This is a genomic window from Pseudopedobacter beijingensis (genome assembly GCF_042678145.1).
Lineage (GTDB): Bacteria > Bacteroidota > Bacteroidia > Sphingobacteriales > Sphingobacteriaceae > Pseudopedobacter > Pseudopedobacter beijingensis.
This window is the reverse complement of sequence record NZ_JBHUDG010000015.1, coordinates 57,672-115,342: the sequence shown is the minus strand read 5'-3', so window position 1 is coordinate 115,342 and position 57,671 is coordinate 57,672. Positions and strand designations below refer to the sequence as shown.

Below are 57,671 nucleotides of genomic sequence, written 5' to 3'. Positions count from 1 at the left end.
GTATAGCGTTAGTGTTGTTGGCTTATGTTTCGGGAAATACAATCATTGCCGATTATTTGAAAATCCTGTATATACCTAATTCAGGAGAGCTGGTGATTTTTGCGTCAGCTTTTGTGGGAGCTTGTATTGGTTTCTTGTGGTATAATACTTATCCGGCTCAAGTATTTATGGGCGATACGGGAAGTTTGACCATAGGCGGTATTATTGCTGTTTTTGCTATTATGATTCGTAAAGAATTATTAATTCCGGTATTGTGTGGCGTGTTTTTGATAGAAAATCTTTCCGTTATTATTCAGGTATCCTGGTTTAAATATACCAAGCGTAAATATGGAGAAGGAAGGCGTGTGTTTCTGATGTCGCCATTGCATCATCATTTTCAGAAAAAAGGTTACCACGAAGCAAAGATTGTAACACGTTTTTGGATTATAGGAATATTGCTGGCTATTATAACCATAGTAACGCTAAAAATCAGATAGTATGGAAAAGAGCAAAAGAATAGTGGTTTTGGGATCCGGAGAAAGCGGAGTAGGAGCGGCAATTCTGGCGCAAAAGAAGGGTTTTGAAATTTTTGTTTCTGATTTTGGAGCGATCAGCGATAAGTATAAAAAAGAACTGGAAGAAAGAGGGATCGCTTACGAAGAAAATAAACATACAGAAGAGCTTATTTTAAATGCCGCAGAAATTATTAAAAGCCCGGGCATTCCAGATAAAGCTCCGATTATAAAAAAACTGGTAGAAAAAAATATACCCATACTTTCCGAAATAGAGTTTGCAGGAAGGTATACTCAGGCAAAAACAATTTGTATCACCGGTTCTAACGGAAAGACAACAACAACAATGCTGACTTACCATATTTTAAAGACAGCCGGTTTAAATGTGGGTTTGGCTGGAAATGTAGGGTTTAGCTTTGCCAAGCAGGTAGCAGAAGAAAATTTTGATTACTATGTTTTAGAGTTAAGCAGCTTTATGTTGGATAATATGTATCAGTTTAAAGCTGATATAGCCGTATTACTCAACATTACACCAGATCATTTAGATCGATATAATTATGAAATGAAAAATTATGTTGCATCTAAATTCAGAATAATACAGAATCAAACTACTGATAGTCATTTCATTTATTGTGATGATGATACGGAGACAAAAAAAGCTTTAAACAGCTATGCTATTAAAGCAGAACAACACCCTTTTTCTATTACACATACTGTAAATAACGGGGCGTTTTTAGAAGATAATAATATAACAATTAACATTAACAATAGAGAAACCTTAACTATGACTATTAAGGAGCTTGCACTGCAAGGCAGTCACAATGTTTATAATTCAATGGCTTCAGGTATTGCCGCTAAAATTCTTGAATTAAGAAACGAGACTGTACGCGAGAGTATGGGTGATTTTAAAAATGTTGCCCACCGTCTGGAATTTGTAGCTAAAATTTCGGGAATAAGCTTCATCAACGATTCTAAAGCAACCAATGTAAATTCTACCTGGTATGCCTTAGAAAGTATGGGGACTGATGTAGTTCTCATTTTAGGAGGTGTTGATAAAGGTAACGACTATTCTATGCTGAAAAGCCTGGTTAAAGAAAAAGTGTCATCTATAGTTTGTCTGGGTTTAGACAATAAAGCTATTCATGATGCTTTTGAAGATGATGTAGAAATCATTGTTAACACCAAATCAGCAAAAGATGCAGTTGAAGTTGCCTACCATTTAGCGAAAAAAGGATCAACGGTATTGCTTTCACCTGCATGTGCAAGCTTCGATTTATTCAAAAATTACGAAGACAGAGGCGATCAGTTTAAAGCAGCAGTAAGAGAATTATAAGCATTTAAATAAACATACTTATGATTAAGGATATTTTAAATCACACAAGAGGAGACAGATGGATCTGGTTGATCATCATTTTGTTGTCATTACTGTCCGTTTTGGCGGTTTACAGTGCAACTGGTACCCTGGCTTATAAAAGAGGTGTAGGTTCAGAATCCTTAATGTTTAAACACTTTCTGTTTATAGTCATCGGTTTTGTGCTTATTTATTTTGCGCATTTGCTTAATTATAGGTATTACGCAGGTATTTCAAAGATACTTATGATTATTACCATTCCTCTATTGTTATATACTTTGGTATTTGGTAGTACAATGAATGATGCAAGTCGTTGGATAGCTATTCCGGGGACAGGTCTTACATTCCAAACCTCAGATTTAGCTAAATTGGCATTAATCACTTTCCTGGCCAGAACCCTGACTAAAAAGCAGGAGAATATTAAAGATGTAAAAAAGGCATTTATTCCAATCATGGGATCGGTTTGTGTGATCTTTATTTTAATTGGATTGGCTAATCTTTCAACTGCACTGATGCTGTTTGGAGTAAGTATATTGATATTGTTGATAGGGCGTATCAGTTTCAGGCAAATAGCAACGGTATGTTTAGGGGGAGCTATATTGCTTTTGGTGTTGGTTTTCTTTGGGCCAAGAAGAGAGACCTATAAGTCAAGAATCAATGCATATTTCCATCCGGAGATGCAGCATTCAGATAAAACCTTTCAACAAGATCAAGCGAAAATAGCTGTAGCTACCGGAGGTTTTTTTGGAAAAGGTCCGGGCAATAGTACACAAAGAAATTTTTTGCCACATCCTTACTCGGATTTTATTTTTGCAATTATAATAGAAGAATACGGAATGTTTGGCGGGATAGTCGTTGTTAGCTTGTATCTGTTATTGATGTACAGGATAACCAGGATTGTTACGCAGGCCCCCAAAGCCTTTGGAGCCTTACTGGCGGCAGGGCTGGGTTTTAGTTTAACTATACAAGCTTTAGCAAATATGGCTGTAGCAGTTAATCTTTTTCCAGTAACCGGTGTGCCGTTGCCATTGGTAAGTATGGGAGGTACGTCTATACTTTTTACCAGCGTAGCTTTTGGTATTATACTGTCAGTAAGTAAAGATGTAGAAGATTATAAGTTGCAGCAGAAAAACAGTGCTAATCAAAACGATAAAATTATTGTAGGAGAGATTCCGGCAATGGGATAAATAATATTATTGTTGATCAAGAAGAGATAAATTAAAAAAAAATAACAGATATCGTAGAAGAAGGAATGTATATCAACTAAAAACAAACTGAAATTAATAACTAATAAAGGCATGGCAAAAAGAATAATCATTAGCGGAGGAGGAACAGGAGGACATATCTTTCCGGCGATAGCTATTGCCAATGCATTGAAAAAAGTAAATCCGGATATCGAGATACTTTTCGTAGGTGCTAACGGAAAAATGGAAATGGAAAAAGTTCCGGCTGCAGGTTATCAGATTATAGGTTTGGATATACAGGGTTTTCAGCGAGATAACCTGTTGAAAAATGTGTTATTGCCATTAAAAGTAATTAAAAGCGTTACAAAAGCATTAGGAATTATTAAAGATTTTAAGCCGGATGCAGTAGTTGGAGTAGGAGGTTATGCATCAGGACCATTGCTTTATGCCGCTCACCTAAAAAAAATACCAACATTAATACAGGAGCAAAATAGTTATGCCGGCATAACCAATAAATTCCTGGCAAAAAAAGCAAGAAAAATATGTGTAGCTTTTGATAATATGCATGCGTTTTTTCCTGCTGATAAAATTATAAAAACAGGAAATCCCGTTAGAAAAGAAACGATTAATATAGAAGGGAAAAGAGAAGAAGCAGCGCAGTTTTTTGAGTTAGATCCTGTACAGAAAACAGTATTGGTGTTGGGAGGAAGTTTAGGTGCAAAGACACTAAATGATAGCCTGACAGCGGGGATAGAAAGCTTTAAAAAAGAAAATATACAGGTGATATGGCAAACCGGAAAATACTATTATAGAAGTATTATCGAGAAATTTGGGAATCAACCCAAGGACAACGGAGTCAGAATACTTGAGTTTTTAAATAGAATGGATTATGCTTATGCCATGGCAGATGTAATCATATCCAGGGCAGGGGCAGGAACAATATCAGAGCTTTGTCTGGTGAAAAAACCGGTGGTTTTAGTGCCGTCACCAAACGTAGCAGAAGATCACCAAACCAAAAATGCAATGGCTTTGGTAATCGAGCATGCAGCCGTTTTGGTAGCCGATAGACATGCTGAAGCAGAATTGGTGGATCAGACAATAAAGTTATTGAAAGACGATGCAGAAATGCAGCAGCTTTCTAAAAATATTTCAGCATTGGCATTGCCGGAGGCTGATGAAGTTATAGCAAAAGAAGTTTTATCAATAATAAAAAATGGTTAATCTGTCCGACATAAGGAAAGTATATTTGGTAGGTATCGGAGGTATCAGTATGAGCAGTCTGGCTCGTTACTTTTGTCAGAGAGGCTGCGAAGTGGCGGGTTACGATAAAACTTCAACAGTATTAACCAGAGAGTTGGAGGCAGAAGGAATTCCAGTTATCTACGAAGATAATCCTGAACAAATTCCCACGCAATATAGAGAAACAGACCCGTCAGTATTAGTAATTTATACTCCGGCTGTACCAAAAGATGCTGCGGTATATAGGTTTTTTGTAGATCAGGGTTTTGAGCTCTATAAAAGATCTCAGGTTCTGGGCATATTGTCTAACGGAATGTTTACCATAGCTGTGGCAGGAACACATGGGAAAACAACAACAAGTAGTCTTATTGCTCACTTGTTGCTAAATGGAGGGAATAAATGCTCTGCTTTTTTAGGTGGTATTTCGGGGAATTACGATACTAATCTGATAGTGGGCGAAAATAACGTGATGGTGTGCGAGGCTGATGAGTATGACAGGTCTTTCCTTACATTACATCCAGATATTGCTGTAATAACTTCTATGGATGCAGATCATTTAGATATTTATGGCGATAAAAGTCATTTGACCGATTCTTTTGAATTGTTTGCTTCACAGGTAACACCAACAGGAAAAATATTTCTGAAAAAAGGATTAGATGTTAAAAGAGGTGTTTCTACATATTCGGCAGAAGAAATAGCAGATGCTTATGCTAGCAATATCAGAATAGAAAATGGAGAATTTGTTTTTGATTTTATTAATCAGGAATTAGAAATTCCAAATCTGGTAGTGGGTTTGCAGGGACAGCATAATATTGAAAATGCAGTGGCAGCCATACAGGTTGCTCTGGTGATGGAGATTAGTGTAGAGAAAATACGAGAAGGACTCAGAAATTTTAAAGGCGTAAAAAGGCGCTTCGAATATGTGGTAAAAGAAGATGAGCATGTTTATATTGATGATTATGCTCACCATCCGGAAGAATTAAGAGCATGCTTCAAAGCAGTGCGAACTTTGTATCCGGATAAGAAATTTACTGCGGTTTTTCAGCCACATTTGTATACCCGCACAAGAGATTTTGCAGATGGGTTTGCAGAAGTGTTGGGTATGGTGGATGAGCTTATTCTTATGGAGATTTACCCTGCCAGAGAATTACCGATAGAGGGGATAGATAGTCGCTTTTTACTAGATAAAATTGTATTAGAAAATAAGAGATTGTTAACAAAAGAGGAAGTGTTGAAATTTGTTGAAAACACAAAACCAGAACTCTTGGTTACAGTAGGAGCAGGGAATATAGATACACTGGTAAAACCTATAAAAGAAACATACACAAATGCTTAAAAGGATAAAATGGAAAAATGTACTTTTTGTTTTTTTATGGCTGGTTAGCCTAAGTGGGCTAGTCGTGTTAATGAGTTTTATAGAAGTTAAAAAAAATGAAGCGATTTGTAAAGAAGTTAAAGTAATTTTGCCCGGAAATCAGTTCTTCCTGGAAAGAGCAGAAGTGGATGAAATACTTGCTTCAAAAAATGGATTATTAGTAGGTAGAAAGCTTAATAATATCAATTTACAAAGCTTAGAAGATAGGTTAAGAGCTAATCCTTTTGTAGAATATGCTAATGTTTTTTCGGACATGAACGGTATTATACAAGCAGAGGTTGTGCAGCGGACACCTGTCCTTAGGGTTTTTAATTTAGCAGGTCAAAATTATTACATTGACCAAAAAGGATTGAAGGTTCCAATCTCTAATCATTTTACAGCCAATGTAATAGCTGTAAATGGAGAAATACAGGAGGGTTTTGGCGGGAAAGTTGATACAGTTAGAACGAAGCTGATAAAGGACCTCTACAGGGTAGCAACATATATATCAAAAGATTCGCTGTGGAATAGTTTGTTTGTGCAACTGTACGTTAATGCTAAGAAAGATATAGAGTTGGTGCCAAGAGTAGGCAAACATAAGATTATTCTTGGAGATGCAAACGATATGGAAGACAAGTTTAGGAGGTTAATGGTTTTTTATAAAAAAGCTATCCCTTATGTAGGCTGGGATACCTATTCGACCATTAATTTGAAATTTGCAGGACAGATTGTATGTCTGAAAAGCGATTCCACCATTATCAGAATGGAGGCGGAAGAGAAAAGAGTAAGAGATAGTATTAGAAAAGAAGAGTTAAAAAAGAACAATATTTAGAAAAGGTTATATAATATGGAAAAAGGCATTACAACACAATCGAAAACTTCACCCATTGTAGTTGGTCTTGACATTGGTACCACAAAAATCTGTGTTATAGTTGGAAGAAGAAGCGATCACGGTAAGATTGAAGTGTTGGGCATGGGGAAGGCCGAATCGGCAGGAGTTACCAGAGGAGTGGTTTCTAATATAGCAAAAACCGTAAAAGCTATTGCACAAGCAGTGGAAGAAGGTAGTTCGCAATCTAATGTAGATGTGAAAATAGTGAACATAGGTATAGCGGGACAGCATATAAAAAGTTTGCAGCACAGAGGTATTTTAACCAGAAAAGATTTGTCTACTGAAATTTCTAAGAAAGATATAGACCGATTAATAGACGATATGTTCAAGCTGGCAATGAATCCGGGTGAAGAGATTATTCATGTATTGCCTCAAGAATTTACCGTAGATAACGAACCGGGAATAAAAGACCCTGTAGGGATGGCAGGTGTGCGTTTGGAAGCAAATTTCCATATTATAACCGGTCAGGTAACTGCCGTTAGAAATATTATGAAATGCGTAGATCAGGCCGATTTAGAAATTCAGGATCTGATTTTAGAACCTTTAGCCTCTTCAGAATCAGTATTAAGTGAAGAAGAAAAAGAAGCCGGAGTAGTATTGGTTGATATAGGTGGAGGTACAACCGATGTGGCTATATTTCATGAAGGTATTATCAGGCATACAGCTGTTATTCCTTTTGGAGGTAACAGTATAACAGAAGATATCAGAGAAGGATGTTCAGTAATGCGTAATCAGGCAGAACTGTTGAAAATCCGTTTTGGATCGGCTCTGGCAGAAGAGAATAAAGAGAATGAAATTATATGTGTTCCGGGATTAAGAGGAAGAGAGCCTAAAGAAATTTCAGTAAAGAACCTGGCATACGTTATTCAGGCTCGTATGGAAGAAATTATAGATCATGTTTACTATGAGATTAAATCTTCTGGTTACGAGAAAAAACTGATAGGAGGAATAGTAATTACCGGAGGTGGGGCACAACTAAAACATCTAGCTCAATTGGTAGAATACGTGACCGGATTAGATTGTAGAGTGGGTTATCCTAATGAACATTTAGCGAAAAACGAAGGGTTGCCTAAGAATATTTATGAAGATTTAAAAAGTCCGATGTACGCGACGGGTATAGGTTTATTGATTAAAGGAATCGATAAAATCGAAAGCGAGTTGCAATATAAAGACTATGTTCCGAAGGCTGTTTCTGTACCGCAAGAAGCTACTAAAAAGAACAGAGGATTGTTTGCTTCTTTGCTTGAAGGAACGAAAAGATTTATCAGAGATGATATCAGCGATCAGGAATATTTGAAGTAATTATCCACATTCAATAAGTTTTCCACATTATTCACAATTGTGGAAAACTATTGTGGAAAAATATTTATTATTACAAGAGTAAGAAATAAAAAAAGTAGGAGCGCTTAAAAGCTGATAATAAAGGATATGCAGTTTGAAATGTTAAAAGAAAAGTCATCAATAATCAAAGTTGTTGGTGTTGGTGGCGGTGGTGGTAATGCTGTAAACCACATGTACAGGCAGGGAATTACGGGTGTTGACTTCATAATCTGTAATACCGATGCTCAGGCACTGGAGTTGAGCCCTATCCCGAATAAGGTTCAATTGGGAGCTTCTTTAACAGAGGGAATGGGTGCAGGGTCTATCCCGGAAGTAGGGAAAAACTCGGCCATAGAAAATATCGACGATGTTAAGGATATGCTGGGTAATAATACACGTATGCTTTTCATCACTGCGGGAATGGGAGGTGGAACAGGAACCGGAGCAAGTCCAATTATCGCTAAAGCAGCAAAAGAATTAGATATATTAACCGTAGCTATTGTGACCACTCCGTTTTCTTTTGAAGGAAAACGCAGAAGGATGCAGGCGGAAGAAGGTTTAGAAGAACTGAAAAAATATGTAGATTCTTACCTGGTTATTTCAAACGATAGATTAAGAGAAATATTTGGAAACCTGACTTTAGGATCAGCTTTTGGTCAGGCGGATGATATATTAACTACAGCAGCCAAAGGTATCGCAGAAATTATTACAGTTCCGGGGTATATCAACGTCGATTTTAAAGATGTTAGAACCGTAATGAAAGATAGTGGCGTTTCTATTATGGGAAGCTACGCTGCGGAAGGAGAAAACAGAGCATTAAGAGCGGTAGAAGGGGCATTGCTTTCTCCGTTGTTGAAAGATAATGAAATAGAAGGTGCAAGGTATATTCTGTTGAATATTTCTTCAGGAGAGAAAGAAGTAACCATGGATGAGGTAAGTATTATTACCGACTTTATTCAGGATCAGGCAGGTTTATCTGCTGATCTAATTTGGGGTAATTGTTACGATCCATCTTTGGGCGATAAGATATCTGTAACTATAATAGCTACAGGTTTCCAGACTAAAGAAGAAAGGGTTGTTATCGAAGAAAATGCACCCAGAAAACAATATCTGACTTCTGATACCCCACTTATTCGCCCTGTAAACGAGTTGAATAAACCTATGCAGGCAGCTGTTCAAAATCAGGTAGATGAGGAAGTTATACAGCAACAACCTGTAGCGGTGTCACAACCTCAGCCAGAAGCAACAAAGCCTCAAAGTGATCTTTTTGGAGGAGTTTTTACAACGGAAAGAAAAGAAAATAAAGAGGTTATCAGGCATCATCTGATAGAAGAAGAACCAGAAGATAAACACGAAGAGGTTGAGACGGGAGGAATAGAGTTTAGCCTGAGAGTTTCAGAACCAGAAAGCTTTGATACTGTAAGACCTGTTCAGGAGAATAATGCTCCGGTACAGCCTGAACAACCAGAGAGCCAGCAACAGCCGTCATACGGGGTTGATGAGTATAAAACAGATGATTCTATAGAAGAGCAATTAAGAAAGTCTAAAGAAAGAATTTTGAGACTGAAAGATTTGAGTATGAAATTGCGTTCTACCACTGGTTTACAAGAACTGGAAAATGAGCCTGCTTATAAAAGAAAGCAGATGCAATTGAGAGAAGTTCCTCATTCTTCAGAATCACATGTATCAAGATTTACATTAAGCAATGAGGATGGTCAGACAGAGATCAGGCCAAATAATTCGTTCCTACACGACAACGTTGATTAATGATTAACCTATACAAAAGCCATTCAGATAAGAATGGCTTTTGTTTTAATTTTGCTATTCTCATAAAAAAGCAATTAAAAGAATAGTTACAGTACAAATCTTGTATATCAAATTACTTAGAGTAACTTTGCGAAAATTTAATATTAAACTAACAAGAGAAATAAATTGGATATTTTTGATAAGATAGCTAAGCACATGGGGCCAATAGGTCAACATCAGAAATGGTCTCATGGATATTTTTCTTTTCCTAAACTGGAAGGAGAAATAGCACCGCACATGAAATTTAAAGGAAAAGAGCATTTAGTGTGGAGCTTGAACAACTATTTAGGGTTGGCTAATCATCCAGAGGTAAGAGAAGCTGATGCTAAAGCAGCAGCAGAATTTGGAATGGCGTACCCTATGGGGGCAAGAATGATGTCTGGTAATACTAAATACCACGAACAACTAGAGCAGTCATTAGCTGAATTTACAGGTTTTGAAGATGCCTTTTTATTAAATTATGGATATCAGGGAATGCTTTCTATTATAGACTCTCTGGTAGATCGTAACGATGTTATAGTTTATGATGCAGAGTCGCATGCCTGTATTATAGACGGTTTACGCTTACATATGGGGAAACGTTATGTTTATACCCATAATGATATGGATAGCTTGCGTAAGCAACTGGAAAGAGCGTCTAAATTAGCTGAACAAACCGGAGGAGGTATTCTGGTAATTACCGAAGGTGTTTTTGGGATGTCTGGTGCACAGGGTAAGCTGAAAGAGATAGTGGCACTTAAATCAGAGTTTAACTTTAGATTACTGATAGATGATGCTCACGGTTTTGGTACAATGGGTAAAACAGGTGCCGGAACACATGAAGAGCAAGATTGTATAGAAGGTATAGATGTGTACTTTGGTACTTTTGCTAAATCTATGGCAGGCATAGGTGCTTTTGTAGCTTCAAACAAAGATATTGTAAGTTTCTTACGTTATAATATGCGTTCTCAAACCTACGCTAAAGCATTGCCAATGCCTATGGTATTGGGTTTGGTGAAAAGGTTAGAATTGTTGAGAACTAAGCCTGAATTAAAAGAAAAGCTTTGGACTATAGCAACTGCTTTACAAACAGGATTAAAAGCAAGAGGATTTGATATAGGTAACACCAATTCTGTAGTTACACCTGTATTCCTTAAAGGAGAATTGGAAGAGGCTACAGCTTTAACTTATGACTTGAGAGAAAATTATGGTATTTTCTGTTCAATTGTAGTATATCCGGTAATACCAAAAGGTTTGATCATGCTTCGTTTAATACCAACAGCTACTCATAGTCTGGAAGACGTAGAACGAACTCTTGAAGCTTATAGTGAAGTAGCCGAAAAACTGAAATCAGGTTATTACCAAAAGCATAAATTTGTAGAGGCTTAATAATCGAATCTATAGAACGTATATAATTTTGATAAAGAAAAAATAAAGGGAGCTTAAGCTCCCTTTATTTTTTTAATCGGAATAACAGTTTTCTTTTATACGCCAGATTTGGGTTTTCTGGCCCATTGATATTTTTCCAAATCAAAATTAAAAAAGTCTGGTTTGAATGTATCCGCCTTACTTATTTTCATTAACAGTTCATACGACTCAGGGTAAGGGGCTTCTAATAATGTTCCTTTTGCTACGTAGGGGAAACTTTCAACATAGGTTTCAATATTATTAGGAGAAATTCTTCTGTGGATATGTACCCTGTGCATTTTGCTGGGATGAGGTACACCTGCAGCGGCCATTAACTCGCAGGCGCTTCTTACCGTTTCTTTGTGGAAATTGGCAATTCGTTTATTTTTCTCAGCAACTACAAGTCCTCTCGCCAGCTCTGGGTTTTGAGTAGCAATCCCCGTAGGACAAGTGTTAGAATTACATTCTAAGGCCTGAATACATCCTAAAGCAATCATCATACCCCGGGCACTGTTACATAAATCGGCACCCAGTGCAAAGTTTTTGACAAGATCAAATCCCGTAGCAATTTTCCCGGAAGCAATAATCTTAATATGTTTTTTCAGGTCAAATCCCGTTAATGTATCATAAACAAAAGCTAGCCCATCTCTTAAAGGCATACCTACCGAATTAGAAAATTCCAGAGGAGCTGCTCCTGTACCACCTTCTCCGCCATCAACAGTTATAAAGTCGGGATAAATTTGTGTTTCTGTCATAGCCTTACAAATGGATATAAATTCATTTTTATGGCCCACACATAATTTAAAACCAATAGGTTTTCCCTGAGAAAGATCTCTTAATCTTTTAATGAACATAACCAGTTCCAAAGGTGTAGAGAAAGCCTTATGATAAGGAGGAGAGGCAACGTCTTTACCTAACTCAACGTGTCTTATACGCGCTATTTCCGGCGTTACCTTGGCAGCAGGTAAAATACCTCCATGTCCGGGTTTAGCTCCCTGAGAGAGCTTTATTTCGATCATCTTTACATTAGGATGTACAGATTTCTCTGCAAAAAGGTTGTCATCAAAATTTCCATCGCTTGTTCTGCAACCGAAGTAACCGGTACCCAACTGCCAGACGATATCGCCACCGCCTTGTAAATGATAATCACTAATACCGCCTTCACCAGTATTGTGTGCGAAATTTCCCATTTGAGCTCCCTGATTTAGGGCTAAAATAGCATTAGAGCTTAAAGAACCGTAACTCATGGCCGAAATATTGAAAATACTGGCATTGTAGGGTTGCTTACAATCTGGTCCGCCTATAAGTACACGGGGATCTTTGTTTATCTTGTCAAAATCTATAGCACTGATACTGTGGTTTAACCATTCGTAATTGTCATCATAAACATTCAACTGTGTACCAAAAGGAGTGGTGTCTAATTCTTTTTTTGCTCTTTGGTAAATGACGCTTCTGAAAATTCTGTTAAAGGGTCTTCCTTCTGTATCATTCTCTACAAAATATTGATAAACTTTAGGTCCCATCCCTTCAAGGACATAACGTAATCTTCCAAAAACGGGGAAGTTTCTACGGATAGCGTGTTTAGTTTGTATCAAGTCTGCAATACCTAAAAAAATTAGGGGTAAAATAAAGAGATATGCCCATAAAATACCTGGAGCAAAAAGTCCTATGACAAATATGACTACTACAATAAATAAAGACGACCAAATAAAAATTTGTCTCATACTAACGGAAATATTAGAATTTTAAAATAGTTAAAATGTTATTTTATCAATATAGTCAACCATTTTGGGATTATAAAGTTTTGTTAGATTTAAATAAAAACGACTATCTGAATAGCTGTAGGGCTACTTGGTTATTTTTATGATAGGAGTTTTTGGCTTGGCAAATGTGTCTTTTATAATATGTTCTTCATCAGTCTATTCTGTTTTGTTAAACTGCAAATCTCCGAGAATTTATCCGGAATATTGGCAAACCTTTTTGTCAAATGTTATTAGCATTTGCCGGATAAAACCCTTTGTTTTTATTAGGTATTTTGTTCTCTCTTAAAGCAATGGGGTTTTGATTGTTTTTCGCAAAAAGAATAGGTTGATTAACCTGTATTCAGGTTTTCTTTATATAGGGGGCTTAGTGTACTTTTTTATCGAAAACGCTGTATTTTATATCCTGTTTAAATGCAATAGACGCTGTTTTTGAATGAAGTTTTCTGGTGCATCGCTATAGTGTAGCTCCAATATAGCTATAGTCAAGCTATAAGAAAGAGGGCTTAGTGTATTTTTTGATCAAATTTATTGTGTGAATTTAGGTCTTATTCTAATCTTCTCCGGAGCAGAGGGATTTGGGAATTGTTTCTGTTAGATACGTTTAGTAGTTAGAAGTATTCTTCTCTTTTCTAACCATACAGATTGCTGGAGGGCGGAAGCGAGTTTGTAACCATATTTATGTCAGGACATTCGCGTAATTCATGAAGCGATAGGGACTTCTTATTTTCTTTTGGTAAGTAATGTAGGATGCAAAAAGGATTGTGGGTTAGATATAAATATTACTGTAACTAAAAAGGCGTCAAGATTATCTTAACGCCTTTTGCTATTTCTTAAAATATATGAAAATATTTACAGGGCTTCTGAAACAACTTCTTTTACTTCAGGTACCATTCTTTGTAAAAGGCTTTGGATACCTGATTTTAAAGTAATTGTTGATGAAGGACAACCGCTGCAAGAGCCTCTCAGTTCTACCGTAACTATACCATCTTCAAAAGATTTATAGCTAATAGCTCCGCCATCTTGTTCAACAGCAGGTTTTACATAATCGTGTAAGATTTGCTGGATTTTAATTTCCACATCAGAACCTTCAAATACCGTATCTTCTTCCTGTTTAGTCTGAACGGAATATTCTGCTTCAACAGCACCTTTTACAAATTCTTTTAGGATAGCTTCAATATCTGCCCATTCCGCATCTTCTGCCTTGGTTATGGTTACAAAGTTGCTTGCGAAAAATACGCCATTTACAAAGCTGAATTTGTACAATTCAGTAGCAAACTTAGATTCGCTTGCTTTTTCTTTTGTAGGGTAATCAACACTCCCATTAATCAATAACTTGTTTACAATGAATTTCATTGTATTAGGGTTAGGTGTCAATTCGGTATATACTGTGATGTTCATAATTTCAAAATTAATAAATCAAATGTACTAAGCTAATTGATTACTCTCTATTTTTGGATTTTGTTTTTACTAATATATGACTTAGAAAATTCCTGTATAATTACTTGGCGTAATTACCCGTAATTCAGCTTTTACATCCTCCGAAACTTCCAGGGTATTGATAAACTCACCAATAGTTTTGGCATTAATGCCTTCATTGGTTCTGGTTAGTGCTTTTAAAGCTTCGTAAGGGTTAGGATAATTCTCTCTGCGCAATATGGTTTGGATGGCTTCTGCTACCACCGCCCAGTTATTTTCCAGGTCTTTGTATATTTCTGTTTCGTTTAATAACAGCTTGTTTAAACCTCTGGTTGTGGATTTTAATGCAATAAGTGTATGAGCCAACGGAACGCCTATATTTCTTAAGACAGTAGAGTCTGTAAGGTCTCTTTGTAATCTGCTGACAGGAAGTTTTGCAGATAAATGTTCTAGTAAAGCATTGGCCAAGCCTATGTTACCTTCTGAATTTTCGAAATCAATAGGGTTTACTTTGTGTGGCATAGCAGATGAACCGACTTCTCCTGCTTTAATTTTTTGTTTGAAATAATTCATAGATATGTAAGTCCACATATCCCTGTCTAAATCAAGTATAATCGTATTTATTCTCTTTAAAGCATCAAAAAGAGCAGCCAGATTGTCGTAGTGTTCAATTTGAGTGGTGTATTGAGAGCGGCTTAAACCCAGTTGATTGTCTACAAAGTTATTGCCGAAATCTTGCCAGTTGATGTTTCCATAAGCTACAAAATGGGCATTAAAGTTACCTGTAGCACCGCCAAACTTAGCAGAAAAAGGCACTGCTTTTAATTGCTCAAACTGTTTTTCTAGTCTTTCAACAAATACAAGGATCTCTTTTCCTAATTTAGTTGGAGATGCAGGCTGGCCGTGGGTATGTGCCAATAGCGGAATGTTTGTCCATTCGTTGGCCAGATTTTTTAATAAAGAAATCAGACTGCTGATTTCCGGATTGATTACTTTTTCTAATCCTTCTTTTAAAAGATAGGGAATAGAGGTGTTATTAACATCCTGAGAAGTTAAGCCGAAATGGATAAACTCTTTATGCGCAGCTAATCCTAATTCATCAAATCTGTTTTTGATAAAATATTCTACGGCCTTTACATCATGATTAGTGGTTTTTTCGATCTCTTTTACTTCAAGAACATATTCTTCTTTAAAATCTCTATAAATATTACGTAACGCTTCAAATTTAGAGTGGTCGAAATCGCTTAATTGTGGTAAAGGAATTTGGCAAAGTGCAATAAAATATTCGATTTCAACAAATACCCGATATTTAATTAAAGCTGCTTCGGAAAAAAATTCGCCCAGTTGTTTGGTGGTATTGTAATATCTGCCGTCAATAGGAGAGACGGCATATAATGAGGATGAGATCATGATTTTTGTTTTTTGCGAAAATACAAAAAAAGAGTGTCTTATGCTATAAAAATGAAAACTTATAACTGTTTGTTTTGCTTATATCAAAAAAATCAGGGATAAAAAAGTAAACCCTCTTTTAGTGAATAAGCAGATGCCGAAACATTAGTTATTTGGGTACTGTTAAGCAGTGATTTTACCATTACGGATGACATCAGTATCATATCTGTTCTTAAGGGAATGAGCCCATTTATAAGTAATCGTTCCTGATGAGTGGAACAAATAAGTTTATCAATTAAGTGTATAAACTCTGTAAAGTCGAAATTATAATTAATAAGGTTAAGGTCTATTTCTTTGGCCGATAAAATAATATCACGATAGGAGTCAAAGGCACCGGCTGTACCAATTAATTCTGTAGGTTTAAAAGTGTTATAGGCTTTGAAAAACGGAGTTAAGGTATTTTGTAAATGGTTTTCAATGGATTTTAAATCCATTTCTTTTAATGGATCGCTATGGTAAAAATCAGAAAGTAGTCTGGCGGCACCTAGTCTAAAACTATCTTTCCAGAATATTTCTTGATTATTAGCAATGATAAATTCGGTGCTACCGCCACCTATATCTAATATTAATGAAGTACGTTCTGACAAAATATTTGCTGCCAATGCCCCTCTGTAAATATATAAGGCTTCTTCTTGTCCATCTATAATATCTACCTTTATTTGGGTGAGCTTAAAAATATCCTGGATAAAATTGGTTCCGTTTTGGGCATCTCTGATAGCTGCCGTCGCAGTAGCTTTAATATTGTTCACCGGATAATTATTTATAATTTCCCTGAATTCCTGGAGTGCTTCTATTCCTCTATGGTAGGCGGTGGGAATAATTTCACCGCGACTAATACCTCCTCCTTCACCTAGTTTTACAGGTATGGTTTTTCTGAAAATAACTTCTTTAGGATTATTGTTAACTTCCCCTATTAATAAGTGGAAAGTGTTGGTACCCATGTCTATTACCGCTTTCATAGCTTAATTATTTTGGATGTATAACCTATAGATTTATAGGTCCTAATTTATCGTTTATTATTCTCTAGTTACTGGTTCTAACCCTTAGCCTGATTCGTTATTTTTAGTTTATTATCCTTTTAGCCCTTGTACATAAACCATTTGAGCAATTCTTTATAGCTCGCTTTTTTTCCGTACATAAGTATGCCTACTCTATATATGCGTGAGGCGGCCCAGGTAGTTAGTACAAAACCAATAACTAAAACTATCATAGATAAAGCTAATTCCCATGCAGGTACACCAAAAGGGATTCTGATCATCATGGCAATGGGAGAGGTGAATGGGATTACAGAAAGCCAGAAAGATAAATTACTGTCGGGTTGATTTACAATAACATTCATACCTAAAATAAAAGTAAAAATAAGCGGAATAGTTATTGGAAGCATAAATTGCTGGGTTTCGGTTTCGTTATCAACTGCTGAACCTACAGCAGCAAACAAAGCACTGTATAAAAGGTAACCGCCAATAAAATAGAAAACAAAACAACTTAAAATATAGGAGAAATTTATTGTTTGTGCTGCCTTTACGAATGATTGTGTTGGATTTTCGTGTTGTTGAGGTATGGATTGCTCTGTTTCTGCTATTGTTTGCGGTTTTGTTAACTCGTGACTGGTAAATGCAGATATACTTCCTGTTAGGGCAATCCAAAGCATAAATTGTGTAAGTCCAACAGCACCTATACCAATGATTTTTCCAAGCATAAGCTGGAATGGTTTTACTGATGAAATGACTACTTCTATTATTCTATTGGTTTTTTCCTCTATTACGCCTCGCATAACCTGTGCACCATATATGAAGAGTGCCATATAAATAAGAAATGATGAGAGAAAACCCACGGCATAGGTTGCGCTAAGACTGGCATCTTGTTCGCCACTTTCGGTTAATTGTTTGGTGTTTAAATTGATTATATCTTTTGGGCTGTGAATTAAAGCAGTGTCAATTCCGGCTTCTAGTAACCTTTTATTATATAATATATTCTGTAGTTGATATTCTATTTCTGAGATATTTTTCAGGTTGGCTTTCTTTTCGGAAATAACTTCCATATTTCCGTTAGTCTCAAAATTTTTAGGGATGTAGAGCAAAAAAACATCTTTGTTTTTGATTGCTTCATTTTTAGCTTGTTGGTAATCCAGATCTGAATCATTAAACTTTAATGTTTGATGATCTTTTAGCTGATTTTTAAATACTCCACTTTCGTCAATAACGGTAAAGTGTTGTATTTGTCCGTCTGTGTTTTTATATATCAGAAAAATAGCGGCATACATACCCACAAAAAGTACGGGAACGAGAAAAGTAAGAATGAGAAAAGATTTTTTTCTTACCCGACTTAAATATTCTCTTTTTATAATGAGCAATATCTTTTGCATATCTGGAATTATTTAACGGTATTAAAGTTAGCAGGGGTATGTGCTTGTAGTCGGTCAATATGTTTGGGAAGCTTTAAAGTCATGAGTTTGTTTGTTTAACTTTTTGTATAAAGATGTCATTCATACTGGGAATCAGTTCTTCAAAATGCTGTATTTGTCCATATTGCATTAATTCGGTTAACAGATTAGTTGTGTTATAGGGAGCACTTAGTTTTGTGTATAGCTCTACTGTATTTTCTTTGTTTACCATTTGACTTATAGTGAAAGTTTTAGGTTGTATAAGAATGTCTACAGCTCCACTGTATATGACTTTATAGGAATTATCTTTGTATGCATTTCTGATATCCTGCACTTTACCATCCAGTATTTTTTTTGCTTTATGTATTAATGCAATACTGTGGCAAAGTTGTTCTACAGATTCCATCCGATGGGTAGAGAAGATGATGGTACTGCCATTTTTATTCAGCTCCAGTATTTCGTTTTTGATAGTTTCTGCATTTACAGGGTCAAAGCCAGAGAATGGTTCGTCTAAAATAATTAACTCGGGTTCATGGATTACTGTGGCTACAAACTGAACTTTTTGCTGCATACCTTTGGAAAGGTCTTCTACTTTTTTGTTCCACCAGTTTTCCATCTCCATTTTCTCAAACCAGTATTTTAGCTTTTTGAGGGTTTCTGTTTTTTTCATCCCTTTAAGTTGTGCAAGATAGAGTACCTGTTCGCCAATTTCCATTTTTTTGTACAGACCTCTTTCTTCAGGAAGGTAACCTATTTGGGCTATATGTTTTTGCTGTAGCTTTTCGCCATTAAAGAGAATAATACCCTCATCGGAGGCAGTAATTTGGTTAATAATTCTGATGAGTGAAGTTTTTCCCGCACCATTAGGACCTAGTAATCCGAAAATTTCACCTTTTTCAATCTCTATGCTGACGTTGTCAAGTGCTTTATGTTGTGAGTACTCTTTTACAATGTGTTGTATGCTTAACATAGACTGGTTTTAAGGAGATTGTATACTGCAAATATAGGATTGCATACATCATTAAAAAGAAAGGTTTGGATTGTTTTTTTCTCCGTTATAGGGTGTTTAGCTATTCTAAGCTATTAAGTAGAGCTTTTATCTGTAAAGAATGTGGCTTAGGTAAATGTGGATAGGGAGAAGAAAATATGTCACGTTACCGGATTTTGAATGCTATTGATACATTTTGGTTGTTGAAATAAATTGCTCCCGAAACAAAAAATGCTTCCTGTTACAGAAGCACTTTTTATAATTTATATCTTGTTTTTACTCAAAATACTCTTTCATTCTATCGAAGAAGCTTTTTTCGTTCTTACCTGGATTAGGTTTGAAGTTTTCTGAAGATCTTAATTTCTCCAAAAGCTCGCGTTCCTCATTATTTATATTTTTAGGGGTCCAGATGTTAATTTGCACCAATTGATCTCCTTTATGGTAAGAGTTTACTTCAGGGATACCTTTTCCTTTTAGTCTCAAGATTTTTCCGCCCTGAGTGCCCGGTTCAAGTTTTATTCTGGCTTTACCGTCAATTGTTGGGATTTCTACGCTGGTTCCTAATGCTGCATCCACAAAGCTAACATGCAGATCATAAATAACGTTAATGCCTTCGCGTTTTAGTGATTCGTGAGGTATTTCTTCTATAAGAATAATCAAATCTCCGGGAACTCCGCCTCTAGGTGCCGCGTTACCTTTTCCGCTCATGCTTAACTGCATCCCTTCACTTACACCAGCAGGAATATTGATAGATATCGTTTCTTCGCCTCTAACTACACCATCTCCATGACAGGCAGTACATTTAGAAGTAATTGTAGTGCCATCTCCGTTACAGGTAGGACAGGTGCTTGTGGTTTGCATTTGTCCTAAAATAGTATTGGTTACCCGTCTTACAGAACCTGTACCTCCACACGTTTTACAAGTTTGTACCGAGTTTTTATCTTTTGCACCAGAGCCATCACAGGTATTACAAACTACTTGTTTGTTTACTTTTATCTTTTTCTCTACACCATGGGCAATCTCTTCTAATGTTAGCTTAACCTTAATTCTAAGATTAGATCCGCGTTGTACTCTTCTGCTGCCACCACGGCCGCCGCCACCGCCACCAAAGAAGCTGTCGAAAGGACTGCCGCCGCCAAATATATCACCAAACTGGCTGAATATGTCTTCCATATTCATACCTCCACCACCGTAGCCACCGCCGCCAAAACCGCCCTGTGCTCCGGCATGACCAAACTGGTCGTATCTTTGACGTTTTTCAGCATTACTTAAAACTTCGTAAGCTTCTGCTGCTTCCTTGAAGTTTTCTTCTGCCACTTTGTCATCAGGATTTTTATCCGGATGGTATTTGATAGCTAGTTTTCTATATGCTTTTTTTATTTCGTCTGCTGTTGCAGATTTCGAAACACCAAGTATGTCGTAATAATCTCTTTTGCTCATTTTATATGTCGTTTACAATCTGTTGATAGTGCAGACTGTTATCCTCCTACTACTACTTTAGCGTAACGAATTACTTTATCATTTAAATAATATCCTTTTTCTAACTCATCAATCACTTTTCCTTTCATATCTTCTGATGGAGCAGGAATATTGGTTACTGCTTCGTGGATATCGGCATCAAAAGTTTCACCTCTGGATTCCATTGCTTTCAATCCTTTTTGTGTCAGTAATGATTTTAGCTTTTGATGTATTAATTCTACGCCTTCTTTCAAAGATGAAACATCCTGAGAATCTCCCATAGCTTTTTCTGCTCTTTCAAAATCGTCCAGAACACTTAACAAGGATACAATTACATCCTTACCCGCGGTTTGCAAAATATCAACACGTTCTTTTGAAGTTCTGCGTTTAAAGTTGTCAAACTCTGCATAAAGTCTTAGGTATTTATCGTTAGCTTCGGCAAGTTCTTTTTTTAACTTGTCTGCTTCGGATTCTTCTGCTTCAGGGCTAACGTTTGAATTGTCCGTTGCTTGTTCTTTATCGTTAGTATTGTCGATGTTCTCGTCAATGTTTTGCTCTTGCTGGTTTTCTTGCGTATTTTCTGCCATTTTGTTATTCTCCTGTTCTTCTAAATCGTTCTTTTTGTTAAATACTTTGAATTATTTAGCTCATTTTAGGTTTACCAAAACTTTGCCATAAAGTAAAAACAGTCAACATGTCAGCCTTTTTTGATGGTAGACTGTTCATTTGACTGCTTTTAATGTATGTTTTGATATTTAAACCGTAGCGTCTTCTATTACTTTTCCGTTCTCACATTTGATGATTCGGGAAGGGAAGGTTCTGATAATATGGTAATCGTGTGTGGCCATAATTACTGCTGTTCCGGCCTGACTGATTTGTCTGAGTAAGATGATGATTTCCTCAGAAGTTTCAGGGTCAAGATTTCCTGTAGGCTCATCTGCTAAAATCAATTCAGGATCATTGAGTAATGCTCTTGCGATAACAATACGTTGCTGCTCGCCACCGGAAATTTCATGGGGCATTTTTTTCATTTTACTGCGTAGACCTACCTTGTCAAGAACGTCTTTAATACGTTCGTCTATCAGGTTTCTGTCTTTCCATCCCGTAGCTTTCAAAACAAACTGAAGGTTTTGTTCAATTGTTCTGTCTGTTAGCAATTGGAAGTCCTGGAATACGATTCCCAATTTTCTTCTCAGAAAGGGGACTTCGGTGTCTTTTAATGTTTTTAATGGAAAGCCTACGGCATGACCATCGCCATTAGCAATATGAAGGTCGCCATACATTACTTTTAAAAGACTACTTTTACCTGAACCGGTCTGACCTATGAGATATACAAATTCACCCTTGTTAACATGAAGGTTTACCCCAGATAACACCAAGTGTTTTTGCTGAAAAATGTCAATATTGTTAAGTTGTATTACCGAGTTTCCTATCATTAGATGTCGAGTTTAAGAATTTTGCCAAAGGGTAATTCTTGTATTAAATTCATAATGTATTCAGCTTTATCTGCTAAACCAATTTTTTCCAAAGTTTTGTCGGGTCTGTCTACCCTAAAATAGGCTAAAAGCGTGAATTTCTCATCACGAAGTTGCACATAATCTGGTATTTTTGCTACTCCTTTTACTTTGATGATATACATAATTCCAAAGTTAGAATTTTTATCAGTTTAACGTAGATAAAAAGTTTAAAGTATCTATACCATCGGCATAATCCCATAATTTGGGTTGCTGACTGTTGCCGAAAGGGGTAGTGGCTATTTCAAAATCCTCATTGATATTTGTTACGCCTACTTGTATAAGGTTTTTTTTGCCCTGGATATCCTTTATAGTCTCGGAAAGGGAGGAATACTCTTCATAATAAATAACAGATAAAGGAGAACTTAAGGCTTCATTTTTTGAGACCAAGAGGAATCCGTTGTCTAAGTGTTCTACTTTATTGACTAAAAATATGGATTTATTATAGTCGTAGTTATTAGAATATTTATGGTGATTGATAATAGGCTGGAACTCTTCTATGGCTTCAAAAAATGGTACGAAATTATAACCTTTTGGAACGTATAGTTTTGATACATTTCTGCAACCCAAACCAAAATAGTCTAAGATGTCTCTGCCCAAACCTTTTAAATCTTCCGTTTTTTCTTCTCCGTTTAAAATAGCTATACTGTTTCTGTTTTTTCGGATAATGTGAGGAACTTTAGAGAAATAATACTCAAAATATCTTGATGTGTTGTCACTTCCTGTAGCTATTACAGCATCAAAATCTTTCAACTTATCAACAATAATGATTTGGTCTTTAAATGATGGTTCTATGCTGATTAATTTATTCAGTATATGCGGGATAAGTATATCGTCACTTGAAGACAGTTTAATCAAAGCAATATTTCCTGAAATTAATACAGCCAGAATGTCTTGAAAACCAACCATTGGAATGTTACCTGCAAGTGTAAGTCCTATTCTTTTTGGAGTGGTTCCAAAGTTGTAATCAGCAATCCATTCCACAAGATTTTCTTTGTTTAATAAACTACCGGTAGCTTTTATGGAAGTTGTAACCTGTTCTTCTGTAAACCAGGCATTTTTATTTTTTGCCTGTCTGATAATGTCAGCTAAGGTTTGTTCCGGTGATAAAAGATAGTCTCCCAATTGGGTCAGAGCAAGTATTTTTTGTTCTTTGTTAAAATTAGACATAGAATTGAAAATCAAATACTGTAAATATGCTATATTTGCACCACAGTTAGTTTTATAAGTTCACAAAACTACGGTTAAGACGTTAGATATTACAAGATATGGCTATTAAAATTACAGATGAATGTATCAATTGCGGAGCGTGTGAACCAGAATGCCCGAATAACGCAATTTATGATGCAGGTCAGCCTTGGAAATTTTCTGAAGGAACAGCACTAAGAGGTATTATAGATTTTGGTGGTGGCGAAACTTTAGATGCAGAAGAGGTGCAAGGAGCAGTTTCTGATGAAGTTTATTATATAGTATCAGATAAGTGTACAGAGTGTAAAGGATTCCATGACGAACCCCAATGTGCGGCTGTTTGCCCGGTAGATTGTTGTGTGGATGATGAGGATGTAAGAGAAACAGAAGAAGAGTTATTGGCAAAGAAAGCCTGGTTGCACCAGGAAGGATAATATATACACAACTACTTAAAGAATAAAAGCTTCTACTTAGTAGAGGCTTTTATTCTTTATCCCTGTTTGGAACTATTAAAACCGGACAGTTTGAATTTCTGGTTACGCTTTCGGCTACAGAACCGGATATGAGATGATTCAGGCCTTTTCTTGAATGCGTTCCCATCACTATTAATGAAGCATTAAATTGCAACGCTATATTGATCACCTCGTCTTTAATATTACCTTCTAAAATAAATTCCCTGATAGGAATATCTCCTGCTAACTCGCTCCTTAATTTATTAAACAGATTTTTTGCAGCTTCTTTTTGAGCATCTAAAATATCAGGTATAATAATCCCCGGATCTCCAAGAATAGGGTCTCCCGTCATAGAAGTTGTAACCGGAAATTCACTGATATGAACTAAGGCCACCTCAGCGTTTAAGCTTTTTGCTAAAGAAAATGCATATTCGGCTGCATGATAGGAGTATTTGCTATCATCTACGGCAACCAATATTTTACTGAAAAGAGATATATTTGACATGATAATTGTTTTTTATGTTAATTTACACAAAAATCTGTCCACAATAAAATGGAAAAGATCTTAGGAACCTGTTTTTTATCGGTAATACCCATGAGGGCTCAGGCGTCACATAAGGCTGAAATGATCTCCCAATTGCTTTTTGGTGAAACTTTTGAGATTCTGGAAAAGCAAGATGAGTGGGTATATATTAAAAATACCTACGATGATTATATGGGGTGGGTTGAAGAAAAACAAATCATTTATATAAAAGCCTTGGAGCCGGAGACAGAAAAAGTAACTTCTGCTTTTGGAGTTTCTGTTGTTAAACAGGATACCGATAATAAAAGTATTTTGCCGTTAGGGGCAACTTTACCTTTTTCTGAAAATAATGGTCTTAAAATAGGAGATATACCGTACGATACGGCAGACACCAATGATGTGGTTGAACCGCAAAGTACAGCCTTTAGAGAAGAAGTGTTAAGAGTGGCCAAACAATTTATTGATGTCCCTTATCTATGGGGTGGACGAACGCATTTTGGGATAGATTGTTCTGGTTTTTCGCAAATTGTTTATAAAGTATTTGGTATAAAGATAAAAAGAGATGCCTGGCAGCAAGCAGAGGAGGGTAAACTGGTAGCATTTCTTTCAGAAGCACAAACAGGGGATTTAGCTTTTTTTGATAATGAGGAGGGAAGAATTACCCATGTGGGTATTATGATTAATAATAGCCTTATTATTCATGCCTCCGGAAGGGTTAAAATTGATTTGATTGATGATTATGGGATCTTTTCTTCTGATTTAAAACAATACAGTCATAAATTAAGGATCATTAAAAGATTTATTTAGTCAATATCAAATGTCCATATCAGGATATTCTTATCGTCACCTGTAGAAATCAGAAACTTCCCGTCAGGGCTCCAGATTATTTTATTGATAGAATGCGTGTGTCCCACACCGAGTTTTTCCAGATTCATTATTTTTAAAAGTCTGAAATCTTTAGCATCCCATATTTTTATGGATTTATCCTGACTGGCGGTGGCCACAATATTTAAGCTGGGATGAAATACGATTGAGTATATAGAATACCAATGTGCACTAAGGGCCTGCTGTAATTTATATCCTGTTTTAATATCCCATATCTTAAGCTGAGCGTCGCGTCCGCCAGATAGTAATAAGTTGTTGTGAGGATGGTATACTAAAGAGGTTACGGGCATGTTATGCGCCTGAAATTGTGCTATTTCAGAAAAATCAATCGTACTGTATATTTTTATAAACCCGTCTTTGGATCCTACAGCAAACTCTTTTCCATCGTTTGATACAGCAATGGTTCTTACAGTAGTTTCTGCGGATTTAAAACTATAAATGTGTTTACCGTCTACGTGTGACCATACATTAATTAAACCATCTTCTCCTGTGGTAATAATTTCTTTTTTATCTGCTAAAGCTTTGATATCAAACACTGCCTGATGATGGTGATTGGCAAACTTATATAATTTGTTTTCCTGCAGATTTAGACAGGATACCATACCGCTTCTTTGCCCAATGTACAATTTTTCATCATGGTAAAGTAAGCTATATACCGAACTATTAACAGGCATCAATACTTTAGAAAACGATATATCTACTGCATTCCATTCTACTATTCCTTTATCGTTTCCTGCACTATAAAAAACATTCTGTTGTTGGTTGCCTGCTAAAGTATAAACCGGATTTTGATGCCCCTCTAACGTTTTGTAATGTTTGATCATAGCTACAAAAGTAAGGTTAAATCAAACAGTTTTACACCGTTGTTTGTCTAGCAATTGTAAATGAAAGTCTATAGTTTGTTTTATGGTACAGAAAGTGAAGTAAAATACCGATTTTTATCTTTTTTGCATGAATGATGGAAAAGGTTGTTTTAGTAGACGAGTTAGATAAGGAAATAGGAATTATGGAGAAATTGGCCGCCCATCAACAGCCAACACTTCATAGGGCATTTTCTGTTTGTTTGTTCAATGAAAAAGGAGAGATGTTATTGCAACGCAGAGCTGATAATAAATATCACTGTGCTGGTTTATGGACCAATACCTGTTGCAGTCACCCCAGACCAGGAGAGGAAGTAAAGACGGCAGCCAAAAGACGTTTACTGGAAGAAATGGGCATTGAAGATGTGGATTTGAATAAGGAATTTGATTTTATTTATCAGGCTACTTTCGATAATGGATTATTTGAACACGAGTTTGACCATGTTTTTTTTGGAGAGTTTTCTGGAGAACCGTTAATTAATAGGGAAGAGGTGGAAGAATGGAAATATATGAGTTTAGAGCAAATTGAAGAAGAACTGAATAGGTATCCCGAGAAATACACACCCTGGTTTAAAATAATAATAGAGAAAATAAAAGGTGTTTAATTTTCTATCTAAAAACGGAAACGTCTCTTGGAGGGAAGAGACGTTTCTATTATTAAAATATTGTAGTAATACTAATTTATTGATGTCTTGATTCCAGGTTTTTAGCAATATCTTTTATGCTTAACCCTTTGGCTTTTAGTAATACCAAAAGATGGAATACCAGATCGGAAGCTTCATTTATAAAGTCCTTTTCTGTTTCTGCTAATGCAGCAATTACCGTCTCTACACCTTCTTCGCCAACTTTTTGAGCAATTTTGTTTAAGCCTTTATTGCGCAGCTTATTCACATAAGAACTTTCTGTAGGGTTTTCAAATCTGTCTGTAATGATGTTTTCCAGTTCAAAAATGAAGTTCTGGTTGTATTCTGTAAAGAAGCAGCTTCTTGACCCTGTATGGCAGGTTGGCCCCACAGGATTAGCTTTGATAAGGATAGTGTCCTTGTCGCAGTCTATAGCTATAGAGTCAACCAATAAAAAGTTACCACTTTCTTCACCTTTTGTCCATAACCTATTTTTAGATCTGGAGAAAAAGGTTACTTTTTTTTCATTTTCTGTTTTAATAAAAGACTCTTCGTTCATGTAACCTAACATTAGAACTTCTAATGTTTTGGTATCCTGAACGATAACAGGCGCTAAGCCATCTCCTTTATTAAAATCTATATTTTTAACTAAGCTCATGATATGAGATGTTGTTGAATCCTGATTAAATTCTAACCGGGATATTGTTTTTCTTTAAAAGTTGTTTTAGCTCTGGGATCAGGATTTCTCCATAATGGAAAACCGATGCGGCTAATGCGGCATCCACATTACTTTGTTGAAATACATCAATAAAATCCTGTTCTTTTCCTGCGCCGCCAGAGGCAATTACGGGAATGTTAAGCATATCGTTCACTTCTTTTAAAAGCAGACTGTCGAAACCTGATTTTGTTCCGTCTTTGTCCATTGAAGTTAACAGAATTTCGCCTGCACCACGTTGTTCGGCTTCTTTTACCCAATCCTGAGTTCTTATTTCCGTGGGAATTCTTCCCCCGTTAAGATGGACAATATCGCCTTGTGGTAAAGATTTGGTATCTACTGCCAGCACTACAAACTGAACACCAAAAGCTTTCGCTAAATCGTCTATTAACTGTGGATTTCTGACAGCGGCAGAGTTTATAGATATTTTATCTGCACCAGCATTTAGTAAAGCCTCAGCATCTTTAAGTTCGCTAATTCCACCACCAATGGTAAATGGGATATTAATTTGTTTGGCTACTGCTTTTACCATGTCCAGCGTAGTTTTACGCTTTTCGTGTGTAGCGGCAATATCTAAGAATACCAATTCATCGGCACCCTGTTCTGAATATTGCCATGCCAGTTCTACCGGATCTCCTGCATCTCTCAGGTCTACGAAATTTATACCTTTTACGGTTCTTCCGTCTTTGACATCTAGACAGGGGATAATACGTTTACTTAACAAGATTATGGGGTTTTATAAAGAAGTTAATGTCTGTAGGTTCCACTCTTTAATTTCGTCAATAGTAATTCTACCTTCGTAAATAGCTTTACCTACCACACAAGATTCTAATTTATGCTTGCTTAGTTCTTCTATGTCTTTCATAGAGCTAATGCCACCAGAAGCAATCAATTTAATGAATGGTGAGTGTGCCAATAGTTTTTTGTATAAATCTACACCGGCTCCGCCCAGTTTCCCGTCTTTGCTGATATCTGTACACAGAAACCTGAAAAAACCGAGGTTTAAACATTTATCTACGTAGTCTAATAGCTTTATAGGCGAGCTTTCCATCCATCCAGAGTATTTGATAACTTCATCTAATACATCTATAGCGATCACAATATGGTCTGAAAGCTTTTTATTGCCGCTTACTTCCTGGCTTAACTCTTCTAAGAAAGTTGGGTTGGTAATAGCTTGGGTACCTACAATAACACGGTGGATACCTGAGTCTATTAATTCTTTAACTTTTTCTACACTTCTGACGCCACCGCCATACTGAACTTTCATGTCAGTTTTTTTGATAATGTCAAAAAGGTATTGTTGATTGCTGAAATCTCCTTTTGCACCATTGAGGTCAATAATATGAACAAATTCTGTTCCGTTTGACTGGTAGGTTTGTATTTGTTCTTCTAAGGAAACTTCATATTCTGTAACCTGGTTGTAATCACCTTCACGTAATCTTACAACTTTTTGATTGAGAACATCAACTGCTGGTATAATGTACATTTTACTTCAGTTTTTATAAGTCTGCAAAATTTTTAAGCAATCTTTCGCCCATAGCTCCTGATTTCTCGGGATGGAACTGGACTGCATAAAAGTTATCTTTCTGTATTGCTGCGGAAAGCTTTATTCCGTAGTCGCAAATTGCGGCTGTAAATTTAGTATTAAATTCTATAAAATAGGAGTGAACAAAGTAAAAGTATGTTCCCTGAGGTATTCCGGTAAATAATTTACTGTCTGGATCTGGCGAAATCTGATTCCATCCCATGTGTGGAACTTTTTTTGAAACAGCTTCATTAAACCTTAGTGTTTTCAAAGGAATAATACCTAATAGGTCTGAGTTTCCTTCCTCTGAGAAGTCTGTTAATAACTGCATACCCACGCATATCCCCAGTGTGGGTTTATGGGATGATTTAATAACCGGAACTAAACCTGTATCTGTTAGCTTACGCATGGCAGTACCGGCATGTCCAACTCCAGGAATAATTATTTTCTCGTATTGCTGGTAATCAGCTTCGCTGTTGATTATGCCATATTTAATACCTACACGTTCTAATGCAGAAGTCAGGGAGAAAATATTGCCTGCGCCGTAGTTTATTATTCCTATCATTTTTATAGTATCAAGTACTTTGTGCCTAATAATTGGAGACGATATCCTGAACTAATTCAGGGTGACGAAGGCTTTGATACAGCCCCGAAAACGTCTGTTTTGTTAAAACAAGTCCAATTATTGTCTATTATAATAATCCTTTTGTGCTAGGTAAGCGCATATTATTAACGTCGCGCTTCACCGCAATTTTAATGGCTTTAGCAAAAGCTTTAAAAATTGCCTCTATTTTATGATGCTCATTATCTCCCTCGGCTTTAATATTCAGGTTTGATTTTGATGCATCTGAAAATGATTTGAAGAAATGGAAAAACATTTCTGTAGGCATATCTCCAACCTTTTCTCTTTTAAAATCTGCTTCCCACACAATCCAGTTACGTCCACCAAAATCAAGAGCAACTTGTGCTAAACAATCGTCCATAGGCAGGCAAAAACCATATCTTTCTATACCTTTCTTATCGCCTAATGCTTCCAAAAAGGCTTCACCTAAAGCAATACCTGTGTCTTCTATGGTGTGGTGCTCATCTATATGTAAATCGCCTTTGGTAATTACGGTAAGGTCTATGCCACCATGCCTTGCAATCTGGTCCAGCATGTGGTCAAAGAAATGTAGTCCGGTAGAAATGTTGGCGTCGCCTTTTCCATCTAAATTCAATTCAATAGTAATATCTGTTTCTTTGGTTTTTCTTAAGTGCTTTACAGCTCTTTTACCTACTTTCAGAAACTCGTAGACTTTTTGCCAGTCGGTTGTTTCTAATGCCAGTATTTCTTTAATATTATCTATTTTATTTTGTGCTTCGTTAGCTCCTAAATCAGGGTTGTTGTTTAGCCAGATAGCTTTTGCTCCCAAGTTTTTAGCTAATACTACATCATTCAGTCTATCTCCTATAACAAAAGAATTGGCAAGGTCGTATTTTTCTTTGTCGAAGAAATGCGTTAGTAATGCTGTGCCTGGCTTGCGGGTTGGGGCATTGTCTTTAGCGAAGGTACGGTCTATGATGACTTCTGAGAAGTTGATACCTTCATTCTTAAGCGTATCAATAATAAAGTTATGAACTGGCCAGAAGTTGTCTTCCGGATGAGAGTCTGTGCCCAAACCATCCTGATTACTAACCATCACTAACTCATAATCTAACTCTTTGGCTATTCTTGCTAAATAGCTGATAGCTCCGGGATAGAATACCAGTTTGGAAAAAGAATCAATCTGTTCGTCTGCCGGTTCTAAAATTAATGTGCCGTCTCTGTCTATAAAAAGTACTTTTTTCATCTTAATTTTTATAGGATTTTAAAGAATCCAATAATGCTTTATTTTCTTCTAGTGTGCCAATGGTTATCCTTACACAACCTTCGCAAAGTTCAACTTTATTTCTATTTCTGATGATAATCCCATCATTTACCAGGTGATTGTAAACCTGGTTTGCATCTGTTGTTTTTACGAGGATAAAGTTAGCGTCAGAAGGGTATATATCTATAACAAAATCAAAATTTTTGATGTTTAGCACCAGATTATCTCTTTCCGATAGGATTTGTTTAATCCATTCGTTAACCTGAGTTACATTTTTAAGTGCTGCTAACGCCAATTCTTGAGAAGACTGGTTAATATTGTAAGGTGGTTTTACTTTATTAAATATTTCAATAATTTCTTCACTGGCAAAGGCCATGCCCACACGTAAACCTGCTAATCCCCATGCTTTAGAAAGGGTTTGGAGCACAACCAGATTGGCGTATTCTGTAAGTTCCTGGATGAAAGATTTTTGTCTGGAGAAGTTGATATAGGCTTCGTCTATGACTACAATTCCGTTAAAATTAGCCAATAGTGTTTCTACATCTTCTCTGTTAATACTATTTCCGGTGGGGTTGTTAGGCGAACAGATGAAAATTAATTTGGTGTTTTCATCAATTGCTTCTGCAATTCCTTCCAGATTGAGCTGAAAATCTTCTGTAAGGTTTACTCTTTTTAATGTAATATCGTTAATGTTAGCAGAAACTTCGTACATACCATAGGTAGGCGGAACAATAATAACATTGTCTTTACCGGGGTTACAAAAGCTTCTGAACAAAATGTCTATGGCTTCATCGCTACCATTTCCTAAAAAAATATTTCTGGGCGGTACTCCTTTAATTTTACTCAATTCCAGTTTTACTGCATGAGCTAAAGGGTCTGGATAACGATGATAGTTGGTCTCTAATGGGGATCCAAAAGCATTTTCGTTAGCGTCCAGGTAAACCGATGCTTCTCCTTTAAACTCATCTCTTGCAGAAGAATATGGTTTAAGGTTTTTTATATTTTCTCTGATGATATTATTGATGTTAAACATGGTGGTAAGCTTTTTTAATTTTTAGTACTCAATCTAACTGTTACCGCATTTTTATGTGCTTGTAAGCCTTCAATTTCTGCCAGAATTTCAACTGTAGGTCCCAGATTTTGGATACCTTCCTGACTGATATGTTGAAAAGTGATCTTTTTTACAAAGGAGTCTAGTGAAACCCCTGAATAAGATTTAGCATAAGCACTTGTAGGCAAAGTATGATTGGTTCCGCTTGCATAATCTCCCGCACTTTCCGGTGTAAGATTTCCCAAAAACACAGATCCTGCATTTACAATGTCTGCTGTAATAGATTGCCAGTTTTCGCTTGCTAATATCAAGTGTTCCGGAGCGTATATGTTGCTGAACAGCATACCTTCTTTTAAATCTTTAACCAGTACTGCATAGGAATTGGCCATTGCTTTGGCTGCTATTTCTTTTCGGGGTAAAACATCAATTTGTTTTTCCAGCTCTTTTAAAGCAGCATCTATGATATGTTGTGATGTACTAACCAAAATAGACTGACTGTCTGCGCCGTGTTCTGCCTGTGCCAGTAAATCTGCTGCTACAAAAGCAGGAATTGCGGTTTCATCGGCTAAAACCAATACTTCCGAAGGACCTGCCGGCATATCTATAGCCGTATTACTTGTAGATTGTACAATGGTTTTTGCCATAGTAACAAACTGGTTTCCGGGACCAAAAATCTTATCTACTTTAGTTATAGATTCTGTGCCGTAAGCCATTGCTGCCACGGCTTGTGCACCACCTACTAAATATACTTTCTCTATATCTAAACGCTGTGCTACATAGGCTATATAGCCGTTGATAGAACCGTTTTTTTGAGGAGGAGAACAGACTATTATTTCTTTGCATCCGGCAATTCTGGCTGGAATACCCAACATTAAAAAGGTGCTGGGCAATACGGCTGACCCGCCGGGAATGTATAAACCTACTTTTTCAATAGCTCTTGTTTCTCTCCAACAAGTAACGCCAATAGTTGTTTCGGTTTTTTCTTCGCGTGATTTTTGTGTTTCGTGAAATTTCCTGATGTTCTGGTAAGCAGTATCTATAGCTTTTTTAACTTCGGGTTCTATAGAGTTGGCCAGTTTAGCTATCTCTTCTTTATTTATAAAAAGCGCAGGTAAATCTACCTGATCAAATTTAAGGGCGAATGCTTTTAAGGCTTTATCCCCATCTTTTTTTACGGCATCAATAATTGTTTCTACAGTTTCACGTATAGCATTGTTACTATCTGTATTTCTCAAGACTAATTTGTTAATGTCTTCAGAATTGAGGCTGCTGTAGTTATATGTTTTCATGAGCTAAAACCGAAATTACATAATGATTTTTTCTATTGGCATTACCAGAATACCCTGCGCTCCGGCACCTTTTAACTCATTTATTCTGTTCCAGAAATCTTTTTCGGGGATTACAGTGTGTACTGCTACCCAGTTTTCATCGGCAAGTGTAATTACTGAAGGACTTTTTACGCCTGGTAGTAATTGTACTACTTTTTCGAGATTTACTTTTTCAACATTTAATACGATGTATTTATTGTCTTTAGCTCTAAGAACAGATTGTATTCTTTGTATTAATTCTTGTATTAATGGTGTGTTTTCTTCGCCTTTTCTTCCTATTAAAATAGCTTCTGATGAAACTACATCTGCAAAAGGCTGTAGCCCGTTGTTTTTTAATGTACTTCCTGTAGATACAATATCAAAAATAGCATCGCTTAAACCTAGTCCAGGGGCTATTTCTACTGACCCGGAAATGGTTTTAATATCTGCTTTGATATCTTCTTTCTGCAAAAAGTTATTTAAGATATTAGGATAGGAGGTTGCAATGGCTTTGCCTTCCAAATCGCTAACTTTTTGTATAGGGCTATTTACAGGTACGGCCAGTTTTAATTTGCATTTTCCAAAACCTAAACGTTGCAGGTAAGCAACATCAACTTTGGTTTCTTGTATAACGTTTTCCCCAACAATACCAATATCGGCAATACCGTCTTGTACATACTCTGGAATATCATCGTCTCTAAGGAATAAGATTTCTAAAGGAAAATTAGATACTGATGTTATAAGCGAACTTTTGTAGTTTTCGAAATTTAAACCACAATTTTTAAGTAATTCTACAGACTTTTCGTTAAGTCTTCCAGACTTTTGGATAGCTATTTTTAAAGTTTTCAAGATTTTTAAATTATAAATAAAAGACTAATTGATAAATGATAAAACCGTTTTGACGTACAAAACATACTATATAACACCGCCTAAATGGCGATGATGCAGATGATGATGTACAGTTGTCAAAAAGTTGTTCATTTTTGTCTTTTAATAATTCTTTTGATGAGAAATATTAGATGTGCAAATATATAAAGTATTATCTATTCATCAAGACAAATTGTAATTTATTTGATATAGTTATGATGTTTTAAGTTTGAGAATGAAATACTTTTCAGGGTTTAAGGTTTGACACCAGCTTAGTACCATTTAGAACCAGCTATACACCAGAATAACACTTCCCAGATACCAGAAATAAGCCTAAACCTGCTTTAAGTGTGCTTGGGGAAGGAGAGTTGTTTTGTTTGATGATTTAGACAGGATACAAAAGTGCCAATCTGGTTTTTAGTATCTTCAGTTTTATTCAAATGTTTCTTTTGTTTCTCTAAAAAAGCTCCATTGTTCGATTCCTAAGTTTTTTATGTCTTTTTGTATTAAATCTATTTTTAATTCTTCATAGTTTCTATGGTAGAATTCTGATATCTTAACTACTTTTTTTGAATTAGCTATGAGGTACAGATACTCATAGGTGCCTACCTTTGAACTTATATTGGAGATTTTATAACCTGTGATGTTAGCTAATTTATAAACTTTAGGCAGGCCCAAGCCGAGAAAGCTTTTTTTAATTATTCTATCATTTTCAATAGATACTTTAATGACTTTGGTTCTTAGTTCCAAAAAAAATATTGTGATTATAAGGTAGATAGAGATACATATAAATAGTGTTCCAATATATAGAGGAGTGTCTGTATTTAATATCTGGAGTTGATGAAAGAGTAGAAATAAAATAATAAAGAAAATTATTAAGGGGAGTATGGCCCATCCCTGAAATTTTGATTTGGTTATTTTAGGATTCTTTATCATCGTAAAAAGGTAAATGTTCAGCTATAAATTTTGTGTAATGTTTTTTGCAGTTTAGTATCTAAATGGTATTATTCTGTTTTGTTTTTTAGCGTTCTCCAAATGAGAAGGGCTAAAATAAAAGATAGTAAGGAAAAAGATTTTTCAATATTAGTTTTTGCAAAAAGATTGCCAATAGTGTTAATACTGAGTAGTACAAGAAAGCACCAAAGTATAATATTTGTTATGCGGGGTGATAGATGACTTTTAATAAACCTGCCTTTTATTAATAATACCCATATCAGTAATAAATTAATGATGATTGAGGAGGCTTCAAAAATATACATGTCGGTATCGGTTTGCAGTTGCCCTCCCCAAATGACTTTGTAAGGGATCATTTTTGTAATGACACCTATATGAAATATAATTATGATAGTGAGTAATCCTAATAGAGACTTTATATTGGTGTTGTTTTTCATTGATTAAAAATAATATTTCAATAATAAATATAGTACTGCATTTACAGGCATATAATTTGCTTTTTCTGGTTAAAAGTATTTTATGAGCATATTACGTACCTTATTATTTGCGATTTTTAGTATGCTGTTTGTGTTAATGTCTTGTAAGAGATACAAACATGAGGAGTTTGGGAACGATTTGGCGCAAGAGTATAAAAATAAGAGATATAAAAATTTTGATACTACAGCCTATTTTGAAATTTTTAAAGTTGAACTTAAGCAACAAGAACAAAAAATACATCATCCAAAATGGTTGCAGGAGATCTACAGTTCGCCAGATAAAGGGTTGACCGTATTGGGCACCCATCTGCTTAATGGTGGGGTAGATTCTCTACAGAAATACCTTTCACAATCTGTTATGCATGGTTTTGATCCTGAATATTTCCATTCATCAGAAATAAAAACTTTGTTACAAACGGTTAAAGAAGCCAAGTTTAAAGATATTAATGAAATGTATCCGGTATTAAGCCGCTTAGAGATTTTAAGTGCCGATGGCTTGATTAATTACGCTAATTTCTTGCGATACGGAGCTGTTAATGCTAAAAGTTTGTATGGGAGATATTTTGATAAAATAGATCGTCCGGACCTGATTAGATCGCAACAGGCACTAGATCAGTTAGATTTAATAGCCTTTTTGGAAGAAATTCAACCCAAGAGTGAAGACTATCTGAATTTTCAAAAGCTATTGTCTCATTCAGAATTGACTGCTGCGCAAAGAGAGAAAGTATATATTAATATGGAACGACTGCGTTGGTTAACGGCAGCATACCCTGATAAATATGTAATGGTGAATATTCCTGAATTTAAACTGAAAATGGTTGACGAGGGACGTGTAACTGGTGAGATGAAAGTTTGTGTAGGGGAAACGGAAAACGAGGGATTTGCCAGATCAGGTAATAATCACGAAACGCCTATTCTGAGCGGAAAAATAGATAGAATGCAAGTTAATCCGGTTTGGAATATCCCTAAAAGTATTGCTGCCAAAGAGATTTTAAATAAGCTGAAAGAAAACCCGGCATACCTGGAAGAGCATAATATGGTGGCATATAATAAAGCTAAGCAGTTGGTAGATGCCAAAACAATTGATTGGGATTCTGATTCTATATCTGTTAATGATTTTGCATTTAAACAGAACCCCGGTTTAGATAATTCGTTAGGTAGGATCAAATTTATATTTGATAACCCCTATGCCATTTATTTACATGACACTCCGGCAAAAGGTGCTTTTGGACAGAGAAACAGGGCTGTTAGTCATGGGTGTGTGCGTGTGGCAGATCCGGCTGGTTTGGTAACTTTTCTGGTGAATGATGTCAAGCAAACCGAAAAAATAAAAGAAGAAATTAGTGGGCAGGACACCAACTCCAGATGGGTAAGCCTGAAACAACCTATAAAGGTGTTTCTGGCTTATTATACTGCAAAGGTTGAGGATGGCAAGCTTAAGGAAATTCAGGATGTGTATGGATATGATATGCGTTTATTAGAAAAGTTCAGCAGAGTTATGGCTAAATAGTTATTTATACTTTAATTTCTGTTAAATGGGTGATTGTATATTGGTGAAAATAGTAGTTGTAGGATTAAAATTAAATAGTTATATGGATACAACAACTCTGTGGCAAAAAATGTACTTATAGGCCAAATGTTCTTGAAAAATTGACTTCGAAAATTTATTTTATATTTGAAATAGATCAAAAAAGAAGGGAACATGGAAAGAGTAAAGTCTACTATTGGTACGGAGCTTTATAAGGTTGAAATTACGTCAGATTCGGGAAATTTATTAATTGCGGATGAACCTGAAGCTATGGGAGGTAAAAACAGAGGGTTTTCTCCGAAAGAGCTCCTTATTTCTGCACTTGCGGCTTGCACCAGTGCTACAGTAAAAATGTATGCAGATAGAAAGCAATGGAATTTAAAAGAAGTTAAAACGGATATTGAGCTGGAAAGAGATGAGGTTACCAATAAGACAATTATTAACAGGAAGGTGAGTTTTATTGGTGATTTAGATGAAAAGCAAAAGGAAAGATTACTAATAGTTGCAAACGCATGCCCTTTACATAAGATATTAAGTAATCCTATTGAAATTAATACTTCTGCAATATAAACCAACATGTTTAAGGAGATCAACGCATATATTAACCATTGTGTCCGTTTGTCTGATAATGAGCTGGCTGTATTTAACCATTATTTGAAACCTAAACACGTACCCAAAAAAACGCTTTTGCTTAGGGAAGGAGAGATCTGTAATTTCGAAGCTTTCATTATAAAAGGTTGTATAAAAACCTACTTTATAGATGATAATGGTTTTGAAACTATTTTGACCTTTGCAACTGAAAATTGGTGGGTGAGTGATGTATCCAGTTTTTCAGATCAAAAACCTAGTAGAATGTTTATAGAGACATTGGAGGATTGTGATTTACTTTTGATAAATGCCAATGTAAAGGAGGAGCTTTTGCAAAAAGTACCTTTATTGGAAAAGGCATTCCGATTAATGTTACAAAGGCATTTGGCAGTTTATCAGGAACGTTTGTTTGGTTATGTAGCGCTTTCCGCACAAGAGCGTTATGAAATTTTTTTGGAAAAATACCCTCATATTCCGCAACGTGTTCCGCAACATTTGATTGCATCTTATTTGGGGATTTCACCTGAGTTTTTAAGCAGAATTAGAAAACGAAATCTTAAGAAATAAAAATAGATTTTGCAGCAAAAAAGGGAAGGCAAAGTAATATTCATAAGCTATTCCATTCGATTATAAAACTGAGGTCGACTATTATTTGTCATGTTTTCCAGTTATTTAGGTCTTCCTGATACTCGGAATCTTATAGGGGGGGGTAAGAACCCGTATAATGAGATACTGAAACAAGTTCAGCAAGATAACGTTTGTGGTTTTACCTAAACTGTGATAATTAATCGAATTCAGGTTAAAATGTATTTATGAATTCGTACCTCATTTCATGAATATCCTAAAAAACAAATAAAAACTATGAATAAAAGGCCGGTCAAGAGGTGAGAAAACCTGGTGCGAAGAGTTTTGTTTCTCATTATCTTAAAATGCCTTTATATTTTGTCATGTACTAAAAGATCTATCGCACATTGTCTTTTTCGATACGGTTTTGGGAAAGTGATAACATACTTATTATACGATTTGAATTTGTTGATCTAGGTCAATGGTTTAAATCGAAGTTAGTCGTAATTTTGAATTGTTGAAATTATTGAAAAAGAAATAGTTATGATAACTGTTTCAAATATTAAAATCTATAATTATGGCAAAGACAGTATTGCATAAAGCAGAGACAAGAGGAGTTTCTAACCACGGATGGTTGAACAGTCGACATACATTTAGTTTTTCTGGATACAATAATCCGGAGAGAATTCATTTTGGCGCCTTAAGGGTATTGAACGATGATATTGTAGAAGGAGGGATGGGCTTTGGTACTCATCCACATAATAATATGGAAATCATATCAATTCCGTTAGAGGGTGATTTGGAACATCAGGACAGCATGGGAAACAAAGCTATAATCAGACATGGTGATGTGCAGGTTATGAGTGCCGGAACAGGGGTATACCATAGTGAATACAATGCAAATAAAGGAGAGAAGGTAAAATTCTTGCAGATTTGGCTTTTCCCTAATCAGGAAAATGTTACTCCGCGTTACGATCAGATTACTTTAAATGTAGAAGACAGGTACAATAAATTACAGCAGGTATTATCTCCTAATGTAGATGATGAAGGTGTTTGGATCTATCAGGATGCATGGTTTAACATGGGTAAATTTGATAAAGATTTTTCTGTGTCTTACCCTTTACATAAAGAAAAAAATGGCGTGTATGTGTTTGTGCTTAGAGGTGACATCACTGTAAATGGACAGGTACTGAACGAAAGAGATGGTTTAGGTATTTGGGAAGTTGATAAATTGGAAATTACGGCGAATAGTCAGGGTGCCGAGGTTTTGCTGATGGAAGTCCCAATGGAAATGTAGCCTGAATAAAATAGAGATAAAGTATAAAAATTATAAAACAAAAAATATGAAATGGGTTTTAGATTCCGCTCATAGCGAAATGGTGTTTAAAGTAAAACACATGATGATTAGTAATGTTAAAGGTCAGTTTAACAATTTTAGTATTGATGTTGATGGCGATGATATCAGAAATGCCTCGGTAAAAGTTGATATTACAGCAGATTCGATAAATACCAATAGCGCAGATAGGGATAATCATTTGAAAAGTGCTGATTTCTTTGATGTAGAGCAATATCCTGAGATTACATTTGTAAGCAAATCTATTGTTAAAGAAGATGAAGAAGATTTTGTTTTAGTTGGAGATTTAACGATTAAAGGAATCACAAAAGAAATAAAAGTTGATGTTGAGTTTGGTGGAATTGGAAAAGATCCTTGGGGTAACGAGAAAGCAGGTTATACTGTAGCGGGAAAAATCAATCGTAAAGATTGGGGATTAAACTGGAATGCGGCTTTGGAAACAGGTGGTGTTTTGGTTAGCGATGAAGTTAAATTTAGTGCAGATTTACAGTTTATGAAACAAGCATAGTTTTTTGGAAACAAGAAACAGACAAGCTGAGGGTGTATGGTTATGATGTGCACTTATTAGAAAGGTTCTGGCAAAATAGTCATATATACGTTAAAATGTGTTAAACAAAAACGCCTGAAAGTTCAGGCGTTTTTGTTTTATGCTTAAAGAGGTTATATTTGGGGCATGACGACAATGAAACTAAGTTCAAGAAAACAGCAACAGCACATCCTTAGGGTATGTCTTGCGTTTTTTTTGATACTGTTAACTTCCTGTCCGATAAAAGCTTCTATTAGGCACCTCATGGCAGGCTCTTTAATTGAAAAAGAAATGCCTGCATCAACAAAGACCGTAAAAGAACAAAAGAAATCTGCGGTTACTCAAAAATGTGATGTCCTGGAAGAAAAAACACAACTTATGGCACATGCCAGCCCCATGGTACAGCCTATAGCACTTGTTTTACTATCGGTATTCTTGTTTTCTGCATTGTTTGTAGAGAGAGAGCAGGAAACTTACACTTCGCCATTTCAAACTGTTTTAGATTACAAAGTTCCAATCTATCTCAAAAACAGTATTCTCATTATTTAGGATTTATTGAAATAAAGGTTTTAGCCTTGTTTAGACACTGGAGGTCTGTTGCTTTATGTTTTTGAGCTAAAAGCAGGCGCTTTTCCAGAGTCCAACTTTGCTTTACGTATTTGTCTGTACTTTAATAATAGCAATAAAGGCAAATTAAGGATGCCCGTATTGTTTACAAACAAAGTTTAGCCCAATACCAAAACCTTTAATCCTATAGGCTCAGTTTAGAACGGTGCCTTATCTGTTTTGTTTTTTATTTCAATAAAATTTCATGAAGAATATTAGCTTGTTAGCGCTTTTTGTAGGTAGCTGTGTTGTATCTGTCCCCTCCCGGGCTCAAGATGTATTGGGTCTAAAAGAGGTATGGGGAAAGGTAGAAAACAACTATCCCGGCATTCAGTTCAAAGACGCACATATACAATCTTTAAAAATAGACAGCGTATTGCTGATAAGTAAGTACTTGCCTAAAGTTAATGCGCAGTTTCAAAACTCTTATAGTACCTATACTGGCACTAATGGAGCTTTTTATCCTCAGGCGGGGCTTTTTAATGTCAGCGGGTCAGCTACTTCCATAAATGGAGTGGACGAAACCTTTAACGCTTTTGGGTCGGTAGTGGGTAGTTGGGATGTTTTTCAGTTTGGTAAAAAGTCTATAGAAAAGAATATCGCCAACCTGGAAATTAAAAAATCTTATGAAGACTATGCTTCTTATATATTGGCTTTAAAAGCCGATGTAACCAGACGGTATCTTGAGCAGGTTTACCAGTACGAGTCTTTAGGCTGGAGCACCCAAAATATTAACCGCTTACAAGAGATATTGGAAATAACCAAAACGTTAGCTATAAGCGGGTTAAAACCAACGGCAGATACTTTACTGGCCGCATCGGCCTATCAATTGGTTTTGGCAGATAAAGATGCCGTACAAAGTAATTATCTGGCTAGCGATTACTATCTGAAATTGTATTTAGGAACGGTAAATGATGAGCCCTTAGAGCTGGAAAAAGCAGCTTTTTTGAAAGGGTTTCAGGGTAACGTTTTATATACCGACTCTGCATTTGTAAACCCTGCGCTAAAGTATCAGCAACTCCATCAGGAAGGATTCTTATTAAAAAAGAAAAACAGCAATAGAAGTTTATTCCCATCATTAGCCCTTTTGGGAGGGTTTTCTACCCGTTCTGTGGGAATTTATCCCAACGGTTTTGTTTCTAACTCATGGAAGAATGGTTTTGACAATATAGCCAACAACTATATGGTAGGGCTAGGCTTAAGATGGGATATAACCAATCTGTATGTAGGAAAGAAAGAAGCTAAAAAGTACCAGGCTCTGGAGTTGAGTGCGGCTAAAGCTTACGATGAGGTAAAGCTTAAAGATGAAACCTCCCGCAAGGCCTCGTTAGCCCAGCTTAATGAGTTGCGCAGACAGTTAGAAAAATCCAAATTGAGTGTAGAGCAGGCCAGGGAAGCATACGAGATGTATTTTACCCGCTACGAAAGCGGATTAATGAACCTCACAGAGCTTTTACAAATACAAGGCCAGCTGCAACAGACAGAAAAAGCCTATTTGGATGCCAGCAAAAAGTACTGGTTTCAGGTAGTGGTTTTTGCGCAGCTTAATGGAGACTTTAATAACCTATTTGATAAGTTTTAGCACATAAATATATGAATATCATAAGATTTGCGTTGAGAAAACCCATTGCCATTATGGTAGTTGTAATGGCGCTGGCTTATTTCTCTTTTTCGGTAATCAAGAAAATTAAGGTCGATATTTTTCCAGAGATAGAATCTCCGGCCATGTACATTGCCATGCCTTATGGAGGGCTTTCGCCTGCTTATATGGATGGTTTTATGGCTAACGAATTCCAGAAAGTACTGGTTTTTGTGAGTGGTGTTAAAGATATTGATTTCAAAAGTGTACAGGGTTTAACGCTAATGAAGCTCACCTTTTATCCCGGTACAGACATGTCGCAGGCATCGGCAGAGCTGTCTATGCAGGTTTCGCGGGCTATGGGATTTTTACCAGCCGGTGCGGTACCGCCTATGGTAGTCCGGTTTGATGGTAGTTCTTTACCGGTAGGGCAGTTAGTTTTCGAAAGTCCGAAACGGACAATTACAGAATTACAAACCCTAGCCATAACCCGTGTACGGCCTATGTTTGTAAACATTCCAGGTATTACAGCACCAGCTCCCTTTGGCGGTAACATGCGCTCTATAGTTATTAATATAGATCCGCAAAAAATGGCAGCGCATGGATTAAATCCAGAAGAAGTTACCTTAGCCATTACCAAAAACAGTTTACCTTCTCCGGCCGGGAATATCCGCATTGGACAGGAAAACCTGATGGCGCCTGTAAACTCCATTTCAAAAGGACCCGAGGAGTTTTTGCGTACGCCTGTAAAAATGGTTAACGACCGTACTATTTTTGTAGGTGATGTGGCAACCGTAGAGGATGCAGCAGACCAGACAGTGGGCTATGCACTGGTAAATGGTAAAAGATCTGTGTATTTGCCTATTATTAAAAAACCGGATGCTTCTACCTTAAAAGCGGTAGATAACCTTAAAAAGTCTATCCCTATGCTTAAAAGTGCATTGCCGGATGATGTACAGGTAAATTACGAGTTTGACCAATCTGTTTATATCCAGAGATCACTTTCTAATCTGGTGGTTGAAGGGATTTTAGGAGCCATATTAACCGGGTTAATGGTGTTTCTTTTCCTTAAAGATACCAGAGGGGCGCTTATTGTGGTATTAACCATTCCTATCGCTATCCTTTCTGCAGTTTTAGGATTGCACCTTTTTGGGCAAACCATCAATATTATGACCTTGAGTGGTTTGGCTTTATCTATTGGTATTTTGGTGGACGAGGCTACCGTAACCATAGAGAACATCCATCAGCATTTTGAGCTTAAGAAATCTAAATCCAGAGCTATTTTAGATGCGCTTCTGGAAATATCTATACCTAAATTGCTTATCCTGCTTAGTATTCTGGCGGTGCTTACTCCGGCTTTAATGATGACCGGGATTCCTAAAGATATGTTTATGCCACTATCTATATCTGTAGCGCTGGCTATGATAGCATCTTTTGTGGCATCGCAAACATTTGTTCCTATACTGGCAAACTGGTTAATGAAAATAAAGGTACATGACCATAAAAGGTTAAAGAGAACAGGTTTTGATAAGTTTAAAATCAGGTATGCCTATTTTATAGGGAAAGTAACCCGTAAGAAGAGTCTGCTGGCAGGTATTTATATATTGGCAACGGCAAGTATTATTAGTGTGGCGTTAAGTTTTTTAGGAACGGATATTATGCCAGTTTCTAATGGGGGCGACATACAAATAAGGCTACAGGCAAAACAGGGAAGCCGGTTAGAAAACACAGAATTGTTAGTTAATCAGATTACTAAAAAAATTAAACAAGAGTTGCCCGAAGGCGCACTTAATATTACATCGGCATTTGTAGGGGTGCACCCATCAGCTAACCCTATTAACCCTATTTTTCTGTTTACCAGTACCAGCAGCGAAGCGGTGTTACAGCTCTCTTTTAATAAGAAAGTAGTTAAACAAAGTGCCGAGGAGTTAAAGGAGAAGATTAGAGGGATACTGAACAAAGATTTTTCTAATGTACAATACAACTTTGAGCCTATAGAGCTTATGGAGAAGGTGATTGGCCAGGGTTCTATGACACCTATTGAGGTTAAAGTAGCTGCCAATCAAGTAAAAGAAGCGCAAAAGCATGCATCAAAAATAGAGAAAGAACTTAAGAAGGTACCTTTTTTAAGAGATGTACGCATAGCGGAACCGTTGGATTATCCATCACTTAAAATAGAACTCAACAGAGAGTTAGTAGCTAAATACGGGTTAACCGTTCAGGATGTGAGCCGAAGTTTAGCTGCAGCAACTTCGTCCACACGTTTTACAGATAAAAACCTGTGGGTAGATCCGCGTTCAGGATTAGTATTCCAGGTACAGGTGCAGATCCCGGAAGGCATCATGAACTCAGAGAACAGATTAAAGTCTTTGCCTTTGAAGAAGGGGAATGCCCGACCTATTTTGGATGATGTGGCTACCATTAGCCGGGTTAACGAACCCGCTCACATTAATAGGAAAGGGCCTAACAGATACGTAACCATCGTGGCAAACATGTACCAAAAAGATTTAGGTACGGCCAATAAAGCAGTGGACAAAGCTATTGCCAATGCCGGGGAGGCGCAGAAAGGCGTACGTATATGGAAAGAAGGGACGTTGCGCTTATTACTGGATACCCTGGAGGGATTAAAAGAAGGCTTAGTGGTTGCCATTGTAGTTATCTTTTTAATGATGTCTGCCTATTATCAATCTTTTAAAGTAGCAGGAGTAATATTATCCGTTATTCCGGCAGTGTTGGCAGGTAGTCTGCTTTCCGTTTGGTTATCGGGCAGTACCCTCAACTTGCAATCGTACATGGGTATTATTATGTCTATAGGTGTTTCAGTGTCTAATGCCGTACTACTTATTAACCAGGCCGAGTTTTATCGTAAAACTAAGTTTTTAGGAGCCAGGCAGGCGGCACAGTTGGCAGCGTCCTCTCGTTTACGCCCTGTATTAATGACAGCCGCAGCCATGGTTGCCGGGATGATTCCGATGGCGTTGGGAATGGGAGACGGGGGAGAGCAGGTAGCACCTTTGGGACAGGCAGTAATTGGCGGACTGGTAGTTTCAACAGTTACCATTTTGCTGTTTATCCCTACATTTTTTACAGCGGCTATGCAAAAAGCTTCTTATCAGGAGCCATCGCTAGACCCTGATGATGAAACCAGTAAGTTCTATAAACAATAAATAAAATATTAATCGATTTGAATATGAAAATCTTTGTGAGGTTTAATATCCCCCTTTTGATATTGCTTTTAGCAATGGGATGTAAGCAGGCTACTAAAAATGAGGGCGAACAGCAAGGAAAAGACGCTGTGCAGAAAGCAATAGAGTGGGTAAATCCTGAATTGGACAGGCCTAAATACGAAGTACAGTTACCCGGAGAATTGAAACCTTACGAGTCTGTAGATATATATGCCAAGGTAAAAGGTTTTATCCGGAAAATATATGTAGATAGGGGAGATGCGGTAAAAAAAGGTCAGTTACTGGCAACCTTAGAAGCCCCCGAGCTTAATCACCAATATGGCTCAGATAAAGCCAATCAGGAAAAGCTTTATGCGCAGTATTTGTTTAGTAAACAATCTTATGATAGGTTACTACAGGCATCAGATAAAAAGAACGGTTCTATATCTGCTATAGAATTAGACAAAGCCAAAAGCCTGATGCTGAGTGATAGCGCAGCCTATACATCCAGTAAATCTATAACCAGCAGAGCATCGCAATTGCAAGACTATTTAAGAATAACCGCTCCGTTTGATGGAATTATAATGGCTAAAAATGTATCAGAAGGAGCTTTGGTTGGCGAAAACAGTCAGCAACCATTATTCTCCCTGGCACAAAACACTAAGTTACGTCTGTCTGTAGCCGTTCCGGAAGTATATTCCAATTCAGTATATACTGGCTTAGAAGCCGATTTTAGTGTTTTAGCTTACCCTGATAGAAAGTTTAAAGCCGTGTTATCCAGAAATGCCAGTATCATAGATGACAGAGATAGATCCCTGGCTTTAGAATTTGATGTAATTAATAATGCATCAGAAATGCGTGGTGGCGATTACGCAGAAGTAAGTATTCCTTTTCAGCGCAAAGAAGCCACCTGGTGGCTGCCTGCATCAGCCATTATGCAGACACAATCCGGAACTTTTGTAATTAGTGTAAATGATGAAGGTGTTGCCAACCGTATTCCAGTAAAAGTTGGAGTGCGACAAACAGAAAAAACGGAAGTGTTTGGACATTTAAACGAAACCTCACGTATTATAAAACAAGCATCAGAGGAAATAATTGAAGGAGAAAAAGTAAACAATCTAAAGAAATAAGGATATGAAGAATAAACGGATGTACTGGTTATTGGCATTAACCATAGGTTTTTTTGCAGTGGCACTTGTATTTGCTAACAATAAAACAGAAAAGACAGCCAAACCCACAGAGCATGTCGCTGAAGTAAAAATGGGGCAACATCCATTTTTTAAAGCAAACACTGCCAGCGATGCTGTTTTTATGAATAAGGAAGGCAAAAAGGTGTCTTTAAGTGCTTACGAAAATAAGGTGATATTTATTAATTTATGGGCAACCTGGTGTCCGCCCTGTATCCACGAAATGCCTTCTTTAAATGAGCTTTACCTGAAACTGAAAGACGACCCTAATATCGAATTTTTTATAGTAGATGTTGATGGCGATATCCAGAAAGCAAAAAAGTTTATGGACAAGAATGGTTATAGTTTACCCGTATATGCGCAAACAGCTGTTTTACCAGAGAGTTTAGCCTCTAATGCCATTCCCACCACAATTATTGTGAATAAGCAAGGCGAAATGGTAGTTAAGCATACCGGAGGGGCAGATTTTGCACATCCCGAGATGATGAAGTTTATAAAAGGTTTGTTGTAGGGAAGGACTATCATGTCTGTTTAAATAACAGCAGATAGTTTACAGAGGGCTGTTTCCCGGGTTTGTCCCGGGATCCCCCTTTGTATTGGATATTTGAAAAATTAATGTGTAATAATTAGTGTGTAATGATTAAGGGAAACCGAGGAGCAATTAACCAAAAACGATGAGTGGAAAACAATATCCCTTAACCGTGATAGTTTCGTAATCAAGAGTATACTACAGCAAGTTCTTAAATCAGATAATCTGTGTAAAGACGATAATAAACAAATGTATTAAAACACAATATAAACAATAATATAGATAACATATACTTAGCTGTTTAGAGTATACCACTTCCACCGCTCGGAGTAAGCACCTTACGCCGTTCGGAGTAACCACCTTATGCCGTTCGGTATAAGCGACCTTTACTTTAAAGTATTATTTTGTTGTAATGATAATGTATTAAGAGAATGAAATCAGTATACGGCAAGTCCTCTAAATAGCATGTTATTGTTTAAATAGCCTCAAATGGTCGTTTATTAAAAACGGTCTCCATCTTTATCTTTTATATATTCCATCTTATAATTGCCAACATGTTGGGTGTTTCTTTTTATCCATCTATGGTGAACAATAAAATTTACTACTCCTGTAAATAATAGAATAAAGGAGATGCTAAAGAAAATAACAATCATAATTTCTGTGTTTTCCGTTTTTAACAAGTTGCCAATAGTTAAACCAGCTACAAAAAAGTACATAGAAGTTCTCAGAAATGACAGAAAAGTAGTCTGATTAGCCATATAAGTTCTTTCAATGGCTAGTTTTTCTCTTAAAATGAGATCCTTATTGAGATTTTCCATAATCAATAGATCAGATAATTAATGTATTTGTATATTGTGTTATCAGTTGCGAACTAGAAATATAATATATAATTCTTAATTTTGTTGCTTAATGAAGTTTCACTATCCAGAATTCTTGTTTGGATTGTTTTTGATAGCCGTTCCGCTAATCATTCACCTCTTTAATTTCCGTAAATTCAAGAAGATTTACTTCTCCAATACCCAAATGTTGGAAGAAATTAAGATACAAACATCTTCATGGGAGAAGTTAAAAGAAAGATTGGTGCTGTTAAGCCGTATTTTAGCCGTTATTTTTCTGGTATTAGCATTTTCTAAGCCCTATTTTCCGGGGAAAGAAGCGGCAGACACTATGGCTAATGATATTGTAAGCATCTATGTAGATAACTCTTACTCTATGGAAGCGGTATCAGAAGGCGGATCACTTTTTGAAGAAGCCAAAAAGAAAGCCGTAGAAGTGGCAGATGCATTTCCGTATAATGCCAAATTTCAGCTGTTGAGTAATGATCTGTTGGGAAGCCAAAATAGATTATTAAACAGAGACGAGTTTTTGGCAGAACTGGATTCGCTTAATATTAGTCCTATAAGCAATAATTTCCAGAGGGTACTTTTAAGGCAAAGCAATTTCTTACGCGATTACCAGACTTTTAATAAGTATGGATTTCTGGTGTCTGATTTTCAGGAAGATGGAGTGTTAACCAAAATGCCCTTAGACTCTACCATCAGTTACAAACTGGTAAAGTTAGAGGCGCATCCTATACCAAATGTATCTGTAGATAGTGTGTGGTTTATAACTCCTATTCATCAGCCCAATGCATCCGAGAAGCTGGTTTTTAAAATCAGGAACCATTCTCCAAAAGCCGTTAATAACGTAGCCGTTAATTTACATATAAACGGCAGCTTAAAATCTATAGCAAATGTAAGTGTTAAGGCAGAAAGCGAGATACAAGATACCCTGTCCTTTTCAGGACTGTCCAGCGGTTGGCATAAGGCCCAGCTTACTATTAAAGACTATCCGGTTGTTTTTGACGATAAGTTATATTTTACCTTCGAAGTAAAACCCACCTTAGCTGTGACTATTATCAGTAACGAAGCTAAAAACAATTACTTTTCACAGGTATTTTCAACAGATGCTTTTTTTGAAGTAAATAACATCAGCGAAAGCGCCATCAATTATAATGCTTTTAAACAAAATAGCCTTATTGTACTTAACCGATTAACCAATGTTTCGGAAGGTTTATCGCAACAGCTAAAAAGCTACGTACAAAACGGAGGCAATTTAAGTGTGTTTTTACCTTTAGATGCCAATTTAGAATCGTACCGTAGTTTTTTGACCACTTTACAGGCAGATTATCCCGTTGCGTTAAAAAAAGATACTGTTAAAGCAGATAAAATAAACTTGCAGCACAGCCTGTTTACTAATTTGTTTGATGGTAAAACGGCACACTTTGATTTGCCCCGTTCGAGCGAATATTTTGTGTTGAGCCAGCAATCCAGAACCACCAAAACTACATTGTTGAGTGAAGGAAATCTTTCGCTTTTAAATGTATATCAGTTGGGTAAAGGGAATATTTACCTGAGTGCTTACCCGATTGATGCACAGGTTTCTAACTTTGCGGTGCATGGACTGTTCTTACCTACCTTATTTAAAATGGCCATGTCGTCGCGTGTAGAAGATCAGTTGTTTTATACCATAGACCATAGCGAAAGTCTGGTGCTAAGAAATGTAAATGTAGCAGAAAGTGATGTGCTTAAACTGAAAAACGGATTGGATGAGATTATTCCTCAGGTTAGAAATACTGAAAACGGAACCTTGCTTTACTTTGCAGATCAAATAAAAAAAGCAGGGTTTTACGAGCTGCTTAATGCGGATAAATTATTACAGATTACCGCTTTTAACGATAGTCGTAAAGAATCTCATAATAAATATTATACAGATGTAGCACTTAAAAATGTGTTTGGCTTAAGTTCGTCAGAGATTTTTAATAATCCTAAAAGTTCTATATCCAACTTAATAAAAGACGATAATTTAGGCACTTCATTATGGAAACTTTGTCTAATTTTGGCCTTACTGTTTTTGGCTGTAGAAATTTTGCTGATTAGGTTCTTAAAAGTAAACCGAACGGCAAAGGCATCATAAAATAGATTTGAAACAAAAGCACTTATATAGAATGAATATCCTTATAAAATCTTGTACAATTGTAGACCCGTCTTCAGACCATAATGGTAAAGTTGCCGATGTGCTGATTGAAAACGGAGAAATAGTTAAAATAGGTTCGTCTTTAAAGTTTGAAGGAGAGAATATAGACGGAAAAGGAAAATACCTTGCTCCCGGATTTTTTGATCTGCATGCCAATTTAGGAGAGCTTGGGGTAGAAACTAAAGAAGATTTTATAACCGGTAATGTTGCTGCGGCTGCAGGTGGATTTACCGGGGTGGGGATGATGCCTAATACCAAGCCGGCAGTAGATTCTAAATCTCAGGTAGAGTATCTTAAAAACAGAGCTAAAAATCTGTTGGTAGATATTTACCCGTACGGCACCCTCTCGCAAAAAAGAGAAGGGAAAGATTTGGCAGAGCTTTTTGATATGACCAATTCTGGCGCAGTAGCTTTCTCTGATGGTAATGAGCCGGTGCAGGATGCAGGACTTATGGAAAGAGCTTTATTGTATGCTAAAGGTTTTGATGCACTGGTAATCTCTTATCCGGAAGAACGTTCAATTGCTGGAGGGGCAAAAATGAACGAAGGCAAAATGAGCACTTATCTGGGCATGAAAGGTATTCCTAACATTGCCGAAGAGCTCATGATTGTAAGAGATTTGTACCTAGCAGAATATACCGATGCTAAAATACATTTTACAACTATATCAACAGCGCATGCGGTAGAGTTGATAAAACAAGCTAAGAAAAAAGGAATAAACGTAACCTGTGATGTTGCTGCACACCATTTAGTGCTTACAGAAGAGGCTTTACATGATTTTGATAGCAATTATAAAGTAAAACCACCGTTAAGAACAAAAACAGATGTGAAAGCATTGTTAAAAGGTGTACAGGACGGGACAATTGATACCATCGTATCGCAGCACACGCCACAGGAAATAGAGTTTAAGGCGGTGGAGTTTGAGATAGCGGCTTACGGAATAATTGCTTTGCAAACAGTTTTACCTTTGCTTGTACAAGCAGGGTTAAAACCAGAACAAATTGTAGAAAAGCTTTCTGTAAAATCACGCCAGATACTCAATTTACCGGTGCCATCTGTAACAGTAGGGCAGCAGGCTAACCTGGTGTTGTTTGACGAGTCGGAGTGGGAATATACAGAGAAAGTAAACTACTCTAAATCTAAAAACTCGCCATACATAGGGCAGCAGTTAAAAGGTAAAGTCTGGGCAACTATTAATAATGCACAGGTTATGCAGTTTTAAAGTAATAGAGATAAACAATAAAATATTGAACAATTAATACAATACTGGAGGTTGGGTATATCGGGTTTTAAGACAGCCTAACCAATAGTGCATTTTAACTATGGATTTAAAAGTAAAAGCAGCTTTAGAAAGCTTTTTTAATACCTTTTCTGCGTTAGAAGGTGTTTCTTCGCAAAAAGAACTTAATACATTATCAGATGTATTTGAATCAGATAAAGACTTTATGTCTAAAGTAGAAGCAATGGATGAAGTGTTTGATTCATCGCCGAAGTTAGATGCTTTAAGAGAAGTTACATTTGATTTATTATTGACTAATTTCTTTGCGGAAGATACCAAGAAGCTGGACGAAGATTATCTGGAGTCTAAAGAATGGGAAGAAATTGAAAATCAGACAATGGATAGGGGAACAGAGGTATTAAACCTGTTGTTGTATATTAAAGAATGTGAAGACGAGGAAATTACCCCATCTCTGGAAGATTACCTTAAAGAGTTTTTATTGGTAGAAGAAGACGAGTTTCAGGACGAGCACAGGATTTATGAGGATATTATTGCCAACCAGATATTAATGGACAGCGATTTAAAGGAAATAGCCAAGGTATCTCAAAAACTGTCACCAGATTCAGAAGTTAAAGATATCTTTTACCCGTTAATGGGCTATTTCTTTAATGTAAACCCTAACGAAGCCTACATCAAAGAATTTAAACAATTAAGCGAAGACGCACCTTACGATACGGCCATTCTTGAAATGTTGCTGGCGTACGCAACTACAAAAAACTAAGAAATGAACGAATTAGAAGTAAGTCCCGGTAAAATAACATTCAGGTGGGCCTGGCAAATGGCAACCATTATGGTGGTGGCCACTCTGCTGGTACATTTTTCAGGTACAGATCAGAAATCACCTGTTGTGTATCTGGTATATGTACCTTTTGTATTTGGACTTATGATGAGTATAAAACAACATAGAGATAAAGATCTGGAAGGTTTTATCAGTATTAAAAGAGCTTTTACAACAGGCTTTCGTTATGCCTCTTTAGTGTCTTTTGTAATGGGCGTTTTTATGTTTATTTACCTTAAATACATTAATGCCGAAGTTTTTGAACAAAGCTTGCAGGAAGCAGAAAGAATGATGTTAAGTCAAGGTAAATCATCAGAAGAAATAGAAACCGGGATAAACATGGCAAGAAGCTGGGGTGTGTTTTTGGCAGCCATATCTTCTTCAATAGGTTATACTTTACTGGGAGCTTTCTTGTCTTTAATAGCCGCATTTATATTTAAAAATCCAAGACCTATTTACATTGAGGTCGAAAGAGAAGAATTATAAAACAATATATTTAAATTCGGGTCGAAAATAATTAAGATGGATATATCTGTTGTAATTCCTTTATATAACGAAGAAGAGTCTCTGCCAGAATTGACTGCATGGATTAAAAAGGTAATGGATACCAATAATTTTAGTTACGAAATAATTTTGGTAGACGATGGCAGTAATGATAAATCGTGGGAAGTTATAGAGAAGCTGAAAGAAAACTATCAGGAAATAAGAGGCATTAAGTTTAGGAGAAACTACGGTAAATCTGCCGCATTAAATGTAGGTTTTGCAACTACCCATGGGGATGTGGTGATTACTATGGATGCAGATTTGCAGGATTCGCCAGACGAAATTCCTGAATTATACCGAAGGATTAAAGATGAAAAACTGGATCTGATATCGGGCTGGAAGAAAAAGCGTTACGATCCATTAACCAAAACCATTCCCACTAAATTATTTAATGCAGCCACCCGTAAGATGTCGGGCATAGATAATTTGCATGACTTTAACTGCGGTTTAAAAGCTTACAGAAGCGCTGTTGTTAAAAATATAGAGGTATATGGCGAAATGCATCGTTATATACCCGTAATAGCCAAATGGGCAGGTTTTGGAAAAATAGAAGAGCAGGTAGTAGAACATAGAGCCAGAAAATACGGAACTACCAAATTTGGAATGAGCCGTTTTATAAATGGCTTTCTGGATTTGTTGTCTATATTTTTTGTAGGCAAGTTTGGAAAGCGGCCCATGCACTTCTTTGGATCTATGGGAGTACTCAGTTTCTTTTTTGGAACCATTATGGCAATCTGGATTATTGCAGAAAAACTCTACCATATTGCGCGTGGAACAGCTTACAGAGATGTAACAGACCAACCTTTGTTTTATATTGCTTTGGTAGCGGTTATTGTAGGTACCCAGCTTTTTTTAACAGGCTTTGTTGCCGAGCTGGTTTCCAGAAGCTCATCAAACAGGAACAATTATCAAATAGAGGTCGAAATATAAAGTGGCAGGTAACGGAGATCCAAAAGATATGAAACCCCGGACGGAAACATCAAATCCAGTAATTAAGCAGCTTTGAAATTTTTACTTCTTAGTGGTTTTATAAATCTAAAATCGTAATTCGTTATGTTTTTTTCAGTCATTATTCCCTTATATAACCGTCCGCAGGAAATAAAAGAGCTTTTAGAAACCCTCACCAAACAAACCTACACAGCTTTTGAGGTGTTGGTTATAGAAGATGGTTCAAAATTAGATGCGAAAGAAATAGTAGATGCTTTTCGTGAAGATTTAGATATTCACTATTACTATAAAGAAAATGAGGGACAGGGTTTTGCCCGTAATTATGGTTTTGAAAGAGCCAGAGGTGATTACTTTGTGATATTCGACTCAGATTGTCTGATACCTTCAAATTATTTAGAAACGGTTAAAAATTACCTGTATGAACATCATTTAGATGCCTATGGAGGGCCTGATGATGCGCATAGTTCTTTTACGCCTGTACAAAAAGCCATTAGTTACGCTATGACTTCTGTTTTTACCACAGGAGGCATCAGGGGTAAAAAGAAAAATGCCGGCGGACAGTTCCACCCTCGTAGTTTTAACATGGGAGTATCCAGAAAAGTATGGGAAAAGGTAGGCGGTTTCTTAATTACCCGGTTAGGCGAAGATATAGAATACTCTATACGTATACACGAGGCCGGCTTTAAGATAGGGTTAATTCCAACAGCAAAAGTCTATCATAAAAGACGTACCAGTTTTAAACAGTTTTGGAAACAATTGCATTTTTTTGGACGGGCGAGGATTAATATCTACAAATTTTTTCCCCAGACATTAAAAGCCGTACATTTCTTTCCGGCACTGTTTACACTGTTTTTAGTGTTTACCCTTGTATGTAACGTTTTTAGCAGTGTTTTTGCTGGAATATGCAATACATTATTGCTAATTTATATTTTGTTGATATTTATTGATTCATTGTTGAAAAACAAATCATTAAATGTTGCACTTTTGAGCATAATAGCTTCAATCATTCAGTTAACAGCGTATGGTTTTGGCTTTATACAAGATTTTTGGAAAAGAATAATATTAAAAGACAAATAGCTTTTGCTAAATATGGATAAATCTTTCTCTGTAATTGAAGTTTTAGAAACCGCATGGGATATTACCAAGAAGAACTTTTTGGTTATTGTGGGGTATTCTTTGGTGGCTTTTGTGTCCATTTCCATATTACAACTGATCACAGCCTATCTGATTGTGTCTTCTAATTTAATGGTGAATTTTATCACCTTGTTTCTGGTGTTGGTGGTTAACAGTATGGCTACGCTGGGTTTTTATAAACTTGCTTTCCATTTAATAGACTATGAAGATAAGGAAATAGGGATGACCGAGTTGATACCATCGTGGCAAAATATATCCAGTTTCATTTCGTTAACCCTTTTACTGGGGTTTATAGTCGCTACTTTTAACCTCGTTTATACCAAATTAACAACCATTAAGGTATTTAATGATTTTGTTGATATTGTAAAAGATAGCCCCGCAGTAGTCGAGATTTTAGCAGCAATAGCCCTTATATTGCTTTTTATAATCATCATGAGGTTTATGTTTTTTCCATGTTTTATTGTGGATGATAATTCAACCTCCTTTCAGTCGCTAAGACAAAGTCGACAACTTACAGAAAATAACCTGTTAAAAATAGTGACCGTATTGTTGCTGGTTGTAGGGTTTATAGCTTTGGGATTTCTGGCATTGGGAGTAGGTATTATAGTTACTTATCCGTTTACAAACATTGTTTTGGTGGTAACCTACAGAAAGTTGGTGTACGCCTATGAAGAAGAACATCCCGATGAGCGTGGAGAAAAAGAAGAGATAGAACAATAATATAGTGCAATGGGAATAAAATCAGCGTTAAGCAAACCATTTGCCTCATTTGTGGTAAAAAAAATCAACAAATGGAAATATCATGCAGTAGAGGCTCAGCAGAAAGTTTTTAAAACCCTGATCTCCTCAGCTCAGGATACAGCATTTGGGAAAGACCACCATTTTAGTACTATTAAGAACTATGAAGACTTTAAAAAACAAGTTCCCGTAGTAGATTATGAAGGACTAAGAAAATATATAGATAGAGTAGTAGAAGGGGAAGAAAATGTGTTATGGAAAGGGAAACCGCTGTATTTTGCCAAAACATCCGGCACTACTTCTGGTGTGAAATATATTCCTATATCCAAAGAATCTATGCCCGAACATATCAAAGCCGCCAGAAATGCTTTGTTAACCTATATTCATGAAACCGGGAGGGCTGATTTTGTAGATGGGAAAATGATATTCCTGCAAGGAAGCCCGGAAATGGATAAAAAAGGAGGGATTTATTTTGGCAGGCTTTCGGGAATTGTAGCGCACCATGTACCTGGTTATCTGCAAAAAAATCGTCTGCCCGGTTATGACACCAATTGTATAGAAGATTGGGAAACCAAGGTAGACGCTATTGTTGAGGAGACTATCCATGAAGATATGCGTTTGATATCAGGTATTCCACCCTGGTGTCAAATGTATTTTGACAGACTTTCTGCAAAAGCAGGAGGGAAAAAAATAAAAGACATATTTCAGAACTTCAATCTGTTTGTTTACGGAGGTGTAAACTACGAACCTTACAGAGCCAAGATTGAAGAAACCATTGGCAGACGTGTAGATTCTATAGAAACCTATCCGGCATCCGAAGGCTTTATTGCTTATCAGGATTCGCAAACAGAAAAAGGATTACTTCTTTTGGCCGATGCAGGTATCTTTTATGAATTTATACCAACAGAAGAGTATTTTAATGAAAGTCCAACCAGGTTAAGTCTGGGAGAAATAGAACTGGATAAAAATTATGCAATAGTTTTAAACACCAGTGCAGGACTTTGGGGATATTCCATAGGAGATACCGTGAAGTTTATTTCTAAAAATCCATATAAAATATTGGTAACAGGAAGAATAAAACACTATATTTCTGCGTTTGGAGAGCATGTTATTGGAGAAGAAGTAGAGTATGCTTTGTTGACTGTAGCTAAAGAAGAAGGTTTGGAAGTTACTGAATTTACAGTAGCTCCGCAGGTAAATCCGGAAGAAGGAGAGTTACCTTATCACGAGTGGTTTGTAGAGTTTGTGAAAGCTCCGGCAGATATGGAGGAGTTCAGATTAAAAGTAGATCAGCAATTACAGAAAAAAAATATTTATTATAGCGACTTAATAGAAGGGAAAGTATTACAACCCTTAAAAATTAGTATGTTGCAACCCCATGCTTTTATTAATATGATGAAAGCAGAAGGGAAGTTAGGCGGGCAAAATAAAGTCCCAAGATTAACAAACGATAGAGATTTGGCAGATAAATTACAAAAGTATCTGTTGTAAATTTAGATGAATTGGAATTTAATAATAAAAAGAATATAGCTATACTCGGTTCAACCGGAAGTGTAGGAACACAAGCTTTAGATGTAATCAGAGCCAATCCAGAGCTCTTCAGGGCTATCGTGCTGACAGCACAGTCTAATGCAGATTTATTGATTAAACAGGCGTTGGAGTTTAATCCGGAAGTTGTGGTTATTGCAGACGAGAGCAAGTATAGTCAACTGAAAGAAGCGCTAGCAGGCACATCTATAGAAGTAAAAGCAGGACATAAAGCTTTATCAGAAGCGGTAGTTCTCCCAGAAATACATATCGTACTTACCGCATTGGTAGGTTTTTGTGGGTTAAATCCCACTATTTCGGCTATTAAAGCAAAAAAACATATTGCATTAGCCAATAAAGAGACACTTGTAGTTGCAGGAGAAATTGTGACGCGCCTGGCTCGGGAGAATCAGGTAGATATATTACCAGTGGATTCGGAACATTCTGCGATTTTTCAGTGTTTAGTGGGCGAGAAACAAAGCGATATAGAAAAGATTTATCTTACTGCATCGGGCGGGCCTTTTAGAGGTAAAACCGAAGATTTTCTGAAAAGTGTAACCCATCATCAGGCATTGAAACATCCCAATTGGTCAATGGGGGCTAAGATAACCATTGATTCTGCTTCATTAATGAATAAAGGGTTGGAAGTGATAGAAGCTAAATGGTTATTTGGTTTAGATGTTGAAGAAATAGATGTAATTGTACATCCACAATCCATTATCCACTCCATCGTTCAGTTTAGAGACGGTTCCATGAAAGCGCAAATGGGAGTACCTGATATGAAATTACCTATCCAATATGCATTAACTTATCCATC

General features: G+C 36.5%; 53 protein-coding genes and 1 pseudogene (2 of these 54 cut by a window edge). 31 read left to right on the top strand and 23 right to left on the bottom strand.

The features are described 5' to 3' along the window. The 9 genes from mraY to ACFSAH_RS09945 all read left to right on the top strand — a co-directional run. On the top strand, positions 1–476 hold the end of the coding sequence (gene mraY / locus ACFSAH_RS09985; protein WP_379662586.1) for a phospho-N-acetylmuramoyl-pentapeptide-transferase. It extends 820 nt beyond the left edge of the window; the window shows 476 of its 1,296 coding nt (coding positions 821–1,296); its start codon lies beyond the left edge, outside the window; the stop codon is at positions 474–476. 1 nt (position 477) lies between these two features. Then, positions 478–1,824, top strand: coding sequence for a UDP-N-acetylmuramoyl-L-alanine--D-glutamate ligase (gene murD, locus ACFSAH_RS09980; RefSeq protein ID WP_379662585.1), 1,347 nt, complete (start codon positions 478–480; stop codon positions 1,822–1,824). Positions 1,825–1,844: 20 nt separating this feature from the next. Continuing rightward, the gene (locus tag ACFSAH_RS09975) at positions 1,845–3,029 is read left to right on the top strand and encodes an FtsW/RodA/SpoVE family cell cycle protein (protein WP_379662584.1); all 1,185 of its coding nucleotides are present in this window, start codon (positions 1,845–1,847) and stop codon (positions 3,027–3,029) included. Positions 3,030–3,140: 111 nt separating this feature from the next. Then, positions 3,141–4,247 (top strand): undecaprenyldiphospho-muramoylpentapeptide beta-N-acetylglucosaminyltransferase, encoded by a 1,107-nt coding sequence (murG, locus tag ACFSAH_RS09970; protein ID WP_379662583.1) that lies wholly within the window; start codon positions 3,141–3,143, stop codon positions 4,245–4,247. Beyond that, positions 4,240–5,601 (top strand): UDP-N-acetylmuramate--L-alanine ligase, encoded by a 1,362-nt coding sequence (gene murC / locus ACFSAH_RS09965; protein WP_379662582.1) that lies wholly within the window; start codon positions 4,240–4,242, stop codon positions 5,599–5,601. The genes murG and murC overlap by 8 nt, the downstream gene beginning before the upstream one ends. Next, positions 5,594–6,451, top strand: coding sequence for a cell division protein FtsQ/DivIB (locus ACFSAH_RS09960; RefSeq protein WP_379662581.1), 858 nt, complete (start codon positions 5,594–5,596; stop codon positions 6,449–6,451). The genes murC and ACFSAH_RS09960 overlap by 8 nt, the downstream gene beginning before the upstream one ends. A 15-nt stretch (positions 6,452–6,466) precedes the next feature. Then, positions 6,467–7,813 (top strand): cell division protein FtsA, encoded by a 1,347-nt coding sequence (gene ftsA / locus ACFSAH_RS09955; RefSeq protein ID WP_379662580.1) that lies wholly within the window; start codon positions 6,467–6,469, stop codon positions 7,811–7,813. Positions 7,814–7,939: 126 nt separating this feature from the next. Beyond that, positions 7,940–9,598, top strand: coding sequence for a cell division protein FtsZ (gene ftsZ, locus ACFSAH_RS09950; RefSeq protein ID WP_379662579.1), 1,659 nt, complete (start codon positions 7,940–7,942; stop codon positions 9,596–9,598). A gap of 165 nt (positions 9,599–9,763) precedes the next feature. Then, the gene (locus ACFSAH_RS09945) at positions 9,764–11,005 is read left to right on the top strand and encodes an aminotransferase class I/II-fold pyridoxal phosphate-dependent enzyme (protein WP_379662578.1); all 1,242 of its coding nucleotides are present in this window, start codon (positions 9,764–9,766) and stop codon (positions 11,003–11,005) included. A gap of 95 nt (positions 11,006–11,100) precedes the next feature. Here the strand turns inward: ACFSAH_RS09945 and ACFSAH_RS09940 are convergent, their stop codons facing one another. The 11 genes and pseudogenes from ACFSAH_RS09940 to ACFSAH_RS09890 all read right to left on the bottom strand — a co-directional run bounded on the left by ACFSAH_RS09940 (position 11,101) and on the right by ACFSAH_RS09890 (position 23,164). Next, complete coding sequence (locus ACFSAH_RS09940) at positions 11,101–12,747, bottom strand: FMN-binding glutamate synthase family protein (protein WP_379662577.1); 1,647 nt, start codon at positions 12,745–12,747, stop codon at positions 11,101–11,103. A gap of 888 nt (positions 12,748–13,635) precedes the next feature. Next, complete coding sequence (locus tag ACFSAH_RS09935) at positions 13,636–14,184, bottom strand: NifU family protein (protein WP_379662576.1); 549 nt, start codon at positions 14,182–14,184, stop codon at positions 13,636–13,638. Positions 14,185–14,265: 81 nt separating this feature from the next. Next, positions 14,266–15,612: an adenylosuccinate lyase gene (gene purB / locus ACFSAH_RS09930; RefSeq protein ID WP_379662575.1), complete on the bottom strand. Its 1,347-nt coding sequence runs from the start codon at positions 15,610–15,612 to the stop codon at positions 14,266–14,268. A gap of 92 nt (positions 15,613–15,704) precedes the next feature. After that, positions 15,705–16,610 carry a Ppx/GppA phosphatase family protein gene (locus ACFSAH_RS09925; RefSeq protein ID WP_379662574.1) on the bottom strand — a complete coding sequence of 302 codons (906 nt, stop codon included), beginning with the start codon at positions 16,608–16,610 and terminating at the stop codon, positions 15,705–15,707. A 119-nt stretch (positions 16,611–16,729) separates the two neighbouring features. Then, entirely contained in the window at positions 16,730–18,016 is a 1,287-nt protein-coding gene (locus ACFSAH_RS09920; protein ID WP_379662573.1) for an ABC transporter permease, read from the bottom strand. Between the two features lie 79 nt (positions 18,017–18,095). Next, positions 18,096–19,004 carry an ABC transporter ATP-binding protein gene (locus ACFSAH_RS09915; RefSeq protein ID WP_379662572.1) on the bottom strand — a complete coding sequence of 303 codons (909 nt, stop codon included), beginning with the start codon at positions 19,002–19,004 and terminating at the stop codon, positions 18,096–18,098. A gap of 294 nt (positions 19,005–19,298) precedes the next feature. After that, positions 19,299–20,462: a molecular chaperone DnaJ gene (dnaJ, locus tag ACFSAH_RS09910; RefSeq protein WP_379662571.1), complete on the bottom strand. Its 1,164-nt coding sequence runs from the start codon at positions 20,460–20,462 to the stop codon at positions 19,299–19,301. A gap of 38 nt (positions 20,463–20,500) precedes the next feature. Beyond that, positions 20,501–21,079, bottom strand: a pseudogene (gene grpE, locus ACFSAH_RS09905) (nucleotide exchange factor GrpE); the annotation flags it as partial. Positions 21,080–21,235: 156 nt separating this feature from the next. Further along, positions 21,236–21,916: a cell division ATP-binding protein FtsE gene (locus tag ACFSAH_RS09900; protein ID WP_379662570.1), complete on the bottom strand. Its 681-nt coding sequence runs from the start codon at positions 21,914–21,916 to the stop codon at positions 21,236–21,238. Beyond that, positions 21,916–22,119, bottom strand: a complete 204-nt coding sequence (locus ACFSAH_RS09895) for a fructose-6-phosphate aldolase (RefSeq protein ID WP_379662569.1) — start codon at positions 22,117–22,119, stop codon at positions 21,916–21,918. The genes ACFSAH_RS09900 and ACFSAH_RS09895 overlap by 1 nt, the downstream gene beginning before the upstream one ends. 22 nt (positions 22,120–22,141) lie before the next feature. Next, positions 22,142–23,164 carry an acyl-CoA reductase gene (locus tag ACFSAH_RS09890; protein WP_379662568.1) on the bottom strand — a complete coding sequence of 341 codons (1,023 nt, stop codon included), beginning with the start codon at positions 23,162–23,164 and terminating at the stop codon, positions 22,142–22,144. A 98-nt stretch (positions 23,165–23,262) separates the two neighbouring features. On the opposite strand from ACFSAH_RS09890, the gene ACFSAH_RS09885 reads away from it, so the two are divergent. Further along, positions 23,263–23,616: a 4Fe-4S dicluster domain-containing protein gene (locus ACFSAH_RS09885; protein ID WP_379662567.1), complete on the top strand. Its 354-nt coding sequence runs from the start codon at positions 23,263–23,265 to the stop codon at positions 23,614–23,616. 49 nt (positions 23,617–23,665) lie between these two features. Here the strand turns inward: ACFSAH_RS09885 and ACFSAH_RS09880 are convergent, their stop codons facing one another. Then, positions 23,666–24,139, bottom strand: coding sequence for a universal stress protein (locus ACFSAH_RS09880; RefSeq protein WP_379662566.1), 474 nt, complete (start codon positions 24,137–24,139; stop codon positions 23,666–23,668). Between the two features lie 48 nt (positions 24,140–24,187). Between ACFSAH_RS09880 and ACFSAH_RS09875 the strand changes: the two genes are divergently transcribed. Further along, entirely contained in the window at positions 24,188–24,964 is a 777-nt protein-coding gene (locus tag ACFSAH_RS09875; RefSeq protein ID WP_379662565.1) for a C40 family peptidase, read from the top strand. Here the strand turns inward: ACFSAH_RS09875 and ACFSAH_RS09870 are convergent. Next, on the bottom strand, positions 24,961–25,866 hold the full coding sequence (locus ACFSAH_RS09870; RefSeq protein ID WP_379662564.1) for a WD40 repeat domain-containing protein: 906 nt from the start codon (positions 25,864–25,866) through the stop codon (positions 24,961–24,963). The two genes, ACFSAH_RS09875 and ACFSAH_RS09870, sit on opposite strands and share 4 nt — an antisense overlap. A gap of 131 nt (positions 25,867–25,997) precedes the next feature. On the opposite strand from ACFSAH_RS09870, the gene idi reads away from it, so the two are divergent. After that, complete coding sequence (gene idi, locus ACFSAH_RS09865) at positions 25,998–26,507, top strand: isopentenyl-diphosphate Delta-isomerase (protein WP_379662563.1); 510 nt, start codon at positions 25,998–26,000, stop codon at positions 26,505–26,507. A gap of 76 nt (positions 26,508–26,583) precedes the next feature. Here idi and hisIE read toward each other — a convergent pair whose 3' ends face one another. From hisIE to ACFSAH_RS09820, 9 genes are all read right to left on the bottom strand, one after another. Continuing rightward, entirely contained in the window at positions 26,584–27,183 is a 600-nt protein-coding gene (gene hisIE / locus ACFSAH_RS09860) for a bifunctional phosphoribosyl-AMP cyclohydrolase/phosphoribosyl-ATP diphosphatase HisIE (protein WP_379662562.1), read from the bottom strand. Positions 27,184–27,208: 25 nt separating this feature from the next. Next, positions 27,209–27,964 (bottom strand): imidazole glycerol phosphate synthase subunit HisF, encoded by a 756-nt coding sequence (hisF, locus tag ACFSAH_RS09855; protein WP_379662561.1) that lies wholly within the window; start codon positions 27,962–27,964, stop codon positions 27,209–27,211. A 12-nt stretch (positions 27,965–27,976) separates the two neighbouring features. Beyond that, the gene (locus ACFSAH_RS09850; RefSeq protein ID WP_379662560.1) at positions 27,977–28,726 is read right to left on the bottom strand and encodes a 1-(5-phosphoribosyl)-5-[(5-phosphoribosylamino)methylideneamino]imidazole-4-carboxamide isomerase; all 750 of its coding nucleotides are present in this window, start codon (positions 28,724–28,726) and stop codon (positions 27,977–27,979) included. A 13-nt stretch (positions 28,727–28,739) separates the two neighbouring features. After that, complete coding sequence (gene hisH / locus ACFSAH_RS09845; protein ID WP_379662559.1) at positions 28,740–29,330, bottom strand: imidazole glycerol phosphate synthase subunit HisH; 591 nt, start codon at positions 29,328–29,330, stop codon at positions 28,740–28,742. 127 nt (positions 29,331–29,457) lie between these two features. Next, positions 29,458–30,594 (bottom strand): bifunctional histidinol-phosphatase/imidazoleglycerol-phosphate dehydratase HisB, encoded by a 1,137-nt coding sequence (hisB, locus tag ACFSAH_RS09840; protein WP_379662558.1) that lies wholly within the window; start codon positions 30,592–30,594, stop codon positions 29,458–29,460. 1 nt (position 30,595) lies between these two features. Beyond that, positions 30,596–31,645 (bottom strand): histidinol-phosphate transaminase, encoded by a 1,050-nt coding sequence (hisC, locus tag ACFSAH_RS09835; RefSeq protein ID WP_379662557.1) that lies wholly within the window; start codon positions 31,643–31,645, stop codon positions 30,596–30,598. 14 nt (positions 31,646–31,659) lie between these two features. Then, positions 31,660–32,952 carry a histidinol dehydrogenase gene (gene hisD, locus ACFSAH_RS09830; protein WP_379662556.1) on the bottom strand — a complete coding sequence of 431 codons (1,293 nt, stop codon included), beginning with the start codon at positions 32,950–32,952 and terminating at the stop codon, positions 31,660–31,662. A gap of 15 nt (positions 32,953–32,967) precedes the next feature. Next, on the bottom strand, positions 32,968–33,819 hold the full coding sequence (gene hisG, locus ACFSAH_RS09825; protein ID WP_379662555.1) for an ATP phosphoribosyltransferase: 852 nt from the start codon (positions 33,817–33,819) through the stop codon (positions 32,968–32,970). 450 nt (positions 33,820–34,269) lie between these two features. Next, positions 34,270–34,773, bottom strand: coding sequence for a hypothetical protein (locus ACFSAH_RS09820; protein ID WP_379662554.1), 504 nt, complete (start codon positions 34,771–34,773; stop codon positions 34,270–34,272). 537 nt (positions 34,774–35,310) lie between these two features. Here ACFSAH_RS09820 and ACFSAH_RS09815 point away from each other — a divergent pair. The 10 genes from ACFSAH_RS09815 (at position 35,311) to ACFSAH_RS09770 (ending at position 46,874) form a co-directional block, all read left to right on the top strand. After that, positions 35,311–36,777: a L,D-transpeptidase family protein gene (locus ACFSAH_RS09815; protein WP_379662553.1), complete on the top strand. Its 1,467-nt coding sequence runs from the start codon at positions 35,311–35,313 to the stop codon at positions 36,775–36,777. 192 nt (positions 36,778–36,969) lie between these two features. After that, positions 36,970–37,365, top strand: a complete 396-nt coding sequence (locus ACFSAH_RS09810; RefSeq protein ID WP_379662552.1) for an OsmC family protein — start codon at positions 36,970–36,972, stop codon at positions 37,363–37,365. Positions 37,366–37,371: 6 nt separating this feature from the next. After that, positions 37,372–37,950 (top strand): Crp/Fnr family transcriptional regulator, encoded by a 579-nt coding sequence (locus tag ACFSAH_RS09805; protein ID WP_379662551.1) that lies wholly within the window; start codon positions 37,372–37,374, stop codon positions 37,948–37,950. A 574-nt stretch (positions 37,951–38,524) separates the two neighbouring features. Then, complete coding sequence (locus ACFSAH_RS09800; protein WP_379662550.1) at positions 38,525–39,244, top strand: pirin family protein; 720 nt, start codon at positions 38,525–38,527, stop codon at positions 39,242–39,244. A 46-nt stretch (positions 39,245–39,290) separates the two neighbouring features. Beyond that, a complete protein-coding gene (locus ACFSAH_RS09795; RefSeq protein WP_379662549.1) occupies positions 39,291–39,809 on the top strand; it encodes a YceI family protein in 519 nt (172 codons plus the stop codon). Between the two features lie 282 nt (positions 39,810–40,091). Continuing rightward, on the top strand, positions 40,092–40,376 hold the full coding sequence (locus tag ACFSAH_RS09790) for a hypothetical protein (RefSeq protein WP_379662548.1): 285 nt from the start codon (positions 40,092–40,094) through the stop codon (positions 40,374–40,376). A 262-nt stretch (positions 40,377–40,638) separates the two neighbouring features. After that, the gene (locus ACFSAH_RS09785) at positions 40,639–42,015 is read left to right on the top strand and encodes a TolC family protein (protein ID WP_379662547.1); all 1,377 of its coding nucleotides are present in this window, start codon (positions 40,639–40,641) and stop codon (positions 42,013–42,015) included. 11 nt (positions 42,016–42,026) lie between these two features. Further along, positions 42,027–45,179 (top strand): efflux RND transporter permease subunit, encoded by a 3,153-nt coding sequence (locus tag ACFSAH_RS09780; protein WP_379662546.1) that lies wholly within the window; start codon positions 42,027–42,029, stop codon positions 45,177–45,179. Between the two features lie 23 nt (positions 45,180–45,202). Beyond that, positions 45,203–46,306, top strand: coding sequence for an efflux RND transporter periplasmic adaptor subunit (locus tag ACFSAH_RS09775; protein WP_379662545.1), 1,104 nt, complete (start codon positions 45,203–45,205; stop codon positions 46,304–46,306). A gap of 4 nt (positions 46,307–46,310) precedes the next feature. After that, positions 46,311–46,874 carry a TlpA family protein disulfide reductase gene (locus ACFSAH_RS09770; RefSeq protein ID WP_379662544.1) on the top strand — a complete coding sequence of 188 codons (564 nt, stop codon included), beginning with the start codon at positions 46,311–46,313 and terminating at the stop codon, positions 46,872–46,874. Between the two features lie 518 nt (positions 46,875–47,392). On the opposite strand, the gene ACFSAH_RS09765 is transcribed toward ACFSAH_RS09770, so the two are convergent. Then, positions 47,393–47,710, bottom strand: a complete 318-nt coding sequence (locus ACFSAH_RS09765; RefSeq protein ID WP_379662543.1) for a DUF202 domain-containing protein — start codon at positions 47,708–47,710, stop codon at positions 47,393–47,395. 91 nt (positions 47,711–47,801) lie between these two features. On the opposite strand from ACFSAH_RS09765, the gene ACFSAH_RS09760 reads away from it, so the two are divergent. From ACFSAH_RS09760 to ACFSAH_RS09720, 9 genes are all read left to right on the top strand, one after another. After that, on the top strand, positions 47,802–49,847 hold the full coding sequence (locus ACFSAH_RS09760) for a BatA domain-containing protein (protein WP_379662542.1): 2,046 nt from the start codon (positions 47,802–47,804) through the stop codon (positions 49,845–49,847). Between the two features lie 31 nt (positions 49,848–49,878). Next, complete coding sequence (locus tag ACFSAH_RS09755) at positions 49,879–51,129, top strand: dihydroorotase (protein WP_379662541.1); 1,251 nt, start codon at positions 49,879–49,881, stop codon at positions 51,127–51,129. 100 nt (positions 51,130–51,229) lie between these two features. Then, positions 51,230–51,907 (top strand): hypothetical protein, encoded by a 678-nt coding sequence (locus ACFSAH_RS09750; protein WP_379662540.1) that lies wholly within the window; start codon positions 51,230–51,232, stop codon positions 51,905–51,907. 3 nt (positions 51,908–51,910) lie between these two features. Beyond that, entirely contained in the window at positions 51,911–52,450 is a 540-nt protein-coding gene (locus ACFSAH_RS09745; protein WP_379662539.1) for a DUF4199 domain-containing protein, read from the top strand. Between the two features lie 36 nt (positions 52,451–52,486). Beyond that, positions 52,487–53,437 (top strand): glycosyltransferase family 2 protein, encoded by a 951-nt coding sequence (locus tag ACFSAH_RS09740; protein WP_379662538.1) that lies wholly within the window; start codon positions 52,487–52,489, stop codon positions 53,435–53,437. 123 nt (positions 53,438–53,560) lie between these two features. Next, on the top strand, positions 53,561–54,532 hold the full coding sequence (locus ACFSAH_RS09735) for a glycosyltransferase family 2 protein (protein WP_379662537.1): 972 nt from the start codon (positions 53,561–53,563) through the stop codon (positions 54,530–54,532). 12 nt (positions 54,533–54,544) lie between these two features. Further along, on the top strand, positions 54,545–55,309 hold the full coding sequence (locus ACFSAH_RS09730) for a hypothetical protein (RefSeq protein WP_379662536.1): 765 nt from the start codon (positions 54,545–54,547) through the stop codon (positions 55,307–55,309). 9 nt (positions 55,310–55,318) lie between these two features. Continuing rightward, positions 55,319–56,818 carry a GH3 auxin-responsive promoter family protein gene (locus ACFSAH_RS09725; protein ID WP_379662535.1) on the top strand — a complete coding sequence of 500 codons (1,500 nt, stop codon included), beginning with the start codon at positions 55,319–55,321 and terminating at the stop codon, positions 56,816–56,818. Positions 56,819–56,829: 11 nt separating this feature from the next. Continuing rightward, positions 56,830–57,671: the 5' portion of a 1-deoxy-D-xylulose-5-phosphate reductoisomerase gene (locus ACFSAH_RS09720; RefSeq protein ID WP_379662534.1), read on the top strand. 328 nt of this gene lie beyond the right edge of the window; 842 of the gene's 1,170 nt are visible here — the first part of the coding sequence; the start codon lies at positions 56,830–56,832; its stop codon lies off the right edge, out of view.

Bases quoted from the DNA above. Each gene is read 5' to 3' on its own strand.
- hisD (WP_379662556.1), bottom strand. From the start codon at position 32,952: ATGAAAACATATAACTACAGCAGCCTCAATTCTGAAGACATTAACAAA.
- ACFSAH_RS09800 (WP_379662550.1), top strand. From the start codon at position 38,525: ATGGCAAAGACAGTATTGCATAAAGCAGAGACAAGAGGAGTTTCTAAC.
- ACFSAH_RS09870 (WP_379662564.1), bottom strand. From the start codon at position 25,866: ATGATCAAACATTACAAAACGTTAGAGGGGCATCAAAATCCGGTTTAT.
- ACFSAH_RS09890 (WP_379662568.1), bottom strand. From the start codon at position 23,164: ATGTCTAATTTTAACAAAGAACAAAAAATACTTGCTCTGACCCAATTG.
- ACFSAH_RS09935 (WP_379662576.1), bottom strand. From the start codon at position 14,184: ATGAACATCACAGTATATACCGAATTGACACCTAACCCTAATACAATG.
- ACFSAH_RS09775 (WP_379662545.1), top strand. From the start codon at position 45,203: ATGAAAATCTTTGTGAGGTTTAATATCCCCCTTTTGATATTGCTTTTA.
- ACFSAH_RS09875 (WP_379662565.1), top strand. From the start codon at position 24,188: ATGGAAAAGATCTTAGGAACCTGTTTTTTATCGGTAATACCCATGAGG.
- ACFSAH_RS09920 (WP_379662573.1), bottom strand. From the start codon at position 18,016: ATGCAAAAGATATTGCTCATTATAAAAAGAGAATATTTAAGTCGGGTA.
- murC (WP_379662582.1), top strand. From the start codon at position 4,240: ATGGTTAATCTGTCCGACATAAGGAAAGTATATTTGGTAGGTATCGGA.
- ACFSAH_RS09960 (WP_379662581.1), top strand. From the start codon at position 5,594: ATGCTTAAAAGGATAAAATGGAAAAATGTACTTTTTGTTTTTTTATGG.
- ACFSAH_RS09940 (WP_379662577.1), bottom strand. From the start codon at position 12,747: ATGAGACAAATTTTTATTTGGTCGTCTTTATTTATTGTAGTAGTCATA.
- ftsZ (WP_379662579.1), top strand. From the start codon at position 7,940: ATGCAGTTTGAAATGTTAAAAGAAAAGTCATCAATAATCAAAGTTGTT.
- ACFSAH_RS09745 (WP_379662539.1), top strand. From the start codon at position 51,911: ATGAACGAATTAGAAGTAAGTCCCGGTAAAATAACATTCAGGTGGGCC.
- ACFSAH_RS09785 (WP_379662547.1), top strand. From the start codon at position 40,639: ATGAAGAATATTAGCTTGTTAGCGCTTTTTGTAGGTAGCTGTGTTGTA.
- ACFSAH_RS09925 (WP_379662574.1), bottom strand. From the start codon at position 16,610: ATGAAAGCGGTAATAGACATGGGTACCAACACTTTCCACTTATTAATA.
- hisB (WP_379662558.1), bottom strand. From the start codon at position 30,594: ATGAAAAAAGTACTTTTTATAGACAGAGACGGCACATTAATTTTAGAA.
- ACFSAH_RS09725 (WP_379662535.1), top strand. From the start codon at position 55,319: ATGGGAATAAAATCAGCGTTAAGCAAACCATTTGCCTCATTTGTGGTA.
- ACFSAH_RS09780 (WP_379662546.1), top strand. From the start codon at position 42,027: ATGAATATCATAAGATTTGCGTTGAGAAAACCCATTGCCATTATGGTA.
- dnaJ (WP_379662571.1), bottom strand. From the start codon at position 20,462: ATGAGCAAAAGAGATTATTACGACATACTTGGTGTTTCGAAATCTGCA.
- ACFSAH_RS09810 (WP_379662552.1), top strand. From the start codon at position 36,970: ATGGAAAGAGTAAAGTCTACTATTGGTACGGAGCTTTATAAGGTTGAA.
- ACFSAH_RS09755 (WP_379662541.1), top strand. From the start codon at position 49,879: ATGAATATCCTTATAAAATCTTGTACAATTGTAGACCCGTCTTCAGAC.
- hisIE (WP_379662562.1), bottom strand. From the start codon at position 27,183: ATGAGCTTAGTTAAAAATATAGATTTTAATAAAGGAGATGGCTTAGCG.
- ACFSAH_RS09735 (WP_379662537.1), top strand. From the start codon at position 53,561: ATGTTTTTTTCAGTCATTATTCCCTTATATAACCGTCCGCAGGAAATA.
- ACFSAH_RS09915 (WP_379662572.1), bottom strand. From the start codon at position 19,004: ATGTTAAGCATACAACACATTGTAAAAGAGTACTCACAACATAAAGCA.
- ACFSAH_RS09900 (WP_379662570.1), bottom strand. From the start codon at position 21,916: ATGATAGGAAACTCGGTAATACAACTTAACAATATTGACATTTTTCAG.
- ACFSAH_RS09750 (WP_379662540.1), top strand. From the start codon at position 51,230: ATGGATTTAAAAGTAAAAGCAGCTTTAGAAAGCTTTTTTAATACCTTT.
- ACFSAH_RS09850 (WP_379662560.1), bottom strand. From the start codon at position 28,726: ATGTACATTATACCAGCAGTTGATGTTCTCAATCAAAAAGTTGTAAGA.
- ACFSAH_RS09975 (WP_379662584.1), top strand. From the start codon at position 1,845: ATGATTAAGGATATTTTAAATCACACAAGAGGAGACAGATGGATCTGG.
- ACFSAH_RS09790 (WP_379662548.1), top strand. From the start codon at position 40,092: ATGGCAGGCTCTTTAATTGAAAAAGAAATGCCTGCATCAACAAAGACC.
- hisC (WP_379662557.1), bottom strand. From the start codon at position 31,645: ATGTTTAACATCAATAATATCATCAGAGAAAATATAAAAAACCTTAAA.
- purB (WP_379662575.1), bottom strand. From the start codon at position 15,612: ATGATCTCATCCTCATTATATGCCGTCTCTCCTATTGACGGCAGATAT.
- ACFSAH_RS09805 (WP_379662551.1), top strand. From the start codon at position 37,372: ATGTTTAAGGAGATCAACGCATATATTAACCATTGTGTCCGTTTGTCT.
- ACFSAH_RS09740 (WP_379662538.1), top strand. From the start codon at position 52,487: ATGGATATATCTGTTGTAATTCCTTTATATAACGAAGAAGAGTCTCTG.
- ACFSAH_RS09765 (WP_379662543.1), bottom strand. From the start codon at position 47,710: ATGGAAAATCTCAATAAGGATCTCATTTTAAGAGAAAAACTAGCCATT.
- ACFSAH_RS09730 (WP_379662536.1), top strand. From the start codon at position 54,545: ATGGATAAATCTTTCTCTGTAATTGAAGTTTTAGAAACCGCATGGGAT.
- ACFSAH_RS09760 (WP_379662542.1), top strand. From the start codon at position 47,802: ATGAAGTTTCACTATCCAGAATTCTTGTTTGGATTGTTTTTGATAGCC.
- ACFSAH_RS09795 (WP_379662549.1), top strand. From the start codon at position 39,291: ATGAAATGGGTTTTAGATTCCGCTCATAGCGAAATGGTGTTTAAAGTA.
- ACFSAH_RS09880 (WP_379662566.1), bottom strand. From the start codon at position 24,139: ATGTCAAATATATCTCTTTTCAGTAAAATATTGGTTGCCGTAGATGAT.
- murD (WP_379662585.1), top strand. From the start codon at position 478: ATGGAAAAGAGCAAAAGAATAGTGGTTTTGGGATCCGGAGAAAGCGGA.
- ACFSAH_RS09885 (WP_379662567.1), top strand. From the start codon at position 23,263: ATGGCTATTAAAATTACAGATGAATGTATCAATTGCGGAGCGTGTGAA.
- ACFSAH_RS09770 (WP_379662544.1), top strand. From the start codon at position 46,311: ATGAAGAATAAACGGATGTACTGGTTATTGGCATTAACCATAGGTTTT.
- ACFSAH_RS09895 (WP_379662569.1), bottom strand. From the start codon at position 22,119: ATGTATATCATCAAAGTAAAAGGAGTAGCAAAAATACCAGATTATGTG.
- murG (WP_379662583.1), top strand. From the start codon at position 3,141: ATGGCAAAAAGAATAATCATTAGCGGAGGAGGAACAGGAGGACATATC.
- ACFSAH_RS09815 (WP_379662553.1), top strand. From the start codon at position 35,311: ATGAGCATATTACGTACCTTATTATTTGCGATTTTTAGTATGCTGTTT.
- hisH (WP_379662559.1), bottom strand. From the start codon at position 29,330: ATGATAGGAATAATAAACTACGGCGCAGGCAATATTTTCTCCCTGACT.
- ACFSAH_RS09820 (WP_379662554.1), bottom strand. From the start codon at position 34,773: ATGATAAAGAATCCTAAAATAACCAAATCAAAATTTCAGGGATGGGCC.
- idi (WP_379662563.1), top strand. From the start codon at position 25,998: ATGATGGAAAAGGTTGTTTTAGTAGACGAGTTAGATAAGGAAATAGGA.
- ftsA (WP_379662580.1), top strand. From the start codon at position 6,467: ATGGAAAAAGGCATTACAACACAATCGAAAACTTCACCCATTGTAGTT.